We start from the raw sequence: 57,671 nt of genomic DNA on the forward strand, positions 1-57,671 counted from the left end.
TCGTAAGGGAGGCATTCCGATCCATACGAATCAATGCTTGGAATAGCATGACGAGCTGCATCTCTCGAAGATTTTGAACATTTTCAGTGGGGCTCTCTTCTTGAGGAGTTTGCCCGAACGTTGGAGAAGGCGATGCCAATGCCATAGAGGAATCAAGTGCAGGCATGTGTTGGTAACAACCGCTAAGCAGGAAGGAAATGAGTGTTAGACTCAACACCATTTTCTTTGTGTACCTCATCTTACATACACCTCCAAAACAAAAAAAATCCTGTCCAATAGCAACAGGATACGAGATAACCATGAATTAAGTTAGCTTTAGTTGTAAAAAAAATGTGAACAAACTACGAAATACGAGGAAAAGTAACACAAAATTCGGTTCCTTCACCTACCCGACTGCGAGCTTTTATAGCACCATGCATTCCTGACACTAAATGCTTCACAATCGTCAGACCAAGCCCTGTTCCTGACGAAACGTCTGACCGAGAAGTTCTAGCCTCATCTGCTTTATAAAAGCGATCCCAAATGCGTGCTAACTCGGCATCCGTCATTCCTGCCCCTGTATCACGAATATACATATGGACCTCGTGCTCTTGTTCTTCCAAGGCTACCGTCAACGTTCCGCCTTTTGGTGTGAATTTCAGTGAATTATAGATCAAATTCTGCAAGATTTGTGCGAATCGATCAGGGTCTAATTCAACTCGAGATGGTTCTTGATCTGGTTCAGGAAGTATGAGATGCAAGGCAATTTCTTTCTCAGCAATCGGCGCCTTCAACAGTTCCAACGATTCCTCCAGTGTTTCTGCCATTATCACAGGTCTCAGACGGAACACATCGATCCCATTTTGAATCTGCGCCAGATCTAATAGATCGGTCACAAGACGCTGCAAACGCTGAACCTCTTGATCGCAGATACGTAAGTAATGCGAGTATTTCTCTTCAGGAATGACCTTGTCGTTCATGGCCACAATAAAACCGCGAAGAGTAGTAAGCGGAGAACGGAGCTCGTGTGACACATTCGTCAAAAACTCCTGCCTTGTACCCTCCCATTCCTCCAGCTGTTCCACCATGAAGTTGAAGCTTGTAGCAAGCTGGCCTACCTCATCCTGTGAGGTTACCGGAACGCGGGTGGTGAAATCACCATGCGCCAGCTCTAGAGCGGCTCGATTCATCTGCTGAAGTGGACCTGCGAGTTTGCGGGAAATAATAAACAGAATGAAAGCAACGGCTAGCAAAGAAAACAATAAAGGGACCATAATGTTAACGCGAACTGCGGAAATGGCTTCACTAATATCTCCTGCTGGGAAATGAAGAATAATGACCAAAGGTTGTCCGTTTAATTGATAAGGGGCGTGATACGTAAAAAGATTAACGTTCCGTCCATCAGGCGTCGTTAAACCGACCATTCCATAACCGGAATGACCATGCAGACCATCAATAAACAACGTGTCCATTTGTTTAGGGATACCTCTACCTTCACTGTCCGAAGAGCCGTTTAAAATATTGCCCTTGTCATCAACAAGCCAAACTTGCCCATTAATGCTCCTAGCCAATATGCGAATGGTATATTTCAGTTCTCGCGTAGAGATCGTTCCATCCTGTACGGAATTCATTAATCGAGTGACTTCTACATAGCGTTTCTCGAGCAGTTCGATCTTATCTTTATAAAATAAATCCGTGAAATAATAGTTCCAGAAAAAGAATAGGCCAACGAAAAAAAGCACGCAGGTCGCCAGAAAGGATAGAAAAATTTTCAAATAGAGGCTGTTGTACTTCCCCATTAACCAATGTTTAAACATGCTGGACTACCTCAAATGAGTAGCCAATTCCCCACAGGGTCTGGATGTTCCACGTATCATGCTGTCCTAGCTTTTTACGTAAGTTTTTTACATGTGCATCAACCGTTCGCGTACCGCCTGTAAAATCAAAGTTCCACACATAGCCAAGCAGATCCTCTCGTGTGAAAACACGGCTTGGATGACTGGTAAGAAAAAACAACAGTTCGATCTCTTTCGGCGTAAGCTCAACCCGTTTCCCACCGACAGTGACCCGATACTGGTCAAGATCAATGACGATGTTGCCGATCTCCAGCCATTTGCGGGATGAACTATGATGGTTAGACGGCTCCGAAGACAGCTGAAACGTGCGGCGCAGCACAGCCTTGATACGGGCAATAAGCTCATTTGGATCGAAAGGCTTGACCAAATAATCATCAACACCCAAATTAAACCCTCTCAACTTATCGATGGACTCTCCTTTTGCTGTGAGGAAAATGATCGGAGTTTGATGAAAAGGGGCTTCCATCTTGCGGATTTGCTCGCATAGCTCATAGCCCGATATATCGGGCAGCATGATGTCTAGTAATATCAAATTTGGTTTCTCGTTAGCAATCGTTTGAAGTACTTCCTGCCCTCGCGTCAGCAAAATTGCCTCATAATTCGAATGCTCCAAATAAAGCCGAACGACTTCGGCTATATTCGGCTCATCATCTACAACAAGAACTTTACCCTCCGAACTCACCTGGCGCCACCCTTTTCCTTACGAATTTGCTGTTGTCTAGCTCTTTCTTCAATAACGTCAGAACGATCTCTTCGCGTATGCTTTTGGATGAGCAGCTCATCTGCCATTGGGCTTGGCGCCTGCCATGTGAGCCCTCTTCTCGTACTCTCTTCCAAACAGCAAGCTATCAGTTTGGGGTCGGTGATCGGCAAATTGATATCCTCATAGCGATAACCATCACGCTCGATTTGATTCCATGTTTGATTAATTAGCTCTTGAAGCTTCACAGCATCTAGCCCCAAAGAACTGACATGAGCAGCTTGCGCATTTTTTTCGGCGCTTTGCAGCATTTTCACAGCACCTGTTCGGTTTCCTCTGCGAATATGATACATCCCTACTGCAATTTGAATAAGAGCGACATAGGTTCTACTACGTTCATCCCCTGGATGTTCCTTCCAGAACTCCTCCATCACTTCATGGCATTCAAAATAATCCCGATGCGCATGGAAATATAGTAAGTAATTCGTGTATGCTTCCGGATACTGCTCCATGGATCGTTCCCCTTACCTTGTTGTGTGATCACGGCAATGCCTATTACTACTCATGTTACTCGAAAGTTGTGCCCCCGTCCAACATCATCATGGGTGTCCGCTTATTTTCTATCATTTTCCAACGCAACCAATCTATCATTTGGTACGTCCAATTAAGTAGCTTACTAGAAAGAGGCGTGATGGATGAAAATTAGGAAATGGATGCTCACAAGCACCCTGTTACTATCGATGACTGTTCCAAATGCTGTTCAAGCAGCAGGTACCATTAATTTAAGTACGGACAAGACGACGAAATACCGAGTCTATCAGTACAATCATGTGCTCATGGAGTTTGCTGCTTATAAACAAGCTGAAGCGTTTGCTAAAGGTTTCACGAATAGTCATGTCGAGGAAATAGGCACTCGAAAGTGGCTGTGGAACAATTTCCCTCGTTATCAAGTCTATCAGCTAGATGTAACGATGCCAGAGTGGCAATTTGCCTCTTTGGATGAAGCCATCGCCGAAGCGCGTAAATGGACGAACGCGAGTGTTCGCGACCTTCAATCCACAGGCTGGGTGTGGAATAACTACCCTCGGTACCAGGTGTATCAAAATGAGATCACTCTCGATTCATGGAAGTTTATAACGCTGAACGATGCCGTTGCCGAAGCAAAAAAGTGGGGCGGCGCCCATATTATCGATTTAAACAGCAATCAATGGATTTGGGACAACATATCTAGTGAGGAAAAGAAATCACTTCGCGCCGGAAAGACCCTTTACAAGGTATATCAAGGAACTTTTTCGGCAGACAATTGGGAATTTGCATCCTTAGAGGATGCCGTTAACGAAGCCCTCAAATGGGGTAATTCAACCGTTACGAATAAAAACACTAAAAAAACCGTATACAGCAATCTTAAATCTTACAAGGTATTCCAGAACGACACGTTTTTGCAAGACTTTGCTTCACTGGATGAAGCCTCTGACTTCGCACGGCAATGGGGACACAGCTCGATTTTTAAGGAAGGGCGCAAAATTTGGAATAACTACGCTTCTTATCAAGTGCTGCAAAACACGGCCCTTATTGGCGAATTCAAGACGCTACCCGATGCTTTAAGCTATAGTGTGCAGTACAGTAATGCCTCTATTCAAACGCTCGATCATCGTCTACTGTGGGATAATTTCAAAAAGCTGCAAGTATGGGGCTGGAACGGCGTTGCTGGTGGAGACGCGATTAAAACGCATGTGAATAACACGGTTGGGCTTGATATTGATTCTCCTAGCTATTTCGAACTTTCAGATGCAGCTGGCAATCTGAAAGATAATTCAGACGCCGATACCGTCAAATGGCTGCAAAAAAATGGATACACTGTGTATCCACTCGTCAGCAATCAATTTAGCTCCACCTTGACTACGCAGTTCCTTGCGGATAGCGCCGCCCAAGATAAGTTCGTTCAGGCCTTAGTAGACCGCTCCGTACAGTTAGGCATTCCTGGCATCAATGTAGACTTCGAAAGCATAGCAGGTACGGATCGCAATGCCTTTACGACCTTCATTGCCAAATTAACTGCCTACGCTCACTTGCATAACCTTGTTGTGTCCATAGATCTTCCTCGAGGAAGTGTCAAATGGAATTACCTTTCTGCATTCGACCACGAGAAGCTGGGAAGTCTCGTTGATTACGTCGTCATCATGGCTTACGATCAATACTATCGTAGCAGCACTTCAGCTGGATCCGTTGCAGGTCTCCCTTGGACAGACGGCGGAATTCAGGAGTTCCTTTCCTATGGCATTCCCCGGGACAAACTTATCCTAGGTATCCCTTACTATGTGCGAGAATGGAAGCTGGATGCGGCCGGCGCCTTGCAGAGTAATCGAACCTTATTGATGAAAGACATCCCTTCTTTATTGGCTTCCAAAACAACCACGCAAACATGGGACAAAACCTTCGAACAATATCGAATCGAGTATCAAGAGGGTGGCTTTACCTATGTGTTCTGGATGGAAGATGAGGCTACGGTCAAAGCTCGTCTGGACATGGCGAAAAAATACGACATCGCCGGAGTCGCGGCTTGGCGGCTTGGCTACGATCAAGCGGAATTATGGAAACTAATTTTGCAGAATAAGTAGAACAAAGAGCAAAGAACAAAGCGCACACCTTTTTGAATTAATGGGTGTGCTCTTTTTTGTTACGATCAGATAAGATTCCACTCGCTAAATAAGGTTTCTGTTCCGCAGTCTGCGCAGTATTTGGCATCCGGTTTGTTCACTTTATTGCACCCCTTATGCAGCAAGGTTTTCTCTTTGGTGCACTTATTTTTCAGCGGAGCTCCACAATGAATGCAATAGCGGTCTTCTTTGTCAGCGACATATTTGCATCTCACACAGGTTTGCAATTCCTTCTCGGCCATAGGTTCAACCCCTTGAAGTATGGTAGCATACTCCAAGTATATGTGAGCAATCGGCGTTGAGGTGAATCATGATCTTATAAACATTTCCCTTACCCTTCCAGCCTATGTATAAAAATAGGCCTCTTTCGACCACCCTAAATAAGGAGAGACTTTGTTCTACGAACAAAGATCCCTATATATGGTAGAGGAGGTGAAAGAGGCATGGCAAAAGATGTTCTTTGTGAAGTGAATTCCTGCAAATACTGGGCAAACGGTAATAAATGCAATGCGACCTCGATTTATGTCGTGAGCCACCACGGCAGCAACCAAGCACGTAATTCTGAAGAAACCGACTGTAAAACCTTTGAACCTAAGATTTAGCATCACGGCGGATCCACAAGTTGTTATTCGAAAGAAAGAGGCCTAGAGGGCCTCTTTTTTTCTCTCTATTCACATTGTAACCAATAATGATAATTATTATCAGTGTTTCGAGGAGAGATTTTCGAGCTCGTCAAGATCTTGCGTCGGTGCTTGGCAGGCAAAGTTCTGGCACACGTAGGCCGTTGCCTGCCCTCCAAGCGGCAGCTTGTCTTGGACTAGCGGAATGAGCTTCCGCACTTCTTCGCCCGCCGGTCCCGGCGGGTGGAGAATCAGCAGCGCATTTGGCAGGAACTGCCGCTGCACCGTGCGCAGCATGTGCTGCGTCTGCGGCTTCGCCGGGTCGCCGGCGATAACGATTTCGCTGGCTTCGCCAAAAGCGAAATCGATCGCGGCCAGCGTGAGCGCGTGGCCCGGCGGGTAGGACGCTACAGCTCCGGCGAATGCCTGGAGCTGCTCGTCAGCTGCCTGCGACAGCTTCGCGTCGTAGGTCAGCCTAGACAGCCGCAGCAAATTCAGCGCGGCTGCAGCGTTGCCCGACGGCATCGCGCCGTCGTAGATCTCTTTAGGGCGGGTAAGCAGCTGCTCGGCATCGCTGCCGTAGAAGAAGAGCCCGCCCTTCTCTTCGTCCCCGAAGAGCCGGAGCATGTCTTCGTTCAGCTGGACGGCTTCACGGAGATAGCGCAGCTCGAATGTTGCCTCGTACAGCTCGATAAGACCCCACACGAGGAACGCGTAGTCGTCCACGTAGCCGAGGAAAGCAGCTTCGCCGTCGCGATAGCGGGCGAGCAAACGCCCATCCTCCCTGCGGAGCTCGCGCAGCAGGAAATCCGCAGCTTTCGCAGCAGCCTCCGCGTAAGCCGGTTTGTCCAAAGCCCGTGCTGCCTTGGACAGCGCAGCTATCATCAGACCGTTCCACGCGGTCAGAATCTTGTCATCTTTGCCCGGATGTATGCGCTGTTCGCGATGCGCGAACAGCTTGCCACGGGCTGCCTCGATCCGCTGCTTCAGCTGATCCAGAGGGATCTGCTTACGCTTCGCAAAGGACTCCACCGTCGTCTCCATCAAGTTCGGGATGTTATGCCCCTCGAAATTACCCGACTCCGTAATATCAAACAACTCGGCATAGAGATCACCCTCGTCCACACCCAGCACATCCACCACTTCATCTGGTGTCCAGAGATAAAACTTGCCTTCCTCGCCTTCAGAGTCGGCATCCTCCGCTGAATAGAAGGCCCCGCCCTCATCGGTCATGTCCCGAAGAACGTAAGTTATGACTTGCTCAGCCACTTCGGCATACTTGGCTTTGCCAGTTACCTGATGCGCTTCTGTGTAAGTCATGATTAGAAGAGCATTGTCGTACAGCATCTTTTCGAAGTGCGGTACCAACCATTTCTCATCTACCGAATAGCGCGAAAAGCCGAAGCCGATGTGATCGTACATACCCCCACGGTGCATCGCATCCAGTGTTTTTTCTACAATTTCAAGCGCACGCTCATTGCCCGTTTTTATATAATATCTCAATAAAAATGACAGATTGTGAGAGGTTGGGAACTTGGGTGAATGACCGAATCCGCCATATTCGGGATCAAATGTCTTCTCATACAAGCGGAACGCTTCATGAAGCGTTTCCTCCGACACCTCACCACCTGTGCGATGCTCGAGTAAACGACTTGAAGTCTCTTGAATTACCTGCTCTCCCACCTCGCGAATACGTTCAGCGTCTTCTTTCCACTTATCCGCGATCTGCGCAACAATCTCTACCATCCCAGCGCGATTGTACTTCCGACTGCGCGGGAAATACGTCCCAGCGAAGAACGGCTTCTTCTCAGGCGTCAAAAATACAGTAAGAGGCCATCCACCCTGTCCTGTCATCGCTTGACAAACAGCCATGTAAATATGGTCAACATCGGGGCGCTCTTCGCGGTCCACTTTGATCGAAATAAAATCCTTATTCAGCATATCTGCTACCGCTTGGTCCTCGAACGATTCATGAGCCATGACGTGGCACCAGTGGCATGTGGTATTTTATTCCAATAACTAAGAATACCCAATAGATAAGAAGATGGGCTTGTTCTCCATTTTCGCTTTTTCAAAAGCCTCATCCGACCAAGGGAACCAGTCAACTGGATTATTCTGATGTTGTATCAAATAAGGCGACTTTTCCTTGGCTAATCTATTGGGTTTATTGTTGGTTGTCATGGGGCATCACCTCCTTGTGTTCTGGAATATTTTTGATATATCGAGTTTAGCATACCCTGATAAGAAGAAAAAACCTATACTATGAAAGCTAAAGGATTCTTGTCCATGCATGCTTCTCCTTTCGGATCCTATAAATGATTACAACAATCATAAATACCGAGTGATAATCCGAACCAAATTTGCATGACCACAGTTTCTATATCCGTCAGCTGTCTTGTAGGCGACAATTTATATTCTTTCTGACTTTTCAAACCTTTCACCTTCAAAACTTTGTTTAATAACCCATTTCTTTCAGTAGACGGGATAAGACTCGAAGACGTTCTCCTATCATTTCGCCATCCTCGGAGATATCGACCTTTCCCCTATCATTCCACTGGGCCAATCCCAGGGATAGACCTTTTGCATCCGTATTACGGGCGTAACGGCCGTCAACCTGCTCATAATTTTCTGAAACGATAACAGGCTTATGTTTTAAAACAAGTTTATTACCTTGGTGAGTGTATGTAATACCTTTCCTTTGAAAATGATGTATTTGACTATTATATTTGTCCCTCTTCTTTTGAACGCTAGTCTCATATTATGCTAGTGAACTACTAGAAAGGAAGTGGACAGAAATGTACAAAAGAACCGTTGCAAAAAGTACGATAAAAAAAGTACAAACTCCGGCAAAAAAAGTACAAACACCTACAAGAAGATCGGGGATATCCGCCGGCAGTGTAAGAAAATTTTTGGCTTCTGCTCAAAGATCATTGAAAACACAAAAACCCGCTGTTATTAACCAAACTAGGACAATCAGTACGGATAGCAGTTGGGTAAATGCAATTCAAATCGATCGAAATCCGGCATGGGTAGCACCTCAAACAGGCGAATCCTACGTTTGGGGAAAAAATGATCCGAATGGTCCAACGGCCGTGGTCGCCAGAAGATTTATGTTCAACAGGGATCGAGATGAAATTGCTAACGCTACATTATTCCTAGCCGTTGATAACTTTGCCATCGTATTGATAAATGGAAGAGCCGTAGTTATCGACAGTCCGCAGGCTAATGTTTCATTCTTTAATCCGGGAAGAACATTCGATATCGTGCGCTTCCTTCGCAGAGGCAGGAATGATATTGTGATTGCCGCTTTTAACTTCCCTTCGAATGCCAACAGAAGCGATATCAATCCCGCTGGTGTCCTTGCACGTATCAAAATTGTTTTTAAAAAGTAATTAAGATCAAAGACCCTTGCGACGTTTTTTGAAGACGTTTGAAGGGTCTTTTACGTATGCCCCTCCTCTAATCGAAAAGGCCAGGAATGCAACATTGACGTTGAATAACCCAGCCTTTAAGTTTTAAGTTGATTTTACATAAAGTAAATTATGGGCATATTTGCTAATGATCAGTAAAATGATACAATTAATCGGTACATGTTATAACAATTAAAAACGAAGGAGTGAATCAAATGGCAATTGATGTTTATCTTAATTTTAATGGAAACTGTCGTGAAGCCGTAGAGTATTACGCAGAGGTATTTGGAACCGAAAAACCCCAAATCATGACCTTTGGAGAGACACCAGCTGACCCATCATATCCTCTTCCTGAGGAAGCAAAAAATTTAGTCATGCACGCTCGAATTAACGTTCAAGGAAGTACTATTATGTTCTCTGATGTGTTCCCAGGAATGCCCTTTGTTGCCGGAAACAACATAAGCCTTACTGTCGGCAGCAAAAACATCGATGAAGTTAAATCTTTATTTCATAAGTTGAAAGTAGGCGGCAAGGTAGGCATGGAGCTTCAAGAAACATTTTGGAGCAAATGCTACGGAAATTTAGAAGATAAGTTCGGTATCCATTGGCAGTTTAACTATGACAATGGTGAATCCGTCATGTAAATGGAAAGAAAATTTTAATGCATTCAAAAAGGATATCGACTCTTTCTTTTTCAAGAAATGAATCGATATTTTTTTGTATCTCGCTACGCCTCCACTTACAATATAGGAGAAATCAATTTCGAGATGGATTCCAGAAACCGGATTCGCAAAGAACGCTTATCATATTCCTCTAACGTCAGCTCCATACAACCATTCATATCAATCCAGAATGTGTTTTCCAATTTCTTCGCTGTCTCCTCGTGATACATGAGTGCATTCGTCTCAAAATTAAGCCGCAGGCTTCTAATATCGAAATTGGCTGTCCCTACCGAGGCTACTTTCCCATCGACGATAATCGTTTTCGCATGAAGAAAACCTTGATCATACAGGTAGCATTTCACCCCAGCGCGAAGTAATTCTCCCACATAGTATAAGGACGCCCAGTGTACAAACAAATGATCTGCTTTCTGAGGAATCATAATTCTAACATCGATCCCTGATAACGCAGCAATTCGCAGTGCATTCAACATGCTCTCTTCCGGAATAAAATAAGGGGTTTGCAGGAGAATCCTGCTTTTGGCCATATGAATCATTTTCAGAAACGTATACACGAAATGAGGCCAAGCTTCGTTCGGTCCACTAGCCACAATTTGCATGGGCACCTGTTCTAGGCTATTCTCCTCCATATGCTCAGGAAAATATTGCATATCAACCTCCATTGGAATCGCTGCGGCTAAGTTCCAATCCAGAATAAATCTGGACTGCAAAGCACGAACGACACTTCCGGTCAAACGCAGGTGTGTATCTCTCCAGTTGCCGAAATGCGGGTCCAAACCAAGATATTCATTACCAATATTAAAACCGCCTATATATCCAATTTGACCATCAATAATAACAAGCTTACGGTGGTTTCGATAATTGACTCGATAGTTCAGATATGGAATTCGCGAAGGGAAAAATGCCGCTTTTTGACCTCCGGCCTTAAGGAAATCTTGGAAAAATGAATCCTTCAAGGATCGCGAACCGATGTCATCATACAAGAATCTGACGACGACACCTTGCTCCGCTTTTCTCGTTAGAGCTTGCATGATCTTTTGACCCAGCGAATCATTCTTAACAATGTAATATTGCAAATGAATATGGGACTCAGCAGCTTCAATTTTCATCAGCAAATCAGTGAATTTAGCTACGCCATTTGTGAAAATATGAACACCGTTATCCTGAGTAAGGAACGCATCATTCGTTGCGACATTCAAATAAATCAAATCTCGGTATTGGCTTACCATTGGATCAATATAAGAGAGCGTACCGTTTATCAGCTGCTCCCGCTGTTCTGAAATAACGGTCTGCACCCTTTCGAGCATACGGCGGTTCCATTTATACAGCTTTCTACGGCTCAAATTTTGTCCAAGTATCACATAGAGCAGGAAACCGAGGATAGGAATGAATAAGAGCACCATTAACCAAGACCATGTAGCTGCCACGTTTCGACGTTCTAAGAACACGACCGTTAAGGCGAGTAAAATATTGATGATAAATACGACAGTAAGTGCATGTGATATCCAGTCCATAATTCCACTCCTTACCCATGATGTCAGTGATTAGGAATATTATACCTTAATTTCAGCAAATTAGAAAAAGACCCCCTATTCACGGCTCGAATAGGAGGTCATCTTCATTCTTTTTATTTGGAAGCTATGAGCCTCCAGTCTCTTGTTTATGAGTTGTTATTGGTCATTTCCTTATAAAGTTCGATATATTGCTGAGCGGATTTCTTCCAGCTGAAGTCGCCTTTCTTCATGTTTTGCTGAATTTTCAGCCATGCATCTCTATCATTCTTGTAAAAAAATACGGCACGGCGAATGGTATGCAGCATATCATGCGCATTGTAATCGCTGAAAGAGAATCCGGTTCCCTCACCCGTGAACTCATTATATGGCTGCACAGTATCTTTGAGACCGCCTGTCTCTCTGACGATGGGGACAGAACGATACCGAAGGGCAATCAACTGCCCAATCCCGCAAGGCTCAAACTGAGACGGCATTAAGAACAAGTCCGATGCTGCATAAATTTGATGGGCTAATGCCTCATTGAAGCAAACTTGAGAAGATACTTTGTCTGGATGTGTCTGAGCAGCATAACGGAACATCTGCTCATAGCCGGGTTCCCCAGTGCCAAGAACGACAAGCTGAATGTCAAAAGCTAAAATCTCCGAAAGGACGTGCTGGATGAGATCAAGCCCTTTTTGCTGAACCAAGCGGGTAACTAAAGCAATCATCGGTACATCGCCATTCACAGGCAATCCCAAGCGCTCCTGGAGAGCTAGCTTATTCTGCTGCTTCTTCGGTAATGAATCTCGATAATTCTGGGTGAGATGCGTGTCGCTCATCGGATCGAACACATCATAATCGATACCGTTCACAATACCCGTTAACTGATCTTTGCGGTGACGCAATAGGCTGTCCAAATATTCACCATAAAAGGGGGTTTGAATTTCCTCGGCATAGGTCTGACTCACCGTTGTTATTCGATCAGCGTACAGAAGCCCGCCTTTGAGGAAACTAGCACCTCCGTGCAGTTCAAGCGCAGTCCCAGTGAAATGATCGTCCGACAAGCCGAACAAATCCTTCAAGAGTGATTGACCAAAAACACCTTGGTATTTCAAATTATGTACGGTGGAAATGGTTTTAATCTCACTATAGAAAGGGAGGTGTTGATAGTGTGCCTTAAGCAAGACTGGAATCATTCCTGTTTGCCAATCATGGCAATGAATCACATCCGGCCTAAAATCAAGTAACGGCAGCGCCTCAATAACACCTTTACAGAAGAACCCAAATCGCTCAGCCTCATCCCCGTAACCATATATGCCTGGCCGCTTGAAATAATATTCATTATCCACGAAGTAAAAGGTGACCCCATCCTGCTGCAGGACATCTATCCCGATGTATTGCTTTCTCCAACCAATATACACGTCAAATGTGATTGCCTTTGTCATGGCCTCCCGATAAACAGCAGAAATATCGCCATACTTGGGCAAAATAACACGTACATCCAATCCTTGACGAGTAAGTTCCTTGGGCAGAGAACCGATAACATCGGCCAAACCACCGGTTTTAATAAAAGGTACAGCCTCTGATGCAGCAAACAGTACTTTCATCTTCCTACTCCTCCAATAGATATTTGAAAAGCCGCCCTTTTCAAACATTTGTTACAACGTTAAATCACTTTCGTTTTCGCCGCAATGAATGGCGCTTTATTATCACCTGTTAAGACACGGCCACGACTGATGAAGACATCTTTATCAAGGATTGCATTCTCGATGATGACATTCTCCTCAATTTCACAGTTTTGGAGAATGATACTATTCTTCACGTAGGCGCCTTTACGAATTTTCACACCGCGGAACAAAATGCTATTTTCCACTTTACCTTCGATGATGCAGCCGTTCGCTATAAGCGCGTTTTTTGCAGCTGCGGTATTCGAATACTTCGCAGGCGGCTCATCCTTAACCTTTGTATAAATCAGGTTTTTCTGGAAGAACAGCTCTCTCCAGATTTCTGGATTGAGCAGCTGCATGCTGTGCTTATAATAGCCTTGGATTGAGTTCACAATCCCAACGTGGCCTTCAAATTTGTAGCCATAGACACTAAGCTTATCAATATTTTTCATGATGCCATCACGTACAAAATGATCATAACCTTGCGCTAAGCATGATTCAACCATATCCAGCAGCAGCGCTTTGCTCATGACGTACATTTCCATAGAAATGTTGTTCGTACGCAGTCTTCCCGTGTGATCCTCCATGAGTGTCACTTGCCCACTATCTTTGACGGCTAGACGGCGGAATTTACCTTGAATATCTTCATCTGTTTGCTTATAGATAACCGTAATGTCCGCTTGCGAATCCTCATGATAACGAACAACGTCACGCAGATCGAGGTTACATACCATGTGGCTGCGTGAAATAATAACCAGCTCTTCTTTGCCACGATAGAAGTAATCCCTATGACTATAGAACTGATATAAATCACCTCGTGAAATACCTGTTGGTTCATCAAGAACAGATGGAAGCACGAACAAGCCGCCACGCTTCCTATCCAAATCCCATTCTTTCCCAGATCCCAGGTGATCCATTAATGAACGATATTTATGCTGGGTGAATACAGCAACATTATCAATGCCTGAATTTACCATGTTCGATAAAGTAAAATCAATTAACCGATAACGACCTCCGAACGGCACTGATGCCGGACAGCGAAAGTATGTCAGTTCCTCCAAATCATCCGGTTCATTCACTAAATTAATGACACCCATCACATGTTTCATCTGACATCATCCCTTCTGATTGGCATTCGCTGCAACTCTTTCATTGCCACCAATGAGTACAATTTCCCCTTTTCCATCCACTACGGCACCGTCTTCAACTACTGTGTTTTCACCGATAATCGCTTTGTTAATGGTTACGTTATTGCCGATTTTAGCATTAGGCATAATGACGGAATCGCGAATTTGACTTCCCTCTCCAACTTGTACACCGAAAAACAAAACGGAATGATCGACATCTCCGAAAATCGCACAGCCCTCATTGACAAGCGAACGCTTAATATTCGCAGCCGGCGCCACATACTGAGCTGGCTGGTATGGATTTTGAGAATAAACGCGCCAGTCTTTATCATTTAAATTAAGTTCATTTTTATCATCAAGCAGATCCATATTCGCTTCCCATAGGCTATCGATCGTGCCTACATCTTTCCAGTAGCCTTCGAATGGATACGCGAACATTCTCGCCTCGTCCTTCAGCATCATGGGAATTATGTCTTTACCGAAATCTTTGCTGGAATTCGGATTTTCTTCGTCCTCTAGCAGATAGGCTTTCAATACGCTCCAGCTGAAAATATAAATACCCATGGAAGCTAAGTTACTGTTCGCCTCTTTTGGTTTTTCAGCAAATTCAGTTATTTCATATTTGTCATTGATACTCATGATCCCGAAACGGCTTGTTTCTTCCCATTTCACTTCAATGACAGCAATTGTTGCGTCCGCTTTTTTCTCTTTGTGGTAAGACAACATGAGATCATAGTCCATTTTATAAATATGATCACCCGAGATGACCAAGACATATTCAGGATCATATTGCTCAATAAAGCCAATGTTGCGATAGATGGCATCCGCAGTTCCTTTATACCAGTCGCCGCCTTTTTGTTCCATAAACGGCGGCAACACTGTTACACCGCCATTTTTGCGGTCCAGGTCCCACGAACTACCGATTCCGATGTAAGTGTTAAGCACGAGAGGTTGATACTGCGTCAGAACACCGACGGTGTCGATCCCTGAATTCGTACAATTGCTTAGGGTGAAATCAATAATACGATACTTCCCGCCAAAATGAACAGCTGGCTTGGCCAAATTGTTCGTCAGTACGCCTAATCTTCGTCCTTCTCCTCCAGCGAGGAGCATGGCAACACATTCTTTACTGCGCATTTCTGATTTCCCCCTTCAACTTCGTCATTCACAGTTTGGAATTCACTCACACATTTTATATAAACAGCCGCAAGCGGCGGAATACACATCGCTAAACTATTAGGCAGTTGGTGCCATGAACGTTTCTCACTAGAAATTGGCATCGAATTACCTTGACCAGAACCGCCAAATTCAAGTGCATCACTGTTAAATACGACCTCGTACACACCATGCCGCGGGACGCCGATTCGGTAATCCGGATGGACCTCAGGGGTGAAATTACAAACGAGAATCAAGTCATCCTCTGGCAATTTCCCTTTGCGCATAAAGGTCACAACGCTCTGGCTTTCATCATGAGGGTTGATCCATTGAAACCCTTCCGGACTATGATCCCGCTGCCACAAAGCAGGTTCGCCCAAATAAAATTGATTAAGAGACTTCACATAATGATGCATTTGGCTATGCTTTTCGTATCCATCCAGTAAAAACCAATCTACTTCCTCAAGATCCTTCCATTCGTCGAATTGACCGAATTCACTGCCCATGAACAGCAGCTTTTTGCCAGGGTGACCCATCATGTAGCCATATAGGACGCGTAGGTTAGCAAATTTCTGCCAATAATCACCTGGCATCTTATGCAGAAGTGAGCGTTTGCCATGTACAACTTCATCGTGAGAAAACGGCAGTACATAATTTTCACTAAAGGCGTACATAAATGAGAACGTAATCAGCTTATGATGATGTTTACGGTGAATGGGATCTAATTTCATGTAACGCAGCATATCGTTCATCCAACCCATATTCCACTTGTAATTAAAACCGAGTCCACCATCGTGAACTGGCGCAGTAACGAGTGGCCAATCGGTTGAGTCCTCAGCCATCATCAGCGCATCAGGGTAAAACGAGAATATGACTTGATTCAACTTTCGCAAGAAAGCGACTGCTTCCGGATTGTCATCACCTCCCCATTGATTCTTGAGGGGCTTTTCGTTCCACCTGCCGAAATTTAGATGCAGCATAGAAGCAACCGCATCCACTCTAATACCATCAATATGATATATGTCCATCCAAAAAACAGCATTTGAAATTAAGAAGCTTTGGACTTCGGGTCGTCCAAAATCGAAAGTAAGTGTTCCCCACTCCAGCTTCTCTGCTTTGCGAGGGTCTTCATACTCATAAAGCGGTTTCCCGTCAAACTGCCTTAGTCCATGACTGTCCTTGCAGAAATGGCCTGGGACCCAGTCCATAATGACACCGATCCCTTTCTGATGACAGCGGTCGACGAAATGCATGAAAGACTTCGGAGAGCCATGGCGGCTCGTTACGGAGTAGTAGCCTGTCGCTTGATAGCCCCAAGAGCGGTCAAACGGATGCTCAGCAAGCGGCATTAATTCAATGTGCGTATAACCCATATCAACAGCGTAATCCACAAGCTCATCGGCAAGCTGTTCATAGGTGTATAATTCTTCGCTATTTCGGTCTTTTTTACGCCATGTACCCAGATGTACCTCGTAAATAGATAGTGGTTTATCGTAAGCAGGACCTTCCTTTTTTTGCTGCTGCCAGTTCTGATCCTTCCATTCGTAACCTTCCAGATCAACGACACGTGATGCTGTACCTGGACGTAATTCGGAATAAAAGGCATATGGGTCTGCTTTCAACAAAATCTGGCCCGACTCGCTATGAATTTCAAACTTATAATAATCGCCTTCACTTGCTTCAGGAATAAACATCATCCAAAGACCAAGTGTACTTATCTTCTCCATGGGGTGTACCCCAGACTGCCAACTATTGAAATCACCAAGCAAGTAAACCTGTTTGGCATGCGGTGCCCATACGGTGAAACGAACACCCTCTTGCCCTTTTGTTTTGCTTACATGCGCCCCTAAGATGCGATAACTGTGGTAAAGGGATCCTTCATGAAGCAGAAACAAATCTTCTGAGCTGGGTATACCAACATTTGCCCCCATGTTATCCCTCCCTGAGAGTTTTGCTTTAGCAAAACTAGCTTCGTAAGCAGTAGGTAAATCAATCTGTTTTCGTCTAAAACATGGATTTTACAAATAATCACTTACTCTACAAATACTACAACCAGGTAGTGAAATCCTTCAATTCCAATTTATTAAAAAAAGGAAAATACTTAACCCTCGGTGAATTATTGGAGTGACATTTTATTGAAAGGTGGAAACAAAATTATGAATGACAAGATGAAGGGACTTATCGTTGGTTTAACGATCGGTTCATTATTAAGCGGGACAGCAGCTTTTGCGGCAAGCAGTCAAATTGAAGTAGCATTCCGAAGTCTTACGTATATGTTTGATGGTGTCGAAAAAGCACCCGCAGATGCTAAAGGATTTATTTATGAAGGTTCTACTTATGTACCCCTTCGATTCGTTAGTGAAGCACTAGGGAAAAAAGTCGAGTGGGACGAAGAAAATGGAACCATTTGGATCGGCAGCAATCCTAAACATGTCGTTGCAGCTTATAAAGGTGGAACTGTAACCAAAGGCGAGTTTGATACATTCTTCGCTTTGCAAGCTCTCTTCAATAATGGCCATGGCTCCTCGAAAGATAACCCAGAGTATCAAAAAAATGTTATCACACAACTAATACAAAACCGAATTCTTTTCGGCAGAGCATCTGAGGGAGACCAAAACGCTGCAAAAGACAGTGCGGCCAAGCAAATTACGGCTTGGAAATCACAATTTGGCGAAACTAAGTTTCAGGCCGATTTGAAAAAGGTGAATGTAACGGAAGCCGACCTTCAATATTTTTTGGTTGGCAGCATCGGTTCACAAAATTATATCAAGTCCAGTATTTCCGAAACCCAATTAAAAGCCAAGTATGATGAAACTCTTAAAGTGGATAAAGATGCTTATACGATTGCATCCGTACGTCACATTTTGATCGGAATAAACGACCCTAGTTCAGCGGGTAAACAGCTGCGCACAAAAGAGGAAGCCCTCAAACTAGCCAAAGAAGTTCAGCAGAAACTTAAGAACGGTGAAGAATTCGCAGTACTGGCCAAACAATTTTCAGACGACCCAGGTTCTAAAGAAACGGGCGGGCTTTATGCAGATGCCGATGTGAGTGCGTGGGTACCTGAGTTCAAGAAAGCTGCGATCGAGCAAGCAATCGGGACGATTGGTGATCCTATAGAGACGCAATTCGGCTATCATGTGATCAAAGTAGAGTCCATATCCGTTAAAACTTTAGATTCTGTGAAAGATCAGCTGAAAGCTTCGCTTGAACAAGAGCAAATTCAACAATTTACAGAAAAAGAACTGCCTGGTTTGATTGAAAAGATCGATTTAGGTCAATAAATGGTGTACAATGGATGTTTGTTAAAGTATACAAGTTGAAGGATGGATTGCAGCATGTTTTATGCAAAAGATTGGGTAGATTATGAGCTTCTCGATACAGGCGGCGGCGAAAAGTTAGAGCGCTGGGGCACGATCGTTCTGAGAAGACCGGACCCACAAATTATTTGGCCTTTAGAAAAAGAAACGCCGGCATGGCGTCAAGCTGATGCCCATTATCACCGAAGCTCTAGCGGCGGCGGACAATGGCAGCAGCATGCCGAGCTTCCTGAGCGCTGGACGATCAACTATGACCAGAAGCTGTCTTTCTATATTAAGCCAACCAGCTTCAAACATACGGGCTTATTCCCTGAGCAAGCCGTCAACTGGAAATGGATGATTGATAAAATCCAGGGAGCAGGACGCCCCATCAAGGTACTAAACCTGTTTGCTTATACAGGTGGAGCCTCACTTGCTTGCGCTTATGCAGGTGCCGAAGTCTGCCACGTGGATGCTTCCAAAGGTGTCGTTCAATGGGCAAAAGAAAATTTACATTTAAGCGGGCTAGGCAGCCGCCCTGTTCGTTTTATTACGGATGATGTTTTCAAATTTGTGCAGAGAGAACAGCGTCGCGGAAGCAAGTACGATGCGATCATCATGGATCCTCCTTCCTACGGGCGCGGACCCAATGGTGAAACCTGGAAGTTAGAAGATGACCTCTTCCCTTTCATTCAGACCTGCCAAAGCATTCTGACGGACAATCCCTTGTTCCTGTTGATTAACTCCTATACAACAGGCATATCGGCAACCGTACTGCAGAACATCTTAACGATGGCGATGAAAGCCAAACATGGCGGTACAATTTCTAGTGGAGAAATTGGCCTGCCGATCACCCACTCCGGTTTAATGCTCCCTTGCGGAATTCTGGGACGCTGGGAGGCTTAGGGTGACAGGATCCTCACAAATTCCGATATTGTTCGAAGACAACCACATTCTCGTGGTTGAGAAGCCCGTCAATATGCCGACGCAGGAGGACGATTCGCGTGATCCGGATCTGTTGAATGTACTGAAGGCAGACCTGAAGCACCGACACAATAAGCCCGGAAATGTGTACCTCGGGCTTGTACACCGGCTTGATCGTCCTGTTGGCGGCGTGATGGTATTCGCCAAAACGTCAAAAGCCGCGTCACGACTATCAGACGCGGTGAGAACAAGACAGCTCGACAAGACGTACGTCGCTGTCGTACATGGCAAGCCGCCACAGCCATCCGCTACGCTGCGTCACTGGCTTTGGAAAGACACGCGGACGAATACCGTCAGCGTAGTCAGAGAAGGCCAGCAGGACGCCAAGGAGGCTGTGCTGGACTATAAACTGCTCGGCAGCGAAGGCGGGTTCAGCTTGATCCAAATCAAGCTGCACACTGGGCGGCCGCATCAGATCCGTGTGCAGCTGGCCGCCATCGGCTGCACGCTCTACGGCGACCAGCGCTACGGGAGCGCGGTCAACAAACCCGGCCAGCAGCTTGCGCTCTGGGCGACAGCTCTCGCCTTTGAGCATCCAACGCTCAAAGAAACGCTGCGCTTTCGGTCACTGCCGCCAATGCAGCGGCCATGGAGTGAATTTACTCTCCCAGATTTGTAAATTTACGCCAGAAAATGTTCCGCTACTTAATTAGCAACCTTCCCCAACAAATAAATTAGTAATTTCTGGTTATGGGCGGAAACGCGGCTCAGGTACGAATCCAACAGTTGTTCTCGGATTCCCGTACCTCGCTCGCATTCCGCCTTTCCTTTATCTGTTACGTTGACCCATACGATTCGACGGTCTTTCTCATCCCGCTCCCGTACGATCAATTCACTTTTCTCCATACGATCTAATAGTGTTGTAACAGCCGCAGGTGTTGTAGATAAATATTCGATCAAATCCGAAGGCTTCATCCGCTCATACGTCATAAGCAATTCTAGTACGTTAAGCTGTCCTTCTGTGATAGTAGGTGCTAAACCTACTTCCATCTGACTTTTCAATTCCTTGGACAATTTTAGCCACAGCTTTCCAAACTCATCGGAATACATCCTCATCAACTCGCTTCCAACATCTACTATAACGCAAGTATAGCACGCCTTTTCTTACGTTTAAAGGTTAATGCCATTAATATTTTCTTACAAAAGCTGCATGTCAATGGGACATGCTGTGACATGCTGTCGATCGATAAATAACTTTGTCCTATTAGAGGAAAAACCGTCAGAGAATTCATCCTGCTTTCTGGCGTGGAGAAGATTTAACCCAAGCTTCTCCACTTCTTTTAACACCTAGCCCACTACTAACATATACTGTGAAGCAGGCATGTATAGCATCTACGAATGGGAGTGCTTACTGTTATCCTTCGTAATGATTCATAAAGGAGTGGTTCAAGGTGGAAGCTTGGAAATTAGAGATTGGCAAAAAAGCACTGGAAGCAGGCATAATGAAAGACCCACAGTGGCTGGATCGATTAGACGAACCGATGCCTCTGTGGGTCATGTTGGAGTTAGCTTTTATGCTCATTGAGAAGCTGGATCCACCTACAATCAGTTATGATTGAGGGAATCGCAATACCTCTACGATCGAATCTGTTTTGCTAACAGGTATTAGCTGTTTTCCTTGCGCTTTGCGATCCTCGAGAGGTGCCGTCTCCGTGGAGAAACGCTGCTTCTCCCCACTACTCATGATCGCTGTAATGAGATAATCCATTTTCACGATAAATGTGCGTATTAACGCTGAACCGTTAGGTCTCACACGCTTGCCTTCCTTAAACTCGAAGGTAAGTATGCCTTTTCCTCCGCGTCCTTGAATTGGATAATCTACGACTAGGGATCGCTTCGCATACCCAAGGTCCGAGATGACCAGCACTTCCCCTTCATCCCCATAAATCCACTCTGCCGAGACTACAACATCGTCTTCCTTGAGTTGGATGCCGCGTACACCTGCGGCCGCTCGGCCCATCGGGTTCACTTCCTCCTCACGGAAACGGATGCTCATACCCTGCTTCGTGACAAGCAAGATTTCCTTCGTATTGTCACTTAGGTGCACTTGGAGCACTTCATCATGCTCACCGAGCTTACAGGCCACAAGTCCATTGGAGCGGTTCGTCATATACTCTTTAAGCTCTGTACGCTTTACTTGACCTTTGCGCGTGACGAACACAAGAGACTTAGTCGGTTCCTCAAAGCCCTTCACAGGAATAACGCTTACGATCCGATCTTCCTTGGCAATTGGAATGACATTAACAATCGCGGTGCCGTTCTCTTTCCACTTATATTCAGGCACTTGGTGGACAGGCAGCAAGTAATATTGACCTTTCTTGGTGAAGATCAGTAAACTCTCAATCGTATTCACGTCGAGCAGGAAGCGTAAGTAATCGCCTTCCTTCAGCCCTGTATTCTCGAGCTCTCCGCCGGAACGCGTGAAGGAAAGCTTGCTCGTACGTTTCAGATAACCTTCATGGGACAAAGTAACAAGGACGTCTTCCTGGTTCACGAGAACCTCGAGATTAACCTTTAGTTCTTCCACTTCACCTTGGATTTCCGATCGGCGGTCAATGCCATATTTCTTACGAATTTCGCCCATTTCATCTTTAATAACGCCTAACAACTTTTTCAGGTTACCAAGAATACCACGTAAGTAGGCAATGGTTTTCTCAACATCCTTCAGCTCTTTTTCAAGTGTTGTGATTTCTAAATTCGTTAATCGGTATAATTGCAAAACAAGAATAGCATCCGCTTGTCGCTCTGAGAATCCAAACTTCTCAACGAGGTTGTTTTGTGCATCTTGCCGATTCTTGGAAGCCTTAATTGTTGCAATCACTTCGTCCAAGATGTTAAGGGCTTTTACAAGTCCTTCTAACACATGTGCTCGGTCTTCGGCTTTCTCGAGCTCATACTGGGAACGGAACGTGACAACTTCCTTCTGATGCCCAATGTAGGCTTCAAGAATCTCACGAATACCCAATTGGCGCGGTGCTTTATTCACAATCGCAACCATATTGAAATTGTAAGTTACCTGCAAATCAGTCTTCTTCAACAAGTAAGCTAAAATACCTTGGGCATCTGCTTCCTTCTTCAACTCGACTACAATCCGTAAACCATTACGGCCGCTTTCGTCACGTACTTCAGCAATTCCTTCGATTTTCTTTTCAAGTCGAATGTTTTCCATTGCCGTAACGAGACGAGATTTTACAACTTGATATGGAATTTCGGTGATTACGATCTGTTGTCTGCCGCCGCGCATATCTTCTATCCCTGTTTTGGAACGAATGTGTATACGGCCTTTCCCTGTACGATATGCTTCACGAATACCGTCTTCGCCCATGATAATGCCGGAAGTAGGGAAATCAGGCCCTTTGACGATTGTCATCAATTCATCGACCGTAATTTCAGGTTTGTCGATCATCGCCGTGCAGGCATCGATAATTTCGCGTAAATTATGCGGGGGAATTTCCGTCGCAAACCCGGCTGAAATTCCACTGACACCATTCACAAGCAAGTTAGGATAACGCGCTGGGAGCACGACTGGCTCTTTCGTGGAGTTATCAAAATTATCCTTGAACATCACCGTACGTTTCTCGATATCGCGCAGCAGTTCCATTGCTATCTCTGAGAGACGAGCCTCAGTGTAACGCATAGCTGCAGGCGGATCATCATCGAGTGACCCCCAGTTGCCATGGCCATCCACCAGTGTATGGCCCATCTTCCACGGCTGCGCCATACGAACCATACCATCATAAATGGACGCGTCACCGTGCGGGTGGTAATTACCCATGACATCACCGACGGTTTTGGCCGATTTACGATAAGGCTTATCCGGGGTATTCCCTGAGTCGTACATTGCATATAATACACGTCGTTGTACAGGTTTCAAGCCATCTCTAACATCTGGAATCGCGCGATCCTGAATAATATATTTGGAATAACGCCCGAAGCGATCGCCAACGATCTCCTCCAGATAGGCTGGTAAAAACTCTTCTAATATGTTCAACTTTCAGTCACCACTCTTTTTGGTCTACTCTACATATTCGGTAAAATCAACGTTCTCAATAATCCAGCGCTTACGTGGATCTACCTTATCGCCCATTAATGTCGTCACACGTCGTTCAGCTTTAGCGGCATCTTCAATCTGTACTTGCAGTAAGGTACGGCTCTCCGGATTCATCGTCGTTTCCCACAACTGCTCCGGGTTCATCTCTCCAAGACCTTTGTATCGCTGAAGCTCGGTGTTTTTACCAAGTTCTTTGACCACAACCTGCAGCTGATCGTCCGTCCAGGCATACCGATGCCCCCCATTCTTGCCCTTTCTTGTCACTTTATAAAGCGGTGGTTGTGCGATATATACTTTGCCCGCATCAATCATTGGCTTCATATAGCGGTAAAAGAAGGTCAAAAGCAGGACCTGAATGTGTGCACCGTCGGTATCTGCATCCGTCATAATAATAATTTTGCCGTAATTCATCTCTTCTAATTCGAATTCAGAGCCAACTCCTGCCCCAATAGCGGAAATAATCGCTTTGTATTCGTCATTTTTCATGATATCGAGAAGCTTGGCTTTCTCGGGGTTCATCGGTTTTCCTTTGAGCGGTAAAATAGCCTGATGCTTGGAATCACGTCCTTGCTTCGCGGATCCGCCGGCAGAATCTCCTTCAACGACAAACAATTCATTGCGCTGTAAATCCTTGGATTGCGCAGGAGTAAGCTTACCATTCAGGTTGGAGCTCTCACTCCGCCCTTTCTTCCCGCTGCGAATTTCTTCCCGCGCTTTACGTGCAGCTTCCCGTGCTTTGGATGCTTGTACAGCCTTCTTCAGCATCATTTGCGCGATTTGCGGATTTTCCTCCAAAAAAACAGTCATTTTATCAGAAACAACTGCATCCACTGCACTTCTTGCAATAGCACTTCCAAGCTGATCCTTCGTTTGTCCAACGAATTCGACATCACCCATCTTAATATTGATGACGACCATCATACCTTCTCGCAGGTCGGTACCATCCAGGTTTTTCTCTTTTTCTTTGAGAATTCCCGCTTTACGGGCATATTCATTCATTACTCTGGTATATGCGGTCTTAAATCCCGTCTCATGCGTACCACCGCCGCGGGTCGGAATGGCATTAACGAATGACGCAATCGTTTCGGTGTAGCCATCATTGTATTGCAGCGCTACTTCGACTTCAATTTCATCCTTTTCCGATGCAAAATGAATGACGGGGTGAAGCACGGTTTTCTCTTCATTCAGGAATTCAACGAATTGGCTCGCACCACCTTCATATTGGAAGGAATCCTGTTTATCTGAGCGATCATCTTTCAAGTTGACGAGAAGACCAGAGTTCAAGAACGCAATTTCTTGCAAACGCTCAGCGAGCGTATCGTAATTAATCGTTGTTCCGCCCTGGAATACGCGTTTATCAGGTTTAAAGGTTACTTTCGTACCTGTTCTGTTGGAATTTCCAATCACTTCTAACCCGGTTGTTGGTTGACCCACATGTTCGATGCCTAAATCATCTACCCAGTATTCAAAACGTTGTTTATGCGTTTTGCCATCGCGATAAATTTCCACTTCCAACCACTCGGATAATGCATTGGTGACTGATGCTCCTACACCATGAAGTCCACCTGATTTTTTGTAGCCAGATCCGCCAAACTTACCACCAGCATGTAAGATTGTAAATACAACCTGCGGTGTAGGAACTCCTGTCTTATGCATACCGGTCGGAATGCCCCTGCCGTTATCCTGAACCGTAATGGACTGATCCTTATGTATCGTTACACTTATTTTTGAACAGTGCTTGGCTAGATGCTCGTCAACCGCATTATCTACGATCTCCCAGATCAAATGGTGCAAGCCTGAAGCACTTGTGCTGCCGATATACATCCCTGGTCTTTTGCGTACGGCAACCAGACCTTCTAGTACTTGTATATCATCGACATCATAATCGGATGTTGGGGCTTTTCCATTCGCAAATTCTAGTTGCTCAGTCATTGAAGCCCTCCTTTATCTAATATTGGGACCTTTGATTTGAGATCAAAGTCTCTCCTTTTTATCCTTTAATTCAATACATCTTTGCGAGAAAATACCGTAAATGAAACGATCAGCGAGGCAATCGCCCAAACACTTAAAACGCTTAGCGAGAATGTCAAGTTCATCCCTTTGATTGGAGGAAGGCCTCCCGTTAAATACTTGGTTAAGTCCAAATTGACCATAAACAAATATTTCGCAGTTTCCCACGAAGACACCATATTCGAAAGAATGGTTCCTGATATTAATACCGCCAGCATGACCCCCATACCTGCTGCTGTGGAACGAATGAGAACGGAAAGCATTAACGACATGAGTGCTACGACTAATGCCGAGAACCAAACCAATCCAAACTCCATCATTAGGAAGAACCATTGATCAACCGCACGTACAAGACTGAAATCCACCTCCGTACCTGTCAATTGAATCCCTGTAAATATAGGCATCGTCCAGCCGTTATAGCCAAAAACGACTCCAGAAATCAAGTAACATAATACACCAGTGGACAGTACAGTTAGCGAAGTAAAGAAGACGACCGTTATTAATTTACTCAATAGGATTTTCCATCGCCGGACCGGTCTTGTCAACAATAATTTAATAGTCCCCGTAGAATGCTCAGATGATACGATGTCAGCTGAAATGACCATGATAATAAGAGGAATGAATAAACCGACAGCATTTTTTACAAATTCACGTGTAAAAGTAACCGCATTCGGTGTACTAGGATCAACATCCTTTTCAAGGTAATAGTTCGCGATTTGAATCTGGACTCTAAGCTGTTGTTTCCATTCTTCCGGCGTTCGTGCCGAGCTTAAACGCTTTTCCCAGTCTGCAATTTTTTGACGCTGATCCGCTTTCCAGTCCGTCGTCCCGAACTGCTTTTGTGTATTTTGGGCAACACGCATTTGTGCGTAAGTGAACATGGGAATTAAAGCAAGTAGGATAAGGATGATGACATAAAAGCGTTTTTTCTTAATCATTTTGATGCATTCATTTTTGACTAGCGCATATAAACTACGCAATTCTCTCACCTTCCCCTATTGAATTGATTCACCTTCGGTTAGGCTTAAGAACAAATCTTCAAGCGTCGGATTTTTGATTTCTACAGCAAAGAGGCTAATTCCTGCTTCCATCAACTGCCGACTTATTTGCGGGACATGCTCCTTATCCATTTGCGTAACGATTTGTTTCACCAATGTGGGTAAGCCAACGGGACTTTCATCAACTATTTCCTCAATAGCTTGTACAAGTGGTGACGCATATAGAAGCCTCTCAGCCTTATCGGCCGGAGACACGGACCAGACAACTTTGCCGCCGTGCGCAATCAAATCATCGACCGCTCCCACTTGAATCACTTGGCCATGACTTATTATCGCAACACGGTCACACATTTGCTGAATCTCGCTTAGCAAGTGACTTGAGACGAACAAACTAAGTCCACCTGCGGCCAAGCGCTGAATGAACTCCCTCATTTCCTTAATCCCTTGGGGATCAAGACCATTCGTAGGTTCGTCCAATATTAATAAACTGGGCCTCCCAAGCAAAGCCTGTGCGATGCCGAGCCGCTGCCGCATACCAAGGGAATAGGTTCGTACCTTATCATGAATACGTTGATCCATAGCGACGATTTCAACGACCTCTTGGATCCGCTTCTCATCGACATCCGTCAGCATTCTTGCAAAATGCTCGAGATTTTCCCATCCAGTCAAATACAAGTAAAGCTCCGGATTCTCAACGATACATCCGACATGGCGCATCGCTTGATTATGCTCCTTGCGTACATCATGCCCACAAATATGTATAGACCCTTCTGTCGGACGTATTAAATCAACGAGCATGCGAATGGTCGTTGTTTTACCTGATCCGTTGGGTCCCAAGAAACCAAAGATTTCTCCAGCATATACATCAAACGAAATCCCTTTTATAATCTCTTTATTTTTAATTTTTTTCTTTAAATTTTTCACGGAAAGTACCGTTGTTGGAACAGTCATTGTTGCTGCCATCTTTTCCCCCCCTACTTCAGAATTTGTACAATTCGATCAGCAATCCGCTCATAGCCGTCCCCGTTAGGATGAAAATGATCGGCAGAAGACAAATATTTGATCAAATTTTGTTCAAACAAATCATAGGTTGGGACAATGACCATTTGAGGATACCGATTCGTCATTTCAAAGACGCGGTTATTCCAGCGCTGTACTATCAGAGAACCTTCTCGTTTCGGGTCTAAATCGAGAAAAGGATGATATAAACCAACATACAACACGGTTGCCTTTGGATTTGCCTTATTTATCGACTGAATAATTTTTTCCATTTTGACCAGCGCAGGCTCTACACGTTTCACAGCACCCTCGGGGTTAAACTCAGTCTTATTTTCCCCTATAAAAAGCCCATCCCCGCCAGCAAAAATATCGTTGCCACCAATCGTCAACAAAATGATGTCCGCCTGGGCAAGTGCATCCTGCGTCTTTTTAAGTGCAAGATCAGAGAGGAGTTGGTCACTTATATAGCCTGGAATTGCCAAATTATTGAGCACGAATACCGGCTTACCCGTTTCCTTCTCTAGCTTTTCACGGACACGGCCAACATAGCCTTTGCCTGTATTATCGCCCGTTCCTGCGGTTAATGAATCACCAAGAGCGACAATTTGAAGCTTACTTTTGCTTTCAATCATCGTTTCTTTCTTAGGAGCTGAAGTCACAAGATTAAGATCTCCGGATGCTTTGGGAAACCATATCTGATTCGCCGCGTAGGCAAAGCCTACGGCGAAAACAATCGTGGATATTGATGCTGTAAGGCCAATTACACTCCATATGAAGCGAGTAGATCTCAAGTAAGTCCCCTCCTGCGAAAAAATGGCATAATTCACTTTAAGAGTATAGCTTCTTGAATAAATTTGCAAACATTACAATACGGAACAGACCCCAAAGGGATCATACGTTCGCCATGTTCATCATAACAAAAAAGCCGCTTAACTGCTACACAGTTAAACAGCTTTTCTCAGAAAGCTAAACGGCGTCTTGCAAAAATTTGTACTGGGCTTGAATAAGTCCATAGTAAATCCTTTGTTCCTTCATGAGTTCCTCATGATTCCCGATCTCCATCATACGCCCATGATCTAGCACAACGATTTTGTCAGCATTGCGAATCGTGGATAGTCTGTGCGCCACGATAAAGGATGTTCGACCAGCGAGCAGCGTTTTCAGAGCCTCCTGAATTTTCAGCTCCGTATCCGTATCAATACTTGCCGTTGCTTCATCCAGGATGAGTACTCGCGGATCTGCCAGCAGCGCCCTTGCAAAGGAAATCAACTGACGTTGGCCCATCGACAGCACGTTGCCGCGCTCTTGAACCTCCGTATCATAGCCATTCTGTAAGCTCATGATAAAATCATGTGCATGAACAGCCTTGGCTACTAGTTCAACTTCTTCATTCGTTGCATCTAAACGGCCGAAGCGGATATTGTCCCGAATTGTACCCGAGAAAATAAACGTATCTTGAAGCACGACACCGATTTGTGAACGCAAGCTTTGAATGGTTACGTTCCGAATATCCTGACCATCGATAAGTATTTTGCCTTCAACAGGATCATAGAAACGGCACAATAAATTCATGATAGTGCTTTTACCCGATCCAGTATGACCGACTAACGCAATAGATTGCCCAGCCTGTACGTCTAAATTAATCCCATTGAGAGCTGGTCTACCTGGCTCATATTCGAATACGAGATTCTCAAACTTCACATTTCCTTGGATACTTGAAAGTGGTTTCGCATCTTCTATTTCAGCGACGCTTGGCTTTTCATCGATAAACTCAAAAATCCGCTCCGCTGAGGCCATTGCAATAAGAAGTTGAGAATACATTTGTCCTAATCGCGTAATAGGTTCCCAGAAATAGCCTATGTAAGTAGCAAATGCAACCAGTAAACCAACTGATATTTCCTCAGTTTGAATTAAATGAGCCCCTAACCAGAACAGAATACAGTAGCCAATAGCCCCTGTAATTTCAATTAAAGGACCAAATGATTGATTGAGCATCGAAGCTCGGTTCCAGGATAACCGATTGACCATATTCATTTTAGTAAAGAACTGAATATTTTCTTTTTCTTGAGAATAGGCTTGGGTGACTCTAATCCCTTGAATACACTCATTTAAATGCGCATTCAGACGAGATTGCTTCATCGTAACGTCCTGCCAAGCGTGACGAATCTTTTTACGTAGCTTGGTCGATATCAAGAACATAATCGGAACAGTCACAATGATCGCAGCACCTAGTTTGAAATTAAAAGTTAACAAAATAATAATTATGCCACAGAGCTGAACAATATCAATTAATAAGTTCACTACACCATTCGTAAACAAATCTTGCAACGAGTTCACATAATTCGTTACACGAACGAGTACGGAGCCAGCAGGACGTGTATCGAAGAAGCGGAACGACAGCTTCTGAATATGACTGAATAAATCATGACGCAGATCGTAGATGACACGCTGGCCAATCATATTCGTGTACTTGATCCGAAAGGTATTTGCTAGCCATTGAATGACATATACGCTTAGCATAATGCCAACAATGAGCAGAAGCAGATTCTTATCCCTAGGTATGATGGCTCCATCAATCGCTTCACGAATGAGCAGTGGAACTGTCAGCTTAGTGATTGCGCCAACCAACATCATAATAATGATAATTGGCAGCATTTGTTTCCGATAAGGCTTCATATAACTAAACAAACGTTTCAGTTGACTCCAATCAAAAGGCTTATCAATCAGTTCATCATCTTGATAAACGAATCGTTGTCCAGCTTGGGATTCTTCTTTTTGGGCAGATGCCTCGGCTTGCTTCGAATTAGAACTCAATGTGCTAACCTTCTTTCTTTCGAAGAGGATTGGTTTTGAGTATCCATATCCGAATCTGTATCCTTAGCAGCTGCAGCTTGATCCCCGGCAGCCGATTGTTGAGGTTGATCCGCATACTGAATCTCATAAGTTTGGCGGTAAAGTCCATCCTGCTGCAGAAGCTCCTGGTGGGTGCCTCTTTGTATAATCCGTCCTTTATCCAAAACAATAATTTCATTGGCGTGCTTCAAGGAAGAAATCCTATGGGCAATGACGAATGTTGTCCGCCCTCTCATAACCTCTCCGAAGCCCGCTTGAATCTCATGTTCTGTTTCCATATCAACAGCGCTTGTTGCATCGTCCAGTACAAGGATTTTAGGATCCTTAATCAGTGCCCTAGCGATGGCAATCCGCTGCTTTTGACCGCCTGACAAGCCTAGTCCGCGCTCACCGACAACCGTGTCATAACCTTCCGGCAGCTCCATAATGAAATCATGGGCTTTGGACAGCTTCGCTGCACGAATAATATCATCCATCGTGACATCCTTAAGTCCATAAGCGATATTGTTGCGTATCGTAGATGAGAACAAGAATGTCTCTTGAAATACAGTCGCAATCTGATTGCGATAGCTCTCTAATTGTAAAGAACGAATATCTTTACCATCCAACAGGACCTTGCCATCTTTCACGTTATAAGCTCTCATCAGTAAGGAAATCACTGTTGTTTTGCCCGAACCTGTGCTGCCCAGAAGGCCAATGACAGAGCCCGGAGCAGCATCAACCGTGAAATTATAGAGTGAAGGCTGTTTTTCCGGATATGAGAATGTGACATTCTCAAAACGCACATGCCCTTTCACATCTTCGTTCTTCAAAGCAATTGCTTCCTGCTGATCTTTCACGTGCATGTATTGATGCAGGATTTCCAAAATTTTCTCACCGGAAGCCTTTGTTTGCGTAAAGTTATTGATATGAAAGCCAAGACCCCACATGGGACCAATGATATACCAAATGAGACTAAAGCAAGCTACGAGCTCACCTAACGTAATGGTATTTTCGATCACCATGTAACCGCCTACACCGAGCAAAGTAACCACACTCAGATTCGCCAATATCTCCATGATGGGAAAATACTTAGCCCAGATCCCTGAGGTTTCTATATTCATGGCCTTATAATCCTCATTGCGAGCTGAAAACTTTGTTACTTCATGAGGTTCACGTGCGAATGATTTCACGGTTCGAACCCCTGTAATATTTTCTTGTACCGCGGTAGTCATCGAACTGAGAGATTGACGCACCATCCGAAAAGCAGGATGAATTTTGCCCTCAAAACGAACCGCAGTAAACGCCAGAAATGGCATCGTTATCATAGTAAGTAAAGCCAGTTTCCAGTTAATCGAGAACATCATTCCCATGCCGAAAATCAGCATCAATAATACGTTTAAAAGCTGCGCAAAGCCGAAGCCGATAAATTGACGAATGGCTTCCAAATCTGCTGTCAATCTGGACATTAAGTCCCCTGTTCTAGCCTGATCGTAATACTGAAACGATAAGTACTGCAGCTTGTTATATAGCGCATTTCGCAAATGATACGCTACGCGGTTACCTAATCGGCCTCCGCTCAAGCCATGAAGAAATTGAAACATCCCCTTCAAAGATACGACGAAAACAACCACGAGCGCTAACTTGGGAACGAGCTCAAATTGTTTCTTAGCGATCACGTCATCGATTAAATACCGAAGCAAATTCGGATAAACGAGACCAAGCGCAGTTGCTGTCGCTAAACATAAAATCGCTCCAAAAAATAATTTTTTCTCTGGCCAAAAATACGGCTTCAGTTGCCTGAACACATCCACTTTGGGGCCCCTCCTCAAGAAGGATAATTTGGAAAAGCTAGGTAAGCGTAATAATACTTAATGAATCTTAACACCATCCCTAGGTGCGAGCAATCAAAGGAATGAGGGATTTAAACGCTTAAACGCTCATAACTCCACAAAAATGTGCAGAAATCCCCGCTATTCTTTAAAATCATCCCAATAACCATAGATGTAAGCCTTTTCATGGAAATGCATAGAAAAGGGTTGGCCATGTTCAATTGAACCGGTCCAACCCTTTTATTTATTTATTAAACAAACGACCTTAATTGATGCTGTTTGGATATAAGTTCGTTCAAATCAATCTTCATTTCCAAGGCATCGCGCATCCCCTCGGCATGTTCATTTAACTGCAGCAGCATTTGATTTTTCTGTTTGTTCAGCCAAATTTCCAATTGATCTGCATAGGCCTCTTCAAGCTCCAATGCTTGCTGCTCGATAAATTGAGCTACCGGTGTTGTCATTCGATTTTCTAGATCTGCCCTGAGCTTGCTTTTACCATCGCCCTCGAAAAATTGCTTCGCATTATTGAAATAACTTTGGAGCATCTTGATAGATATGTCAGGAACTTCTAGTTTAGATCTGATTTCTGGAGTTACAAATGAACTTGACTCATATGTGCCGCTTTCGAATCCTTCCATCACCTGACGAAGCTGCTCTTCCCAACGCTTTACACGGCTCTTACTGATCAGATTCATACGATTCTCGACCCGAAGCGTCGTAGCCAATACTTCTTGGGAAAGATCATAGCCAATCATACGCAGCAGCTCACCCCAAGCGGACTGAAGAGCTAGTTTCGGATCTTTGGCTTCATCCCTGAAGGTTGAAGGATTAAAGGCGTAATTGTACAATTCGCCGAAGCGGTACATCGTCCGCTGCTTGACGTAGTACAAAAGTTCTTGAATTTCCTTCTTCAATTCTTTATGCTCTGTGTCAAAAAGGGTACTTTCCAGCAGCTCTGCTCCGGCATGCTCCGCTTGCCCAAGCTGCGTTAGCTGAAGCTTCCTATGTTCTTCCCCAGATTGCGCACTTTCCAGCCATTGCTGCATCGTAGCAATCGCGCGATTCAGCTCCAAATTAGCCGCATGAATAGAGACCTCGCTAAGCTCATTGAAGGTAAACTTCACAAACTCTTGTTCAAAAGGTCGTATGCCTGATTGCTTAACCAACTCTTCGTTCCCTATTATTTTTCCCTCGGCAGCCAAATAGCTGGAGATTGGATAAATACGCGGATTTCGAATACCGTGCTGCAGCAAATTTGTCTCCACATGTTTAATTACACCATCTAGTTCTTCCGTGCTAGCCGCAAGGTCAGCAGCATTTACGATGAAAAACATTTTATCCATCTCAAAACTATCCTTCACGCGTCCGAGCTGTAAAAGGAATTCACGGTCTGCTTGCGAGAAAGCGTGATTGTAATAGGTCACAAAAAGAATAGCATCCGCATTCTTAATATAGTTAAAAGCTACTCCTGTATGGCGGGCATTAATGGAATCTGCCCCTGGCGTGTCAACGAAAATAATGCCTTGTTCGGTCAATGGATTTGAATAATATAATTCAATAAATTCAACAAAACATGACTTGGATTCGTCAGCGACATAGCTTGGGAACTGATCTTTGGTGATTTTCAGTTCAGTGCCTAAATGGACTTGAGCAAGTGTCCAGCCTTTCTCCACAGCCTTTAGGAAGGAATAGTGCGGCTTTCCTTTTGCCGTGACGTGCGCGGGAGACAATGCGCTTATGCGTTTCAACGCAGATGCCATATCTGTCGCTTGCACGCCAAGTATTTCTAAGGAATAGAGAACGTCCTGCAGAATCGCATCCGCCTTTTTCATCTTAACTTTGGCCGTTCCATGCGGCCAGCCTTCCTGAGGCGGCATGATCTTGTTGATTGCTGCCGTTGTCGGGTTTGGCGAGACAGGCAGCACTCTTTCACCAATCAATGCGTTGGCGAAAGAAGATTTACCGGCGCTAAAGGCGCCGAACAGGGCAATCGTGAACGTCCGCTGCCGCAGACGTTCCGATTTCTCGCGCATGGAGCGCGCGATCGACCTCATCGACGGCAGTCCGTCGATGAGGCTCGAGGCCGCTTGCAGCGCAGCGGCCTTGCGCTCCATGCGCCTACCGTGTTCACCCGTGGTGAACGCGGTAGGCACTGATGACGCTGCCTCCGCAGGGGCAGCTGTAGTGCCTGCGGCCGCCGATGCCGTGGCAGCGGCCTGCAGGATCGTGTCCATGGAGGTCACGCGCAGACCCGCGATTTGCGGGGAGGCTGCCTTCACCTCCATAGGCGAATAATGCTGCGCATCCGGCAACGCTGGCGCGTGCGGTCTTGGCCAGCTGGCCATGCGCAGCAGCTGGGCCTCTGCCGCCGCATCGGCTTCCTCGAGGCGCTGCAGTTCCCGGAAAGCGCTAAGGCGGCCGCCTAGCGCTTCAAGCTCGGCTGCAAGCGCCTCAACCGCTTGCACAGAGTGCTCGCGAACTGCAGCCGCGAGCAGATCAATCACAGCAAATGCTTGTTTGCGATACTGCTGCTTAATATCTGATGACACTTGCTTCATGTAGTTAAGGGTATACTCACCGCCGAAAGTCGCGCCGGAGTTTACTTGTGCCGCAAGCCACTGCGTCGTAACATCAACCTGAAGGGCTTCGATCTGCTCTGTAATCGCTGGATCGTACTGCCCGTGGTCCTGCGCTGCCTTCTTCAAGGCATCCCGCAGATGCCAGTCGAGCTTTGCTTCCACCTGCTCAGCGAGATCCGCCTGAAACGCGGCTAGCCGTTTCTCCGTTTCCACGGCTGTCTGGACAGCTCGTGAGAAAAACCCCACCTTGAACCCAGGCTTCCGGCTCTCCAAATACGCGTGAGCCTGATCCCGGGTTAAGGCCGGCGTAATGTTGGCATTCTCGATAATCATGCCAACTTCCTTACGCAGCCCTGCCGTTAATGCTTCCGGCAGTCCCTTCAAATCCGAAAGCTCTTCCTGCTTTGCAGCAGCTTGCGCCTGAACCTCCTGCACGTCGCCTTCCTGGCTGATCTGCTCCATGAGCTCCGCCTTCTGCGGCTCATGCTGCTCAGCCAGCCATTTGCCGTGCTCTGCTGCCAGATAGCGCGCAGATGCGTCGATGCTGAAGCTTCGCAGCTCATCACCGCGCTCAATCAAACGACTCAGGAGCCATTGCAGCTTCGTATATTCATTATGCGGATGACTCGGCTCCTTCATCGTGACGTACAGCAGATCATCCGGCTCTATTCCCCAGCTCAGAAAGGCTTGCTTCGTTCCCTCCTGATACTGTGCGAAAGGCAGCTCCCATTCTTTGTGTTTATCAATCATATTGACAACGAGATAGAGGGGTTTGCCCCACTCTTTCATCTTCTTCGTAAACGCGAGATTGACTTCGGATTGCACATGGTTATAATCCATGACATAGAACACAACATCCGCTAGATGTAAGGCCGACTCCGTGGATTGATGATGCGCATCGTCCGTAGAATCAATACCGGGAGTGTCCAGAAGCGCTGTATGCTCACCCAGAAACGAAATCGGATAAGTAATCTCTACCGTTTCAATATCAGTGCCATTTACGCAATATGCCTCCAACTCATCAAGCGCGATCGTCTTTGTTGTTCCCTGAGAATCCCCATCGTCTTCCTTCCATCGATGCGTAACATGAGCGCCTGGCGCCCCATTTCGGATACTTACGATGTTCGCACTTGTTGGAATTGGACTGGAGGGGAGCAGCGCATTTCCGCAGAGCTGATTAATTAAGGTCGATTTCCCCGCAGAGAAATGACCGCAAAACGCAATATTCATCCGTCCTGAATCTATTTTGTCGAGCAGCTGTCCTAGCTTAATCGCATTATCCAGATCTCCCGCTGCACGCATCACAACCTGCATTTTCCTGATCGCATCCGGCATGACCGAGATACTTGTATCTATCGCTTGCGCCATTCGTCCATTCCGCTCCTTATATACCGATCTTCTTCACACTTGCCTATGATGATACAGAAAAAAATCTCCCATAGGGAGATTTAGTTTTTAGGACATAACCACTTTTTCTTTTTCCGGTAAGAAAATTTCAAATACATCGCGATGCTGCAAAATCGTAATGTCTGAGTCTTTCACTTTCATCACGACTACCTCAGTTTTAGTTTTCATTTTGTCTATGTAATTCTGAGGAACCTCACCTGATTCACTGACAGTTATACCTTCAATGACTTTTTCCTCATTATCGGCTAATGGCGTGTTAATTACTTGTTCAAAAATATCAGAGAACAATTCAAAACTATTGGTATATACGGCGATGCATTTCATTTCAATCCCATCCTTTGTCTGCATATCATTTGTTTGTAATAGTTTTCCTACTTGCACTCGGTTTCATACGTTTCTTGCCCTCACGGCAATTGTCCAATAATGGGCATATCGTGCATTGCGGGTTCTGAGCTTTGCAGTGATACCGACCGAAGAATATAAGGCGATGATGCGTCTGTGTCCATTCTTCACGCGGAACCTTCTTCATCAACTTCTTTTCAACTTCAAGGACCGAATCATCCCAGCCAGCTAGGCCTAGTCTTTTGGCTACTCGTTCCACATGGGTATCTACGGCAATCGCAGGTACTCCAAAAGCGTTCGATACAACGACATTTGCCGTTTTACGGCCTACGCCTGGCAGCTCGACCAAGTGTTCGTGCTTCTCTGGAATTTCGCCATCAAACTTGTCCAGCAAGAGTTGACACAATTTTTGAATATTGCTTGCCTTATTTCGAAATAGTCCAATCCGACGAATGTCTTGCTCCAGCTCCGAAAGTGGGACGGCCAAGTAATCTTCAGGACACTTATATTTCTGAAATAAATCCAATGTCACCTTATTCACGGTTTCATCGGTGCATTGAGCCGATAGCAGTACAGCAATCGTTAATTCAAACGGATTACTGTGACGCAGCTCGCAATGTGCATCCGGAAAGAGTTCACCTATGGTATCCAAAATATGCCTTACTAACTTCTGCGTCATGTCTTTACTTCCTTAGGGTCGTAATATTCTCCAGTTTAGCGAATTGTGACGTTAGAATCAATGCTTGAAAGCGTCAAAATGCGAACATTTTCTAAAAAATTGCCATATTTATTTTTAAAATAATAAAAAAAACCGTCTGCATTAGAAGTCAAGCTCCTAATATACAGACGGACGAACTTTATTTTTTGTTCAAAACCTTATTTCTCAATCTCAACAATCTTGTTATCCAGCACATAAATCGTGACTTGATCACCAGACACAAAGGAAGACGGCACTACCACTTCTGGCCCTTTATGATAATACGCTCTTGGGAACAGACTATAAGCCGTTTTATCTCCGGCGTTTGTTGCTTTTAAGTAGAATTGATTCACAACACTATTGTAGTTATCTACTTCCCGCTTAGATGCAACTGCGACTTGAATAAGAAGCTTGTCATTTGCGTCTTTCATCACTTGTACACGATCGCCAACCTTGATAGATGCGAAACTCCACTCTACGCCGCCATTAAGCTTTACGCCATAGTTAGTGCCAGCGTTTATCACTTGACTCTTACCTGAGAAATCTTGAATAGTTAGACTGGAACTAGCCGCATTAACTGCTGTTACCTTGCCGCGCAAAGGACTAACAATCTCCGCTTTTATTACAGCCAGACCTTTGAACTTAAGCTTCACATAGTCATCAAGGGCAAAATCATTAACTGAACCTGCGCTTTGATCCGGCTTGCTGATTGGAACACCGTCCAGAGAAATAACATAAGACGTATTAGCATCGTCCGTTACCGTAATCTGACTGCTGTTTATATTGGTCAAAATGGTTTTATAAATGGCTGTCTTACTTGTTACAATTTTCGTAACAATGTTCTGATCGAAGCTAAGTAATAAGCTGACATTATCCCCCACTTTCAAGTCGGAAAGTGTGCTGTTCGGTTTGTTCGCAAGTTCAACCTGCGGTGCATAAGTAAGTTTGAAAGTCAAGTTTTGACCACTGTCTGTTTTCAATGTAATATCATTCGTTTGCAAATTTAATTGCGTTAATGCACCATTCAGTTGGGTAGACATTTGAATTTGTGTAACTGTATCTTTGGAAACTAACAAATCTACATATTTTCCTGCGGTAAACGTGCCACTAAAGCTCGAGAATGGAAGCTTCGTACCTGCATAGGAAATAGAAACGGTATCATTCAATATATAAGCATGCGGTTTGCCTGTATTATCAATAACAGTTAATGATTTCGATGGCTGATCATAGGCAACTATTTTAGCAAAGTATAAATTATCAATAGAACGGTTAGTTACTGTAATCAAAGTAACTTTGTTATTAAGCACGTCCAGCTTAAGCTGATCTCCGGGTGCAATATCATAAATGCTTGCAGTCGCCAAACCATTAATTCGCACTTGAACATTTTCGGCTAATAAGTATGATGCTAACGGTGTGCCAGTCGACTTTGTAATAGTTAGATAGGTTTTATCGTCACTCACATCTTTGAGAGTCCCCTCAACACTAACACCAACATCGGCTTGCTTTTTAACAGCAATCTTAACTACTTCACTATTCTTAATCGTATACTCTACCGTATCTCCGATATGCAGTGAATTCAGATCTACCAAGCTGTTATCTGTTGATGTAATAATCAAGCCTGAGGAGTAGCTGTACGATTCCGGTTGGCCTGAATCGGTCTCGAGCATCGTAATTTGCGCAGTGTCTTTATTCAATGTTTGGATCGCGCCATTTGCTGTTTTATTAACGGGAACCTGCTTAACAATGATGGAAGTAAACTTATCGCTTTTGACAATCTTGCTTTTACGCAATTGAATCGTGCTGCCAGCAACGATATCACCAAGGCTGAGACCGCGACCATCTGTATCTGTTACAGTGACATCCGGAGCCAAATCATAGCTCTCAAAGTCATCCAATGTAGCCTTAAGGGTATTCATATTTAGCTTTAATAGTTTACCCTCTTGGATATCTAACTGAAGCTCATCACTAAGGATTTCAACATAGTAGGCCATACCATTTACTTGAACGAGAGAGACTTCGAACGTTTCTTCTAGTTTGTTCGAAGCAATTGCGTTATCATTTTTGTTCCCGTAAAACACTGTGTTCGGAGAAATTTTATATGTACTTGTATTCCCATCTTTGTCCATAATGCCAATACTGCCGCTAGTTAGGCTAGTCATGTAACCTTTGACAGCACGTGAAGGCAATATAGCTAGTTCTTTCTGCGAACGACTTAGAAACGCAGCCATCTGAGCACGTGTTACAGCCCCTTTAGGTTGGAATGTGCCATCTTCAAAGCCATCAACAACCTTTAGTGCAACGGCTGCATTAACAAAACCTAATGTTGTGCTGCTAATGGCACTATTATCTTGGAAAGCAGTCTGTGTCGTAGATAGACTTTGTGCGAATGCCGCCTTGCCAATGGCGCGAATAACCACTTCAGCTACCCATTCTCTTGTCGCCTTCCGCTGGCCCCACTTCTCTTTGGACTTATCGGTCTGACTTCTAACTTTCTCTTCCTCGTTGGAGATTAAACCCTTTTGAAGAGCAACAGCTACATAATTACGCGCATAGTTATCAACTAACATGAAATCCGGAAAAACAGTTGCTGTCGTCATGGCGTCTACTTCGCCTTGTAAGCCCATCATACGTGTAGCCATAATAAGAACATCTTGCTGCGAAACCGGGTTTTCTGCCCGATAAGCACCATCCTCATAGCCCTCAATTATGCCTTCCAAAGCAAGTTTGGATATATGTCGAATACCCCAGTAGTCCGATTTTACGTCAGGGAATGAAAGCTTAACGTTACTCGCAGTCGTCGACGGTGTTGTATTGACTGATTCAGCCATAACCGGTGTCCCCGCCAAACTTGTTACGATTAAAGAGCTAACAATTGCACTTGCCAATTTCTTATTTTTCATCTTTGATATTGACTCCTCTGCTGCTCCATTTAGTTAGGTCGTTTAATTGGATATGGAAGCTCAAGATGCCCCATTAAGCTATCCACTTGTTTGCCATCTTTCAGCACATACAAAGACTTGACTTCTGGAAATTGAAAAACTGTTTTTTTCAAAGCTTGTAAAAATAATTCTTCACCAGGCGCACCTAATTGCGTTTTGGGGCCAAATTTAAGATCAATCTTCAACTCACCCTTGGCTTTATCAAAAGCAGTATTTGTGAACTTCAGATCATCAAATAATGGTATTGCTTTAGGATCGTCACTCTTTTTGAGTGCATTTAGCGCAGCTTCATACACGTCAGCTTCCTGCTTATAACTGATTGTGACTTCTTTTTCTACAAGTTTCATTTCGTCCTGATCGCTATAAAAGGTTTTTACCTTTTTTTGCTTTAAAGGTTCTGGTGTGGAACTTGGTAAAGGACTTTGTATCAAGGGTGTACTGCTCGGCGCAATCGTAGCTTGCGGTGTTGCTCCACCTGTCAATTGAGCTTTTTGACCGCAGGCGGTTAAAGATAACGTGATGGCACTTACAAGAAGAACACCTTGAAATAGGCGACTTGTTTTAGTCATCTCACTCACTCCTTTAGAGTTTTGCATAGCAAAACTAACTTCGAAAGCATACGCTTAATGCCTTCGTCTCTTATTTGAGGTTCAAGTATTCTTTGATGGCAGCAGCAATGGAAGCCGCTACTTTGTCTTGAAATGCTTCCTTGTACATGGCGGACTCATCATTCTTATTGGATAGATATCCCACTTCAACCAGAACCGCTGGCATTGTTGTTTTCGTGATGACTCTGAAATCGGCTTGGCGCACTTTGCGATCCGCAAATCCTGCTGCGGCAACTACATTTTTATGGATGACATTCGCAAAAGCCATGCTTTCCGGTCTGTTATAGTACGTTTCTGTGCCTGATATCGTTGCTTTGGCGCTATTCCCATGAATCGATAAGAAAAGATCCGCCAGATTGTTATTAGCAAAAGATACCCGGTCATCCAGTGGAATGAACGTATCATCAGATCTGGTCATTAATACGGCAATACGCTTGTCCTGAAGAAGAAGACTCTCTACCTTCTTCGCTGTTGCGAGTGTAAAATCCTTCTCATGCCTGCCTGTTATAGACAAAGCGCCTGGGTCTTGATCGCCGTGACCTGCATCAATCACCACGGTTAACTGATGCTCCCCAATCGAAGCAGTCCATTGATTTGGAAGCTTAGTAGGCTGAGCATGATAGTCCGCCGTACCTTTCAAATCCAAAATAATTCTTACTGTTGCCGGGTTATCCGTAAAGTTCGAAAAACGTACTTTCTGCACAAGCGGATGCTTAGATGGCAATTCCCCAGCATTATTGACTAGCAGCTTTTGAAGAGAATCATCTAGTGTCGTATTTGGGAAATCAAATACAATTCGATTCGGATTTGATAATTTCATGATCGTTGGAACCAATGAACCGTCTTTTGCGTTAACGACCAAATCTTTATCTGATAACTCGATCGATGTCAGCAAGTGTACACTAGAGTCTGGTGTTTTCGTCCCTGTCCCTGTGCCCGTCGTTGGCGGCTTTGGCGGTGTTACCTCGCCATGATCATGGTTTTCCTCGTCATCAATTGGTCCTGTGACTGGCTTGGAATCGGAATCGTCTTTTTTGAACATATGTACGGATGTGGTTAAAGAGTCCCATTTAAATTCAATACCCAAAAACTGACCAATGAAACGAAGTGGCAGCATGGTATTACCTTTTTCAATGACGGGCGCAACTTCTAAGCTTTCCTTCTTGCCTTTAATTAGTGCCGTTTTGCTGTCGATAACCAGTTCAATGTTCACATCGTTTTTGACAATGGTAACCTTACGTGTGGTTTCATCCCAACTCACCTTCGCACCGATTTCTTCAACGATAATCCTTACAGGTACAATCGTATTCCCGCTCACAATACGGGGCTGGACTTCATTAGACACCAGCTTTTTTTCATTCATATAGAGATTAATGCCACTAGGGGATTCCGCTCCCAATGCGTAAGATGGCAGGAGCAGCATGCAAACAAGCAACGTCAAACAAAATGCAGAAAATTTCATCATTCACCTCTATGTAATGTCGGAATTAGGATTGTTATCTTAAACACTCGAAATCTATTTCTTAAAAACTAGCAGCAACTTATCCATTGTAGCAAAATAGTCATACGCCCGACAGCAAAACCTCCGTTCCTTCGACAATCTAGTAATCTATTAGACGTGAGAAACTGCCAAAAGTTGCAAAAATGAATGATAAAAAAACGAACCTTTAGAATCGCTTCTAATGCTCGTTTTAATTACAATAACTTTGATACATGGGCAAAAAAAAGACGCCGCCAATGAAAGATCTCATTGGTTTGCGTCTTCGATGACAACTTATTTATAAGCCAAACGCTTTTGGTGAGCTTGCTCATAAGCAGTGATTTTTTCTTCGTGCTGAAGTGTTAAGCCGATGTCATCCATGCCTTGCAGCAGGAATTGACGACGATGCTCATCCAATTCAAAATTAATACTAAGCCCGTAATCATCAGTCAACTTGTTGTTTTCCAGATCGACATTTAACTTGTAGCCTTCGTACATCGCTGTACGAGCGAACAAATCGTCAACTTGCTCTTCCGAAAGCTTGATTGGCAGAATGCTGTTTTTGAAGCAGTTGTTATAGAAGATGTCGGCATAAGACGGCGCGATAATGACGCGGAAACCGAAATCTTGAATGGCCCATGGTGCATGCTCACGAGAAGATCCGCAACCGAAGTTTGCTCTGGAGAGCAGGACCGATGCTCCTTGATAGCGGTCTTGGTTTAATGGGAAGTTCTCGATCACATTGCCCGCCTCATCCCATCTCCATTCGAAGAAGAGGAATTGACCGAACCCGGAACGCTCAATTCTTTTGAGAAATTGCTTAGGAATAATGGCATCTGTATCTACATTTACGCGATCCACAGGACCTACTAGGCCTGTATGTTGTTTAAAAGCTTCCATGTTTTCATTCTCCTTAAAGTTTTGCTTTAGCAAAACTAGCATCGTAAGCATTGCCTTAATCAGCCCAAATTAAGCTTGTTGGTATTCTTTGATTTCCCAATCGCGAACGTCGTAGAAGTGACCCTTGATTGCTGCAGCAACAGCCATTGCTGGGGATACGAGATGCGTACGTCCACCGCGGCCTTGACGACCTTCGAAGTTGCGGTTGGATGTCGATGCACAGCGTTGGCCTGGTTGCAGAACGTCTGGATTCATTGCCAGACACATACTGCAGCCTGCATCGCGCCATTCGAAGCCTGCGTTAGAGAAAATTTTGTCCAAGCCTTCTTTCTCAGCTTGAATTTTCACACGTCCAGAACCTGGAACAACGATTGCAGTTACGCTTGGATCAACTGTGTAACCTTGAGCAATTTTTGCAGCGGCACGAAGGTCTTCAATTCGTCCGTTTGTACAAGAACCGATGAAGACATAGTCAACTTTGAGGCTCGTCATTGGAGTTCCTGGTGTTAAATCCATATATTCAAGCGCTTTTTCAGCCGCTTTACGTTCATTTTCTGTTTCGAAGCTTTGCGGATCCGGAACCAATGCATTAACGCCTGTTCCCATGCCTGGGTTTGTGCCCCAGGTGACTTGCGGGATCAAGGAATCCGCATCGAAGTCAACAACGCGATCGTATGCTGCCCCTTCATCTGTCACATATTGCTTCCACGTTTCAACCGCTGCATCGAAATCTGCGCCTTGCGGCACATATTCTCGACCACGCAGATAGTTGAATGTCGTTTCGTCAGGAGCAATCAAGCCTGCTCTTGCTCCACCTTCAATGGACATGTTACAAACGGTCATACGCTCTTCCATCGAAAGTCCACGAATCACTTCGCCCGTGTACTCAATGACATAGCCTGTCGCGAAGTCAGTGCCATATTTCGCAATAACGCCAAGGATCAAATCCTTCGCTGTTACGCCTGGCTTCAAACTGCCGGTAATACGTACTTCCAACGTTTTGGCTTTGGATTGCTGCAGTGTTTGTGTAGCAAGAACGTGCTCCACTTCACTTGTTCCAATCCCGAAAGCGAGCGCACCGAACGCACCGTGTGTCGATGTGTGGCTATCGCCGCAAACGATGGTTTTGCCCGGATGTGTAAGGCCAAGCTCAGGTCCCATAACGTGTACGACACCTTGGTCGAGGCTGTCTAGGTCGAATAACGTAACGCCGAAATCACGGCAGTTTTGTGAAAGTGTATCAATTTGTTGTTTGGAAATGGGATCCGTAATGTTGAAACGGTCTTTTGTCGGTACGTTATGATCCATTGTTGCGAATGTAAGATCAGGTCTGCGAACTTTACGACCCGATAAACGAAGTCCTTCGAAAGCTTGCGGTGATGTTACTTCATGCACCAGCTGCAAGTCAATATAGATAACGCTAGGTTTGCCTTCTTCCTGGTTAATCACGTGATTTTCCCAGATTTTCTCGAACATTGTCTTTTTACTCATATCCAGTCACCTCTTGTCATTATCCGCTCAATTTGTAAATGTCTTACCCTCATAACGTAGTTTATCATGGATATCATCATTGCTCCAAGATATAATAACTATAAGCTTGATAGATATTACCTATTAATTGAAAACCTTAAAGTTGAAAATTAGGAGATGTTTTTACCATGGAATTACGTCAACTTCAATATGCGATTCAAATCGCGATCGAACGGAACTTCTCACGCGCCGCGGAGAAACTTCATATCGCCCAGCCTTCTCTAAGCCAACAATTGTCCAAGCTGGAGAAAGAAATCGGCGTCCTTCTTTTCCAGCGCAGCACCAACTCGGTTGAGCTCACCCATGCAGGAGCACTCTTTGTAGAAAAATCGCAAAAAATTCTCGACATGGTTGAGCAGCTTAAGAAAGAAATGGAAGACATTTCGCAAATGAAAAAGGGCCGTCTTGTGGTAGGCAGTATGCCAATCACGGGATCGACCATTCTTCCTTTTGTAGTTCCAGCCTTTCAATCCGCTTATCCGGATATTGAAATTACTCTCGTTGAGGAAACCTCATCTAACCTAGAAACCCTTACGATGAATGGCCAAACTGATATCTCGCTTCTGTCTTTGCCTTTACGTGAGGATTCTCTTGTATATGAGACATTGCTGGAGGAAGAAATTGTTCTCGCGGTGCCCCCACAGCATCCATTAGCCAAAAGCAAAAAACCAATTCGTATAGATCAGCTTGAAAAAGAAGCTTTTATCGCCTTGAAAAAAGGGCAAGGCTTCCGCAAGCTAACTTTGGATCTGTGCCAAAAGGCAGGCATCATCCCCAGTATTGTCTTCGAATCCAGTAATATGGAAACGGTTCAGTCACTAGTCGCTGCAGGTATGGGCATTGCTTTTGTTCCCTATTTAATCTCGAAAAGAAGCTACAGCGAATTATCACCTGTTCACCTCACGCTTGAAGGCAGTCCAACTCGCACACTGGTTATTGCTTACCGTAAAGGCAGGTATATCTCCAAAGCTGCCGAGGCTTTCATCTCCACGATGAAAGAGGTCATGCGCACAATCGGTTAGCTTTTATTCTCGAACAAATATGACTTCACAGATATCGATGGCAGACGTATGCCTCCATTTCGGGTTTAGATTCATCCGCTCATTTCATTAACCATTTTTGAATAAAATTCGGCGGTTGGATGCGGCAATTGTGAAAAGCCGCAATTTTCCAATCGCCTTTCTCTTTGACAAGCACATTCGTATTAATGGAATCTCTGTTCTTTGGCGCCTTTTTCTGCCATCTGAGTTTGATAGCCCCTACACAGTGGGCAACAGCCATGTCAGGAGATAGAAATCGGATCTGGATCGAGCCGCCGTCCGTCATCGAGGAGCCTCTGAGCACACCATTAAAAAGCTTCTGATGAATATCTGCAATCGCTTGACGCCCCTTGATATGCTGTCCATTGAAGGTCACATAGTCCGCATCTTCTGTAAAACATTGACCAAATGCTTGCCCATTATATTCATTCCATGCTTTACCCAGCGCCTCGAAAATAGCATTTATTGCATTCTCATCTTGTTCTTTTCCTTTCACAATCATCAGCTCACATCCTCTCTTTAATAACTTTAATATTTAATAACCAAACCTGAGCGGTTTTTCCGCAAGTGAACACTTCCAATTTTGACATAAGAGCCCCGTCAAGGAATCGCACTGGGGTAGGAATAAATCCCGGTCTGCAGCCCGATTACATGCCTTTTCATTTATTTCTAACCAAATACCCTAACCCTTTGACCTCTGAAAGCATATAATATAAAAATTTCTTATCCATTTCCCAATAAAAAATGATAAAGAGATAGCAATAAGCTTAGGAGGCTGAAACCATGATGTTATTAAGAGCAATTGAGCAGACATTCTGTAAGTTGCAAGAACCCTCTCTAGATCAGCTAAAAGCAGCGCTGCAATCCATAGATTGCTTACTGCACAATGTCCCTGATTATAAAACTGAGCCTCAACAGCTCTCTTATGGCCGTAATGTTATTTACAGCACTAAGAATCTTGAAGTGATTGTGATTCACATTCCCGCTTCTGGGTCAACAGCGATTCACAACCATGGATCGTCTGTAGGAACCGCTTGTTTGATCAAGGGTTCGCTAGTCAATACCAAGTTCCTCTTGGACTCAGAAGGCTACCCCATCGCCCAAGCAGATGACTTTATTAGAGCCGGAGAATACTTTGAAGCTCCTCGAGAGCAAATCCATCAGCTTAGTAACCCTTTTCACGAACCAGCTATTTCTGTTCATGTTTATAGCCCACCTCTTGATAATGTTAAACGCTACTTGCCTTACAGTGAAGTCCTCGATTATGTCATCTAAAAAAAGACCCCCTGCAAACTCACGCGTTAGTCGGCGTGCTCACAGGGGGTTTGGTATTAAAATTGAAGTGAATCCTCAATGAATGCTTTCAATTCGGAAATTGGGATCCGTTTTTGTTCCATTGTGTCACGGTCACGAACCGTCACTTGACCATCAGTTTCGGACTCGAAGTCGTATGTGATACAGAATGGAGTACCGATTTCATCGTGACGCCGGTATCTTTTACCGATCGAACCTGTATCATCGTAATCCACCATGAAATGTTTCGCAAGATCGGCAAATACAGCCTGTGCACCTTCATTCAACTTCTTGGAAAGTGGGAAAATAGCTGCTTTAATAGGTGCAAGCGCAGGATGGAAGTGCAGGACTGTACGGCTGTCGTCTCCTTCCAGCTTTTGCTCTTCAAATGCATCAATCAGGAGTGCTAAAGTTACGCGGTCTGCGCCAAGCGAAGGCTCGATACAGTAAGGAATGTAACGTTCGTTCGTTTCTTGATCGATATAGTTAAAGTCTTCACCGGAATGCTCCATGTGCTGCTTCAAATCAAAATCCGTACGATCCGCGATACCCCAGAGTTCGCCCCAGCCGAACGGGAATTTGTACTCGATATCTGTCGTAGCATTACTGTAATGGGACAACTCATCGTCGTTGTGATCGCGAAGGCGAAGATTATCCGGTTTTGCGCCTAGGGACAACAGCCAGTTATGACAGAAGCTTCTCCAGTACTCGAACCACTTCATGTCCTCGCCTGGCTTACAGAAAAACTCAAGCTCCATTTGTTCGAATTCACGAGTTCGGAACGTAAAGTTACCTGGCGTAATTTCGTTACGGAAGCTTTTACCGATTTGGCCGATACCGAATGGCAGCTTTTTGCGCATCGTGCGTTGAACGTTTTTGAAGTTGACGAATATCCCCTGTGCTGTTTCCGGACGCAAGTAAACTACGTTAGTGCTAGCTTCTGTTACGCCTTGGAATGTTTTGAACATCAGATTGAACTGACGAATATCCGTGAAATCCTTGCTGCCGCAATCCGGGCAAACGATGTTATGCTCGACAATGAGCTTCATCATATCGTCAAATGTCATCCCATCAACGATGATTTCGATATCTTTTTCAGCCAGTTTATTTTCAATCAATTTATCTGCGCGGTGACGAGCTTTACAGCTTTTGCAATCGATCATCGGATCGTTGAAATTACCGACATGGCCGGATGCTACCCATGCTTGTGGGTTCATCAAAATCGCCGCGTCAAGCCCCACATTATAAGGGGATTCTTGAATGAATTTTTTCCACCAAGCACGCTTGATGTTGTTTTTCAGCTCGACACCAAGCGGACCGTAATCCCATGTGTTAGCCAAACCGCCATATACCTCTGAACCTGGGAAAACAAAACCTCTGTGTTTCGCTAATGCTACTACTTGATCCATGGTTACACTCATTGTTCATTCGCTCCTTCAGCTTCTCGTATATAGGTCAACAACCTTTGACGACCGTTTGGATATGAGTAAACGCAAAAAAAGCTCAACATCCAAAGGCATCAAATAATGCCTAGGGACGAGAGCCTTACGCACCCGCGGTTCCACCCTAGTTGATACACCTATACTAAGCGCGTATCCCCTTTATCGTATTGGCTCCGGATAGCCTTTTCCTTGAGCTTCAGTCTGGGCTCTCACCGTCCCCAGCTCGCTGAACTTGAAGTTGTTCAAGTACTATTCATCCCTCACAGCCACAATTGATCATTCAATTGGCTTTAGTTTACAGAAAAACCTATAAAAAATCAAATCGGAACAGGTATATTTCTATTTTGACTAATACAAGTGTGGACGACGGTCTTCAAAGACTGGAATTTTCTCGCGAACTCGCACAACTTCAGCCAAATCGATGGTAGCATGCAAAATCGCTTCGCTCTCATCGCCTTCCACCAGCACCTCGCCCCAAGGGTCAATAACCATGGAGTGTCCGAAGAAATTCGTCGTACCGCTGGTTCCGACACGATTGCAGGATACTACGTACATCTGATTCTCAATGGCTCTGGCCATGAGCAGCGTACGCCAGTGGTGTAAGCGTGGGTGTGGCCATTCCGCAGGTACGAATAAAATCCGCGCTCCATCCAACGCTAATTTGCGTGCAAGCTCTGGGAAACGAATGTCATAACAGATCATCGCGCCAGCCGGAACGCCTTCAAGCTCAAAAAGGCCAAGCTGGTCACCGCTATGAAGAAACTTTTCTTCGTCCATGAGACGGAATAAATGGATTTTGGAATACTCCATTATTTCCGCGCCTTCGCGGTCAAAAGCATATATCGTGTTTAGAACGCGATCTTCTCTTTTATCAGCTATCGATCCGCCAATAATAATCACACCATTTGTTCGGGCAAAATCACTTAAAAATGCCTTCGTCCGCTCCCCATTTGGGTCGGCAAGCTGCTGAATCTCAGTCAAGGCATAGCCTGTGTTCCACATTTCAGGAAAAACGATAACATCAGGCCTTTGAGCTGCTTGAACCGCTTGTTGAAGAAGTTTTTCTAATTGCGCAAAATTCGTATCGGGTTCACCGATTTTGATATCCATTTGAATAAGAGCAATGTGGAGATGCTGTGAATCTGACATGCTGTGAAGGCTCCTTCCAGTGGCAAAAATACCTTTTCTTTTATAGTAATCTAATTAAACTTTAAACCCAAATAAAGCTCATTGAGGCTTGAAAGATTTAGACTGTCCTCTTGCAATACTAAGTGTCTCCCAATGATGACTTGCCCAATGTTTACTGAGGAAAACGATCTGACCCACATGATAACCGTAGTGAGATACCTGCCGCTGAATGGCTTTCAAGACAGAATTCTCTTCTCCTCGAATTTGAATGGTCTTCAGAACATCTTCCGGCGTGAGCGCGTGTAGTGCAGTAAACAAAACCTTCCAGCCTTCTTCCCAAATGGAAATAAGTTCTTCACGCGAGTGCTGGCTGCTTTCAAACTCACCGTCGCGCTCCCTTGTTTCCTTTTCCCCATCGGTTGTTAAGAAATCTGTCCAGCGCGACAGCATGTTCCCGTGCATATGCTTAATTAGTACCTCTAAAGAATTGGACTCCTCATCCAAGGTTTGGTAAAAATGAGAATCATCCGCTTGCGCTAAAGCATTATCAGCCAGCTTCTTCATATTCTCAAAAGCGCGAATCGATTCCTGCAAAAAAACATCGGCAACTAGGCTTATTTGCTTCATGGAGATCACACCTTCCCTTTGAATACACCATAATAATAAATTCACTTTCTTATTTCATAAACTCAATCCTACATTATGTCAATACCCAACTTGCATCAGGGATAAACGGTATGGGGGTTGCTTCCTATACATCCCCACTTAATCATGGTACATTAGTAGTATTATCCTAATCCCGACTCCCGGAGTGTGAATTAAATCGTGACTAACCTATCTACCAAATCTAGCGCTTTTTCTATACAGCCTGCTGAACGTATGAAAGGATTGCCGACACAGTTCTTTGCGTCGCTCGTCCGTAAAGCGAATGAACAAATTGCTGAGGGCCATGACGTCATTAATCTCGGCCAAGGAAATCCAGACCGTCCTACGCCAGCTCATATCGTCTCATCCATCCAAGAAGCGGCTGCTAACCCCTTGTATCATAAATATCCGCCCTTCAGCGGCTTTCCCTTTCTGAAACAAGCGATTGCTCACCGTTATAAGGAAGATTACAACGTAGATCTAGATCCTGAGACGGAAGTAGCCATTCTGTTCGGCGGCAAAACAGGTCTCATTGAGATCGCTCAATGTTTGCTTAATCCAGGCGATGTTTGTTTGGTTCCTGACCCAGGCTACCCCGATTATTGGTCTGGGGTAGCACTAGCCGGCGCAGAAATGGCTTTCATGCCCTTGCGAGAAGAAAACAATTTCCTGCCTGATTACTCGGCACTTAAAGAATCCGCATTGAACCGAGCAAAGCTCATGTTCATTAATTATCCGAACAATCCAACAGGCGCAACAGCTCCGGCTTCTTTCTATGAAGAAACGGTCCAATTTGCGCAGCAGCACGGTATTGTTGTCGCTAGTGATTTCGCTTATGGCGCCATCGGTTTCGACGGTCAAAAGCCGATCAGCTTCCTGCAAACGCCTGGCGCCAAAGAAGTTGGCATCGAGTTCTACACCCTGTCCAAAACGTACAACATGGCAGGCTGGCGAGTAGGATTTGCGCTTGGCAATCGGGAAATCATCCGCCTCATTAACTTGATGCAGGATCATTACTACTGCTCGCTGTTCGGCGGTATTCAAGCTGCGGCAGCAACAGCTCTCACAGCTTCACAAGATTGTGTCACTGAACTGCGCGACGTTTACGAAAGCCGACGCAACGCCTTATATTCGGCGCTTGCCAGTATCGGCTGGAATGCGCGTCCTTCTCAGGGGTCATTCTTCTCTTGGTTGCCTGTGCCGAAAGGGCACACCTCGCAGAGTCTTGCCGATCTGCTTCTGCAAGAAGCCAAGGTTGTTGTCGCGCCTGGTGTTGGCTTTGGAACACATGGAGAAGGCTATGTACGTCTCGGTCTATTATCCACAGAAGAAAGATTAGAAGAAGCTGTTCAACGAATCGGCAAGCTGCATCTTTTTGATTAATCCGTAAAAAAGAGAGGCTGGTCGGTGACTCCATCACCTGCTCGCTGTGCAGCCTAGGCTTCTGCTTCTTTACAAACGCTTGTACAGCGTGCTATTCTAGATAGAACAAAAAAAAGGAAGTCCTCAAAACTTCTATATCGCAACGTTATGATGGGAATAGTAGGAACCGTGCAGCACGTTAACAGAGAGTAAGCTCCACTGACTGAGAGAGCTTGCCGTGAACCGGCTCCGAACCCGCCCCTGAACAGTCAACGATGAGTTGAACAGTGCCCTACTGTTATTTAGGGAATCTAGAGTTGGGTGCAGCCGCCATCGGTGTGCGCCAATCTAAGGTGGTACCGCGGAAGCAGCAGACTTTCGTCCTTATGTGTTAAGGACGGGAGTCTTTTTGGTATATCTACATACACAGAAACAAAGGATGGGATCGTATGATGCAGCGAATCGTCGTCAAAATCGGCAGCAGCTCTTTAACCTCAGACACGGGGGGCCTGAATCCGGAAAAAATACGTTTTTTCGCTTCGGAGCTGGCACAATTGCAGCAGAACGGCAATCAAGTCCTGCTCGTTACCTCCGGTGCCGTAGCCGCGGGCTTCACCAACTTAGGCTATCGTACACGGCCGAAGGTGCTGCACGAGAAGCAAGCCGCGGCCGCTGTCGGGCAAGCGCTACTCATGCAAGCGTACCATGAAGCTTTTGCGTCCCACGGTGTGAGCGTGGCGCAAATTTTGCTGACTAGGTACGACTTCACTAACCGCAAGCGAGTTCAGAACGCGCTGATGACAATTGACGAGCTGCTGCAGCGCGGCGTCGTTCCGATCATTAACGAGAACGACACCGTCTCAGTCGATGAATTGAAATTCGGCGACAATGATACGTTGTCGGCTTTGGTAGGCAATTTGGTCAAGGCCAACAAATTGATCATCATTACGGATATGGACGGCCTGTACACAGACGATCCCCGCAAGAATGCGAACGCACAGCGCATCGATCGTGTGGATGCCATCAGCGATGAGCTGTTCAGCTTCGCTGGAGGCTCAGGGAGCTCGGTCGGCACCGGCGGCATGCGTTCTAAGGTCGAGGCTGCCCGCATAGCGATGCGCGGAGGCGTGCCAGTGTTCATCGGGCGCGTGCTTGAGCCCGGTGATCTGCCGCATGCCGTGCACGGCAGCGGCAAGGGTACGTACTTCGACACGTCGCTAAATAACCTGCCGGTGAAGAAACAATGGGTCGGTTTCCATTCGCTGCCCCAAGGACAAATCATCGTCGATCAAGGCGCGAAATCGGCCCTGTTGAGCGGAGGAAAGAGCTTACTCCCCGCCGGAATTATCGGCGCCTCAGGCGACTTCCACCCCGGCGATGTTGTAGAGGTGCTCAGCAGTGAAGGCGCACTGTTAGGACGCGGCGTTGTCAATTACGCGGCTTGGCAAGTACAAGCCGCGGCAGGTTTATCGACCGATGAAGTTCAGAAGCGGGTTGAAGTGGCAAGAATCGAAGTCATTCACCGCGATGAATGGGTACCATTGACTTAACTATGAAAGAGAGGCACTTCTACACATGAGACAACAACGACTGCTTATCCCAACCTTGCGAGATGTTCCGGGTGATGCGGAAGCCGCAAGCCACCGACTGATGCTGCGTGCTGGGTTGATCCGACAGCTATCCAGCGGCATTTACTCCTACTTACCCTTAGGACTCAAAGCCTTACAACATATTCAAACCATTATCCGTGAAGAAATGGATGCTGCCGGTGCTCAAGAAATGCTAATGCCAGCTCTCCACCCTTCCGAATTATGGAAAGCATCTGGCAGATGGGACGTGTATGGTCCCGAGCTGATGCGTCTAGAAGACCGGAACGGCCGGGAGTTTGCTCTGGGAGCTACACATGAAGAAGTCGTCACAACGATTGTGAAGGATGAAATTCATTCCTACAAAAAGCTGCCAGTCACGCTGTATCAAATTCAAACGAAGTATAGAGATGAACGAAGACCTCGATTTGGCCTCCTGCGCGGGCGAGAATTCCTTATGAAGGATGCTTATTCCTTCGATCGTACAGGAAGTGGGCTTGATGATAGCTATAAAAGCATGTACAACGCATATGTTAACATTTTCACTCGTTGCGGACTGCAGTTCCGGGCTGTTGAAGCAGATTCCGGAGCGATTGGCGGTACAGATACCCATGAATTCATGGCTCTTGCAGATGTTGGCGAGGATACGATCGTTCATTGCACATCCTGTCAATATGCAGCCAATATTGAAAAAGCAGTCGGAACGCTGCCGGAACAAAGCGAACACAATCAGAAGGAAAACGTTCTGCAACATTCGCAACCAGTGAAAGTTCATACACCTCAAATGACCAGCATCAAACAGCTCAGTCAATTTCTTCAGGTCCCCCCTCATCAAATCATTAAATCAATCGCCATAGAAGCCGACGGAACGCCTATTGTCGTCCTTCTTCGGGGTGATTATGAATTAAATGAAATCAAATTAAAGCAAGCCATTGGTGCCAATGACGTTCCCATGCTCTCCGAAGCAGATATTCTAAAACTAGGATCCATTGCCGGTTTTATAGGTCCAATAGGACTTAAGAACGTCAGGATCATTGCTGATTCCTCTGTCAAAGGCATGCGAGACGCTGTCGTTGGAGCAAATGAGCTCGATTATCATTTGCAGCATGTTGAGTTGGAGAGGGATCTACCAATGATGACTTATCATGACGTTCGCAATGTAGCCCAAGGTGAATGTTGTTCAAATTGCGGGCACGAGCTCTCTTTCGCAAAAGGGATTGAGGTTGGACATGTTTTTAAACTCGGCACCAAATACAGCAGTTCGCTTGGTGCTTCTTTCAACGATGAAAATGGCGTGTCTGAACCCATCATTATGGGCTGCTACGGAATTGGCGTTTCACGTGTGTTGGCTGCCATTATCGAGCAGAACTATGATGAGCGGGGCATTATTTGGCCCGCATCCATTACGCCGTTCACCGTTCATCTTCTGACTGTTCATGTACAGGATGAGACGCAGATGAAATTATCCGAAGAAATTTACACAACGCTAAAACAAGCTGGCTATTCTGTTTTATGGGATGATCGAGAAGAACGCCCAGGCGTTAAATTCAACGATGCAGATCTACTCGGTTTCCCTCTGCGAATAACCGTCGGAAAGAAAGCAAGCAAGCGAATCATAGAATGCAAAGAACGCCGAAGCGGCAGTCAATATGAATTATCAGCCAAGCAAATACTTACGCATTGCCATTCCTTTTTCCAAACAGGAGGTCGATCTTCCCATGAGTGAAGTCATTCAAAAATCTCAATTAGCCAAGCAAGCAGCCCATACCATGGGCAATCTCACAACCGAGCAGAAAAACGCGGCTTTGCTTCTCATGGCGGATGCCCTTGTAACGGAGCAGCAGGCGATCATCGAAGCGAATGCGAAGGATTTGCAGCGAGGCAAAGCATTAGGCACAAGCGCTTCCTTACTCGATCGTCTTGCCCTGACTGAATCACGCATTGCAGGAATGGCTGAAGGACTGCGCCAAATTGCCGAGCTGCCTGATCCAATTGGGGATATGCTTGAAGCCTTTGAACGTCCAAATGGTCTTCGTATTCGCAAAGTTCGAGTTCCTTTAGGTGTTGTCGGTATTATTTATGAAGCCAGGCCAAATGTAACCGTCGATGCGGCAGGGTTATGTCTAAAGACAGGTAACGCAGTCGTGCTGCGTGGAGGCTCTTCCGCTTTATTTTCCAATGAGAAAATCGTTGAAGTTCTGCACGCTGCACTTAATCGCTCTGCCATTCCTGCTGACGCTCTTCAGCTGATCCTTAGTGCTGACCGCAGTTCTGTGGATGAAATGCTGAAGTTGAACGGCTTGATCGATGTCCTCATCCCAAGAGGGGGACACTCACTTATTCAAAATGTTGTCAATAACGCCTCTGTCCCTGTCATTGAAACAGGCGCGGGTGTATGTCATACTTTTATAGATGAAAGTGCTCAGCTGGATATGGCTGTCCGAATCGGTATCAATGCCAAAGCTCAGCGTCCGTCCGTCTGCAATTCGATGGAAACATTGCTTGTGCATGAGGCAATCGCAGATAAGCATTTGAGTGCAATTGCAGAAGCCTTCACAAGTGCTCATGTAGAGCTCAGAGGTGACGAGCGCGCCCGAGCGATAGTGCCTACTATGCATGTCGCCGAAGCGGAAGACTGGAAAACGGAATACGGGGACTATATTCTTTCCGTCAAAGTTGTGAAGGATCTCGACGAAGCGCTCGCCCATATCCGCGAATACGGTACGATGCACTCCGAATGTATCGTGACGGAAGATGCGGCAAATACCGAAAGATTTTTACAGGAAGTTGATGCAGCAGCAGTCTATCACAATGCTTCGACCCGCTTCACGGATGGCTTTGAATTCGGCTTCGGTGCGGAAATCGGCATCTCCACCCAAAAACTTCACGCTCGCGGACCGATGGGTTTGCCAGCGTTAACTTCAACCAAATACCGCGTTTATGGAAGCGGACAAATACGCGAATAACCATCTAAATTTGAGGAGGAATGCACGATGTCCACAACTTTATCGCAAGCCAAAATTGCCTTTGTAGGTGCCGGTTCCATGGCGGAAGCGATTATCCGCGGACTTATCGAAACAAAGGTTGCTAATCCGCAAAATTTATATGTGATGAACCGCTCAGATCAAGACAGGTTAGCTTTTCTCCAATCAGAATACGGATTGCAGGCAACTTCCGACACCCTAACCAAGGAATCCTTTCTGCGTGAAGCCGATGTTGTCGTTCTCTGTATGAAGCCTAAAGATGTCGTAACTGCTTTCGCCGAACTGCAGCCGCTTTTAAATGATCAGCAGCTTCTCATTTCAGTTATCGCTGGGCTGTCTATCGCTAAAACAGAAGCTCTGTTGCAAACCAATATGCCGATCGTTCGAACAATGCCGAATACGTCCAGTACGATCGGATTGGGAGCTACAGGAATGAGCTTCTCCGCAAAAGTCAATGATACATTCAAGCAGTTCGCTACCCAAATGTTCGAAGCTGTCGGCACGGTTACGATCGTAGAAGAAGAGAAATTAGAGATTCTGACAGGTGTATCCGGCAGCGGTCCCGCCTATGTCTACTATCTTATGGAAGCCATGATCAAAGCCGCCATCGAAGGTGGTCTTTCTGAGGAAGATGCAAATCAACTAACACTGCAAACGGTGCTTGGAGCCGCTCATATGGTTCAGCTTACGCAGGAACACCCTGCTGAGCTTCGTCGTAAAGTATCTTCGCCAAACGGCGCAACGCAAGCTTCGATTGAAGTGCTGGATCGTTTTCAGTTCGGAGAAGCTGTCTCTGCGGCTGTATTCCGTTCTGGAGAACGTGCCAAAGAAATGGGCGAACAAATTGCAGCACCAAGCCCTGTAACGAAATCTTCTTCATCCAAGTAGGTCTTATTCTATTAAAGCAGGTGAGCGGTTTTGATGAGTGCATATTGTTTAGCAACATATCGGAGTTTCGATGAGAAAGCCGATTTTCATAAAAAAGCTACAAATATAGCTGTCGGCTTAACGGTTGGCAGCTGGACGGAGCTGCCAGAAGCGCAGAAAGCTCAAATGGAGAAGCATTTAGGGAAAGTCATCTCTGTCGAAGTGCATGAGCCGGCCCAAGGAGAACCTCGTTTTAATCGCTATGCCGATATTACAATCGCTTACCCGGATGTGAACTTCAGTCGGGACATTCCCGCCTTATTGGTCACCGTATTCGGAAAGTTGTCGATGGATGGCAAAATTAAATTAATTGACTTAGCCTTCTCATCCGATTTCCTTAGCGGCTTTTCTGGACCAAAATTCGGTATGCAAGGCGTACGCGACCTTCTTGGTGTTCAAGAACGTCCCTTGCTGATGAGTATCTTTAAAT

The 57,671-nt window shown here is 45.2% G+C and carries 46 protein-coding genes and 2 pseudogenes (2 of these 48 only partly in view); 16 read left to right on the forward strand and 32 right to left on the reverse strand.

Annotated features, from left to right (window positions below; genetic code table 11):
- The 4 genes from BLT91_RS12950 to BLT91_RS12965 form a co-directional block, all read right to left on the reverse strand.
- Positions 1–238: the 5' portion of a hypothetical protein gene (locus BLT91_RS12950; protein ID WP_090821466.1), read on the reverse strand. 371 nt of this gene lie to the left of the window's left edge; only the first 238 of its 609 coding nucleotides appear in the window; it begins with the start codon at positions 236–238; its stop codon lies beyond the left edge, outside the window.
- A gap of 103 nt (positions 239–341) precedes the next feature.
- On the reverse strand, positions 342–1,796 hold the full coding sequence (locus BLT91_RS12955; RefSeq protein ID WP_090821468.1) for a sensor histidine kinase: 1,455 nt from the start codon (positions 1,794–1,796) through the stop codon (positions 342–344).
- A complete protein-coding gene (locus BLT91_RS12960; protein WP_090821469.1) occupies positions 1,789–2,517 on the reverse strand; it encodes a response regulator transcription factor in 729 nt (242 codons plus the stop codon). Before BLT91_RS12960 ends, BLT91_RS12955 begins: the two co-directional genes overlap by 8 nt.
- Complete coding sequence (locus tag BLT91_RS12965) at positions 2,514–3,047, reverse strand: DUF309 domain-containing protein (RefSeq protein ID WP_090821471.1); 534 nt, start codon at positions 3,045–3,047, stop codon at positions 2,514–2,516. The genes BLT91_RS12960 and BLT91_RS12965 overlap by 4 nt, the downstream gene beginning before the upstream one ends.
- A gap of 183 nt (positions 3,048–3,230) precedes the next feature.
- On the opposite strand from BLT91_RS12965, the gene BLT91_RS12970 reads away from it, so the two are divergent.
- Positions 3,231–5,153, forward strand: a complete 1,923-nt coding sequence (locus tag BLT91_RS12970) for a glycosyl hydrolase family 18 protein (RefSeq protein ID WP_090821473.1) — start codon at positions 3,231–3,233, stop codon at positions 5,151–5,153.
- A gap of 65 nt (positions 5,154–5,218) precedes the next feature.
- On the opposite strand, the gene BLT91_RS12975 is transcribed toward BLT91_RS12970, so the two are convergent.
- On the reverse strand, positions 5,219–5,434 hold the full coding sequence (locus tag BLT91_RS12975; RefSeq protein WP_090821475.1) for a double zinc ribbon domain-containing protein: 216 nt from the start codon (positions 5,432–5,434) through the stop codon (positions 5,219–5,221).
- A gap of 201 nt (positions 5,435–5,635) precedes the next feature.
- On the opposite strand from BLT91_RS12975, the gene BLT91_RS12980 reads away from it, so the two are divergent.
- A complete protein-coding gene (locus BLT91_RS12980) occupies positions 5,636–5,794 on the forward strand; it encodes a DUF1540 domain-containing protein (RefSeq protein WP_090821477.1) in 159 nt (52 codons plus the stop codon).
- Positions 5,795–5,893: 99 nt separating this feature from the next.
- On the opposite strand, the pseudogene BLT91_RS12985 reads toward BLT91_RS12980, so the two are convergent.
- Positions 5,894–7,993, reverse strand: a pseudogene (locus BLT91_RS12985) (thioredoxin domain-containing protein).
- Positions 7,994–8,322: 329 nt separating this feature from the next.
- Positions 8,323–8,501, reverse strand: a pseudogene (locus BLT91_RS32835) (DUF6530 family protein); the annotation flags it as partial.
- 106 nt (positions 8,502–8,607) lie between these two features.
- Here BLT91_RS32835 and BLT91_RS12995 point away from each other — a divergent pair.
- Both BLT91_RS12995 and BLT91_RS13000 read left to right on the forward strand, forming a co-directional pair.
- Positions 8,608–9,204: a hypothetical protein gene (locus tag BLT91_RS12995; RefSeq protein ID WP_090821481.1), complete on the forward strand. Its 597-nt coding sequence runs from the start codon at positions 8,608–8,610 to the stop codon at positions 9,202–9,204.
- A 233-nt stretch (positions 9,205–9,437) separates the two neighbouring features.
- Complete coding sequence (locus tag BLT91_RS13000; protein ID WP_090821482.1) at positions 9,438–9,866, forward strand: VOC family protein; 429 nt, start codon at positions 9,438–9,440, stop codon at positions 9,864–9,866.
- Between the two features lie 95 nt (positions 9,867–9,961).
- On the opposite strand, the gene cls is transcribed toward BLT91_RS13000, so the two are convergent.
- The 5 genes from cls to glgB form a co-directional block, all read right to left on the reverse strand.
- A complete protein-coding gene (cls, locus tag BLT91_RS13005) occupies positions 9,962–11,416 on the reverse strand; it encodes a cardiolipin synthase (RefSeq protein WP_090821484.1) in 1,455 nt (484 codons plus the stop codon).
- A gap of 146 nt (positions 11,417–11,562) precedes the next feature.
- Positions 11,563–13,002: a glycogen synthase GlgA gene (glgA, locus tag BLT91_RS13010; protein WP_090821486.1), complete on the reverse strand. Its 1,440-nt coding sequence runs from the start codon at positions 13,000–13,002 to the stop codon at positions 11,563–11,565.
- 59 nt (positions 13,003–13,061) lie between these two features.
- A complete protein-coding gene (gene glgD, locus BLT91_RS13015; protein WP_090821487.1) occupies positions 13,062–14,171 on the reverse strand; it encodes a glucose-1-phosphate adenylyltransferase subunit GlgD in 1,110 nt (369 codons plus the stop codon).
- Positions 14,172–14,177: 6 nt separating this feature from the next.
- Positions 14,178–15,326 (reverse strand): glucose-1-phosphate adenylyltransferase, encoded by a 1,149-nt coding sequence (locus BLT91_RS13020; RefSeq protein ID WP_090821489.1) that lies wholly within the window; start codon positions 15,324–15,326, stop codon positions 14,178–14,180.
- Positions 15,269–17,275 carry a 1,4-alpha-glucan branching protein GlgB gene (gene glgB, locus BLT91_RS13025; RefSeq protein ID WP_090821491.1) on the reverse strand — a complete coding sequence of 669 codons (2,007 nt, stop codon included), beginning with the start codon at positions 17,273–17,275 and terminating at the stop codon, positions 15,269–15,271. Before glgB ends, BLT91_RS13020 begins: the two co-directional genes overlap by 58 nt.
- A gap of 225 nt (positions 17,276–17,500) precedes the next feature.
- Here glgB and BLT91_RS13030 point away from each other — a divergent pair, with 225 nt between their 5' ends.
- The 3 genes from BLT91_RS13030 to BLT91_RS13040 are packed head-to-tail and all read left to right on the forward strand — an operon-like array spanning position 17,501 to position 20,246.
- Positions 17,501–18,628: a peptidylprolyl isomerase gene (locus tag BLT91_RS13030; RefSeq protein WP_090821493.1), complete on the forward strand. Its 1,128-nt coding sequence runs from the start codon at positions 17,501–17,503 to the stop codon at positions 18,626–18,628.
- A gap of 54 nt (positions 18,629–18,682) precedes the next feature.
- On the forward strand, positions 18,683–19,549 hold the full coding sequence (locus BLT91_RS13035; protein ID WP_090821495.1) for a class I SAM-dependent methyltransferase: 867 nt from the start codon (positions 18,683–18,685) through the stop codon (positions 19,547–19,549).
- A 1-nt stretch (position 19,550) separates the two neighbouring features.
- A complete protein-coding gene (locus tag BLT91_RS13040) occupies positions 19,551–20,246 on the forward strand; it encodes an RluA family pseudouridine synthase (protein ID WP_090821497.1) in 696 nt (231 codons plus the stop codon).
- 26 nt (positions 20,247–20,272) lie between these two features.
- Here the strand turns inward: BLT91_RS13040 and BLT91_RS13045 are convergent, their stop codons facing one another.
- The gene (locus tag BLT91_RS13045; RefSeq protein ID WP_090821772.1) at positions 20,273–20,677 is read right to left on the reverse strand and encodes a MarR family winged helix-turn-helix transcriptional regulator; all 405 of its coding nucleotides are present in this window, start codon (positions 20,675–20,677) and stop codon (positions 20,273–20,275) included.
- Between the two features lie 341 nt (positions 20,678–21,018).
- Here BLT91_RS13045 and BLT91_RS31575 point away from each other — a divergent pair, with 341 nt between their 5' ends.
- Complete coding sequence (locus BLT91_RS31575) at positions 21,019–21,186, forward strand: hypothetical protein (RefSeq protein ID WP_175532272.1); 168 nt, start codon at positions 21,019–21,021, stop codon at positions 21,184–21,186.
- Here the strand turns inward: BLT91_RS31575 and gyrA are convergent.
- From gyrA to leuC, 15 genes are all read right to left on the reverse strand, one after another.
- On the reverse strand, positions 21,177–23,618 hold the full coding sequence (gene gyrA / locus BLT91_RS13050) for a DNA gyrase subunit A (RefSeq protein WP_090821500.1): 2,442 nt from the start codon (positions 23,616–23,618) through the stop codon (positions 21,177–21,179). The two genes, BLT91_RS31575 and gyrA, sit on opposite strands and share 10 nt — an antisense overlap.
- Positions 23,619–23,642: 24 nt before the next feature.
- A complete protein-coding gene (parE, locus tag BLT91_RS13055) occupies positions 23,643–25,610 on the reverse strand; it encodes a DNA topoisomerase IV subunit B (protein WP_090821502.1) in 1,968 nt (655 codons plus the stop codon).
- A gap of 65 nt (positions 25,611–25,675) precedes the next feature.
- Positions 25,676–26,668 (reverse strand): ABC transporter permease, encoded by a 993-nt coding sequence (locus BLT91_RS13060; protein WP_090821504.1) that lies wholly within the window; start codon positions 26,666–26,668, stop codon positions 25,676–25,678.
- A 15-nt stretch (positions 26,669–26,683) separates the two neighbouring features.
- Positions 26,684–27,649, reverse strand: coding sequence for an ABC transporter ATP-binding protein (locus tag BLT91_RS13065; protein WP_175532283.1), 966 nt, complete (start codon positions 27,647–27,649; stop codon positions 26,684–26,686).
- 11 nt (positions 27,650–27,660) lie between these two features.
- Positions 27,661–28,476: a GDSL-type esterase/lipase family protein gene (locus BLT91_RS13070; protein WP_090821506.1), complete on the reverse strand. Its 816-nt coding sequence runs from the start codon at positions 28,474–28,476 to the stop codon at positions 27,661–27,663.
- 175 nt (positions 28,477–28,651) lie between these two features.
- A complete protein-coding gene (locus BLT91_RS13075) occupies positions 28,652–30,499 on the reverse strand; it encodes an ABC transporter ATP-binding protein (RefSeq protein ID WP_090821508.1) in 1,848 nt (615 codons plus the stop codon).
- Positions 30,496–32,331: an ABC transporter ATP-binding protein gene (locus BLT91_RS13080; RefSeq protein WP_090821510.1), complete on the reverse strand. Its 1,836-nt coding sequence runs from the start codon at positions 32,329–32,331 to the stop codon at positions 30,496–30,498. Before BLT91_RS13080 ends, BLT91_RS13075 begins: the two co-directional genes overlap by 4 nt.
- A 269-nt stretch (positions 32,332–32,600) precedes the next feature.
- The gene (locus BLT91_RS13085) at positions 32,601–36,299 is read right to left on the reverse strand and encodes a dynamin family protein (RefSeq protein ID WP_090821512.1); all 3,699 of its coding nucleotides are present in this window, start codon (positions 36,297–36,299) and stop codon (positions 32,601–32,603) included.
- 87 nt (positions 36,300–36,386) lie between these two features.
- The gene (locus tag BLT91_RS13090) at positions 36,387–36,662 is read right to left on the reverse strand and encodes an NAD/NADP transhydrogenase alpha subunit (RefSeq protein ID WP_090821514.1); all 276 of its coding nucleotides are present in this window, start codon (positions 36,660–36,662) and stop codon (positions 36,387–36,389) included.
- Positions 36,663–36,687: 25 nt separating this feature from the next.
- Positions 36,688–37,359 (reverse strand): endonuclease III, encoded by a 672-nt coding sequence (gene nth / locus BLT91_RS13095; protein ID WP_090821516.1) that lies wholly within the window; start codon positions 37,357–37,359, stop codon positions 36,688–36,690.
- Between the two features lie 197 nt (positions 37,360–37,556).
- Positions 37,557–40,277 carry an S-layer homology domain-containing protein gene (locus tag BLT91_RS13100; RefSeq protein ID WP_090821518.1) on the reverse strand — a complete coding sequence of 907 codons (2,721 nt, stop codon included), beginning with the start codon at positions 40,275–40,277 and terminating at the stop codon, positions 37,557–37,559.
- Positions 40,278–40,306: 29 nt separating this feature from the next.
- Complete coding sequence (locus BLT91_RS13105; RefSeq protein ID WP_090821520.1) at positions 40,307–40,885, reverse strand: GerMN domain-containing protein; 579 nt, start codon at positions 40,883–40,885, stop codon at positions 40,307–40,309.
- A 70-nt stretch (positions 40,886–40,955) separates the two neighbouring features.
- Complete coding sequence (locus tag BLT91_RS13110) at positions 40,956–42,287, reverse strand: N-acetylmuramoyl-L-alanine amidase family protein (protein ID WP_175532284.1); 1,332 nt, start codon at positions 42,285–42,287, stop codon at positions 40,956–40,958.
- A gap of 411 nt (positions 42,288–42,698) precedes the next feature.
- Positions 42,699–43,304, reverse strand: a complete 606-nt coding sequence (gene leuD / locus BLT91_RS13115; protein WP_090821524.1) for a 3-isopropylmalate dehydratase small subunit — start codon at positions 43,302–43,304, stop codon at positions 42,699–42,701.
- A gap of 69 nt (positions 43,305–43,373) precedes the next feature.
- Positions 43,374–44,795 (reverse strand): 3-isopropylmalate dehydratase large subunit, encoded by a 1,422-nt coding sequence (leuC, locus tag BLT91_RS13120; RefSeq protein ID WP_090821527.1) that lies wholly within the window; start codon positions 44,793–44,795, stop codon positions 43,374–43,376.
- A gap of 167 nt (positions 44,796–44,962) precedes the next feature.
- Here leuC and BLT91_RS13125 point away from each other — a divergent pair, with 167 nt between their 5' ends.
- Complete coding sequence (locus BLT91_RS13125) at positions 44,963–45,856, forward strand: LysR family transcriptional regulator (protein WP_090821529.1); 894 nt, start codon at positions 44,963–44,965, stop codon at positions 45,854–45,856.
- Between the two features lie 79 nt (positions 45,857–45,935).
- On the opposite strand, the gene BLT91_RS13130 is transcribed toward BLT91_RS13125, so the two are convergent.
- Positions 45,936–46,376 (reverse strand): SgcJ/EcaC family oxidoreductase, encoded by a 441-nt coding sequence (locus BLT91_RS13130; RefSeq protein WP_368086798.1) that lies wholly within the window; start codon positions 46,374–46,376, stop codon positions 45,936–45,938.
- A 281-nt stretch (positions 46,377–46,657) separates the two neighbouring features.
- Between BLT91_RS13130 and BLT91_RS13135 the strand changes: the two genes are divergently transcribed.
- Positions 46,658–47,149 (forward strand): cysteine dioxygenase, encoded by a 492-nt coding sequence (locus BLT91_RS13135; protein WP_090821531.1) that lies wholly within the window; start codon positions 46,658–46,660, stop codon positions 47,147–47,149.
- Between the two features lie 56 nt (positions 47,150–47,205).
- On the opposite strand, the gene BLT91_RS13140 is transcribed toward BLT91_RS13135, so the two are convergent.
- From BLT91_RS13140 to BLT91_RS13150, 3 genes are all read right to left on the reverse strand, one after another.
- Positions 47,206–48,588, reverse strand: a complete 1,383-nt coding sequence (locus tag BLT91_RS13140) for a glycine--tRNA ligase (RefSeq protein ID WP_090821533.1) — start codon at positions 48,586–48,588, stop codon at positions 47,206–47,208.
- A gap of 369 nt (positions 48,589–48,957) precedes the next feature.
- Positions 48,958–49,758 carry a carbon-nitrogen family hydrolase gene (locus BLT91_RS13145; RefSeq protein WP_090821535.1) on the reverse strand — a complete coding sequence of 267 codons (801 nt, stop codon included), beginning with the start codon at positions 49,756–49,758 and terminating at the stop codon, positions 48,958–48,960.
- Positions 49,759–49,836: 78 nt separating this feature from the next.
- Positions 49,837–50,364, reverse strand: coding sequence for a DUF1572 family protein (locus BLT91_RS13150; RefSeq protein WP_090821537.1), 528 nt, complete (start codon positions 50,362–50,364; stop codon positions 49,837–49,839).
- A gap of 195 nt (positions 50,365–50,559) precedes the next feature.
- Between BLT91_RS13150 and BLT91_RS13155 the strand changes: the two genes are divergently transcribed.
- The 6 genes from BLT91_RS13155 to BLT91_RS13180 all read left to right on the forward strand — a co-directional run.
- Positions 50,560–51,765 (forward strand): pyridoxal phosphate-dependent aminotransferase, encoded by a 1,206-nt coding sequence (locus BLT91_RS13155; protein WP_090821539.1) that lies wholly within the window; start codon positions 50,560–50,562, stop codon positions 51,763–51,765.
- 428 nt (positions 51,766–52,193) lie between these two features.
- Entirely contained in the window at positions 52,194–53,294 is a 1,101-nt protein-coding gene (gene proB, locus BLT91_RS13160) for a glutamate 5-kinase (protein WP_090821541.1), read from the forward strand.
- Positions 53,295–53,319: 25 nt separating this feature from the next.
- A complete protein-coding gene (locus tag BLT91_RS13165; protein ID WP_090821543.1) occupies positions 53,320–55,056 on the forward strand; it encodes a proline--tRNA ligase in 1,737 nt (578 codons plus the stop codon).
- The gene (locus BLT91_RS13170) at positions 55,049–56,296 is read left to right on the forward strand and encodes a glutamate-5-semialdehyde dehydrogenase (protein WP_090821545.1); all 1,248 of its coding nucleotides are present in this window, start codon (positions 55,049–55,051) and stop codon (positions 56,294–56,296) included. Before BLT91_RS13165 ends, BLT91_RS13170 begins: the two co-directional genes overlap by 8 nt.
- A 27-nt stretch (positions 56,297–56,323) precedes the next feature.
- Positions 56,324–57,202 carry a pyrroline-5-carboxylate reductase gene (gene proC / locus BLT91_RS13175; protein WP_090821547.1) on the forward strand — a complete coding sequence of 293 codons (879 nt, stop codon included), beginning with the start codon at positions 56,324–56,326 and terminating at the stop codon, positions 57,200–57,202.
- A gap of 33 nt (positions 57,203–57,235) precedes the next feature.
- Positions 57,236–57,671, forward strand: partial view of a 2,3-diketo-5-methylthiopentyl-1-phosphate enolase gene (locus BLT91_RS13180; protein ID WP_090821549.1) — the 5' end (the start) only. 833 nt of this gene lie beyond the right edge of the window; only the first 436 of its 1,269 coding nucleotides appear in the window; the start codon lies at positions 57,236–57,238; its stop codon lies beyond the right edge, outside the window.

The sequence above is a fragment of the Paenibacillus sp. yr247 genome (genome assembly GCF_900103825.1).
GTDB lineage: Bacteria > Bacillota > Bacilli > Paenibacillales > NBRC-103111 > Paenibacillus_E.

What these genes read in the sequence shown, in the direction of transcription:
- glgD (WP_090821487.1), bottom strand. Translation starts at nt 14,171, where the DNA reads ATGAAACATGTGATGGGTGTCATTAATTTAGTGAATGAACCGGATGAT.
- BLT91_RS13105 (WP_090821520.1), bottom strand. Translation starts at nt 40,885, where the DNA reads ATGACTAAAACAAGTCGCCTATTTCAAGGTGTTCTTCTTGTAAGTGCC.
- BLT91_RS13090 (WP_090821514.1), bottom strand. Translation starts at nt 36,662, where the DNA reads ATGAAATGCATCGCCGTATATACCAATAGTTTTGAATTGTTCTCTGAT.
- BLT91_RS13045 (WP_090821772.1), bottom strand. Translation starts at nt 20,677, where the DNA reads ATGTATTCCGATGAGTTTGGAAAGCTGTGGCTAAAATTGTCCAAGGAA.
- BLT91_RS13030 (WP_090821493.1), top strand. Translation starts at nt 17,501, where the DNA reads ATGAATGACAAGATGAAGGGACTTATCGTTGGTTTAACGATCGGTTCA.
- BLT91_RS13170 (WP_090821545.1), top strand. Translation starts at nt 55,049, where the DNA reads ATGAGTGAAGTCATTCAAAAATCTCAATTAGCCAAGCAAGCAGCCCAT.
- leuD (WP_090821524.1), bottom strand. Translation starts at nt 43,304, where the DNA reads ATGGAAGCTTTTAAACAACATACAGGCCTAGTAGGTCCTGTGGATCGC.
- leuC (WP_090821527.1), bottom strand. Translation starts at nt 44,795, where the DNA reads ATGAGTAAAAAGACAATGTTCGAGAAAATCTGGGAAAATCACGTGATT.
- cls (WP_090821484.1), bottom strand. Translation starts at nt 11,416, where the DNA reads ATGGACTGGATATCACATGCACTTACTGTCGTATTTATCATCAATATT.
- BLT91_RS13130 (WP_368086798.1), bottom strand. Translation starts at nt 46,376, where the DNA reads ATGATTGTGAAAGGAAAAGAACAAGATGAGAATGCAATAAATGCTATT.
- BLT91_RS13150 (WP_090821537.1), bottom strand. Translation starts at nt 50,364, where the DNA reads ATGAAGCAAATAAGCCTAGTTGCCGATGTTTTTTTGCAGGAATCGATT.
- nth (WP_090821516.1), bottom strand. Translation starts at nt 37,359, where the DNA reads ATGACGCAGAAGTTAGTAAGGCATATTTTGGATACCATAGGTGAACTC.
- BLT91_RS13165 (WP_090821543.1), top strand. Translation starts at nt 53,320, where the DNA reads ATGAGACAACAACGACTGCTTATCCCAACCTTGCGAGATGTTCCGGGT.
- BLT91_RS13145 (WP_090821535.1), bottom strand. Translation starts at nt 49,758, where the DNA reads ATGTCAGATTCACAGCATCTCCACATTGCTCTTATTCAAATGGATATC.
- proC (WP_090821547.1), top strand. Translation starts at nt 56,324, where the DNA reads ATGTCCACAACTTTATCGCAAGCCAAAATTGCCTTTGTAGGTGCCGGT.
- BLT91_RS13000 (WP_090821482.1), top strand. Translation starts at nt 9,438, where the DNA reads ATGGCAATTGATGTTTATCTTAATTTTAATGGAAACTGTCGTGAAGCC.
- BLT91_RS13140 (WP_090821533.1), bottom strand. Translation starts at nt 48,588, where the DNA reads ATGAGTGTAACCATGGATCAAGTAGTAGCATTAGCGAAACACAGAGGT.
- proB (WP_090821541.1), top strand. Translation starts at nt 52,194, where the DNA reads ATGATGCAGCGAATCGTCGTCAAAATCGGCAGCAGCTCTTTAACCTCA.
- BLT91_RS12970 (WP_090821473.1), top strand. Translation starts at nt 3,231, where the DNA reads ATGAAAATTAGGAAATGGATGCTCACAAGCACCCTGTTACTATCGATG.
- glgA (WP_090821486.1), bottom strand. Translation starts at nt 13,002, where the DNA reads ATGAAAGTACTGTTTGCTGCATCAGAGGCTGTACCTTTTATTAAAACC.
- BLT91_RS12955 (WP_090821468.1), bottom strand. Translation starts at nt 1,796, where the DNA reads ATGTTTAAACATTGGTTAATGGGGAAGTACAACAGCCTCTATTTGAAA.
- parE (WP_090821502.1), bottom strand. Translation starts at nt 25,610, where the DNA reads ATGACTGAGCAACTAGAATTTGCGAATGGAAAAGCCCCAACATCCGAT.
- BLT91_RS13035 (WP_090821495.1), top strand. Translation starts at nt 18,683, where the DNA reads ATGTTTTATGCAAAAGATTGGGTAGATTATGAGCTTCTCGATACAGGC.
- BLT91_RS13065 (WP_175532283.1), bottom strand. Translation starts at nt 27,649, where the DNA reads ATGGCAGCAACAATGACTGTTCCAACAACGGTACTTTCCGTGAAAAAT.
- BLT91_RS13110 (WP_175532284.1), bottom strand. Translation starts at nt 42,287, where the DNA reads ATGAATGAAAAAAAGCTGGTGTCTAATGAAGTCCAGCCCCGTATTGTG.
- BLT91_RS13125 (WP_090821529.1), top strand. Translation starts at nt 44,963, where the DNA reads ATGGAATTACGTCAACTTCAATATGCGATTCAAATCGCGATCGAACGG.
- BLT91_RS13085 (WP_090821512.1), bottom strand. Translation starts at nt 36,299, where the DNA reads ATGGCGCAAGCGATAGATACAAGTATCTCGGTCATGCCGGATGCGATC.
- BLT91_RS13100 (WP_090821518.1), bottom strand. Translation starts at nt 40,277, where the DNA reads ATGAAAAATAAGAAATTGGCAAGTGCAATTGTTAGCTCTTTAATCGTA.
- BLT91_RS12975 (WP_090821475.1), bottom strand. Translation starts at nt 5,434, where the DNA reads ATGGCCGAGAAGGAATTGCAAACCTGTGTGAGATGCAAATATGTCGCT.
- BLT91_RS13135 (WP_090821531.1), top strand. Translation starts at nt 46,658, where the DNA reads ATGATGTTATTAAGAGCAATTGAGCAGACATTCTGTAAGTTGCAAGAA.
- BLT91_RS12995 (WP_090821481.1), top strand. Translation starts at nt 8,608, where the DNA reads ATGTACAAAAGAACCGTTGCAAAAAGTACGATAAAAAAAGTACAAACT.
- BLT91_RS12965 (WP_090821471.1), bottom strand. Translation starts at nt 3,047, where the DNA reads ATGGAGCAGTATCCGGAAGCATACACGAATTACTTACTATATTTCCAT.
- BLT91_RS12980 (WP_090821477.1), top strand. Translation starts at nt 5,636, where the DNA reads ATGGCAAAAGATGTTCTTTGTGAAGTGAATTCCTGCAAATACTGGGCA.
- glgB (WP_090821491.1), bottom strand. Translation starts at nt 17,275, where the DNA reads ATGGGGGCAAATGTTGGTATACCCAGCTCAGAAGATTTGTTTCTGCTT.
- BLT91_RS13020 (WP_090821489.1), bottom strand. Translation starts at nt 15,326, where the DNA reads ATGCGCAGTAAAGAATGTGTTGCCATGCTCCTCGCTGGAGGAGAAGGA.